Below are 57671 nucleotides of genomic sequence, written 5' to 3' on the forward strand. Positions count from 1 at the left end.
ACTCTTTATACTGACTTTCGTTAATATCATTTATAGCTTTTAATGATTTTTTACGAATATCTCTACTCATTCCGTTTGGATTAGAGACATATAAAATAGGATCGCCAGAATTACGACATTGCACACCTTGATATTCTGAAGGAAGAAAACCGCTTCCCCAAGCATTTTTACCCGCGCTAGGATTTTTTCCACCTGAAACCAAAACCATATAACCAGGTAAATTATCATTTTCAGATCCTAAACCATAAGTTACCCAAGCACCCATACTCGGTCTGCCAGATCGTGCACTTCCCGTTTGCAATAATAATTGCGCTGGTGCATGATTAAACTCATCGGTATGCATCGCCTTTACAATAGCAACATCATCAACAATGCTACTAAAATGGGGTAATGCATCAGAAATATAGGTTCCCGATTGTCCATATTGATTAAAATCAAATTGAGGGCCTAACATTTTTGGTGTACCTTGTATAAATGCAAATCGTTTTCCTTCTAATAAGGATTGCGGACAATCTAAGTCGTGTAATTTCTTTAATTCTGGTTTATAATCGAATAGCTCTAATTGCGAAGGTGCTCCTGCCATGTGCAAATAAATAACACGCTTTGCCTTTGGCAGAAAGTGAGGCAAATTCTTAGGATCAAAACCAGTATTTGTATTACTAGCAAATAGCTGCTGTGGGCTTATTAACGATGATAAAGCAATACCTCCCAAACCTGTAGTACATTGTTTTAGAAAATGTCTTCTCGTTGTAAATTCTAATTTTCGTTTCTGTGCGTCGTTGTACAAATCCATTTGAATCGTTTAATTTTTTACTAGAAATTCATCCATATTCATTAACGTATTTACCATAACGGTAAGTGATGCCAATTCTAAATTTTCAGATTTTATAAGCTCAAATGCTTCATCCTTATGCTCTAAATAATAAGCTTCGGTTTCGTCAAGTAAATTAGATAATATTTCAGACTTTTCTTTACTGATTTTTTTACCCATTACTTTTTCATAAGCCTCATTTATTTTTTCTGTTTTTCCTCCTTCAATATTTTCTACCTGCTGTGCTAAACTTATAGCCGCTTCAAAATAAACAGGATCATTTAAAGTTACTAATGCTTGAAGCGGTGTATTGGTATTAATTCTTCGCGATAAACACGTTTCTCTTTCAGAAGCATCGAAACTTATAAATGAAGGATATGGGCTAGACCGTCTTAAATAAGTGTAAAGTCCCCTACGATAAGCATCTTCTCCACTGCTAGTTTTCCATTGGTCATTATTGTATATAACTGTCCAAACACCATCTGGTTGATGCGGCATTACGCTAGGCCCATACATTTTATCACTCAGCAAACCAGATACCACCAAAGCTTGGTCTCTTATTTGTTCTGCAGATAAACGAACTCTAGGGCTTCTTGCAAGCCATTGATTATATGCATCTTTACTTTTGACTTCTTCTGAAATTACCGAACTTTGCTTATAAGTATCTGATAACACGATCATTTCCAACAACTTTTTAACACTCCAATCCCATTCTTTCGAAAAATTAATAGCTAACCAATCTAATAATTCTGGATGTGTTGGTTTATCTCCTAACGTCCCAAAATCTTCAGAAGTAACAACTAATCCTTTTCCAAATATTTTTGCCCAAAACCTATTTGCAATAACTCTTCCTGTTAAATAATTATCTTCATTAACCAACCACTCTGCAAAATCTAACCTACTTTCAAACAGCTTGTTATTTGGGTTGAACAATTTTGGAATTGATGTAGATACCGTATCTGTTTGCACTAACCAATTTCCTCTATCAAAAACTCTAGTTACACGACTAAAATCTTTAGATTTCTCTACCATTATTGGAGTTGTGTATTTAGGTCGAGTGTTTAATAATTCGTCTATTTTGGCATAAACCTCTAAATATTCTTTATTCTTATTTGATGGTAATTTTTCACCAACTAAGAATCCATCAACCGAACATTCATAATCTTTATCGTTACTTTTAAATTGAAAATATAAATCGGCGCGTTTAGATATTGCCTTAATTTCAATAGGTACGTTCTCAAAGCCTTTAGTTTTATTTAACTTTAACTCTCCAATTACAGCACCGTTAATACTATCAGTTTTAACAAACAAGTTACTCTTAAATTTTCCGCCTTGGCTATAATTCAAATATATTCTATCAATATTATCTAAAGGAACATCTTTAAGTTTAATATAGGCATTTGCTCCAACAATCATGTAATCCTGTCCAGCCCTATTATAATGTGTTGTATTAACTGTTTGATTGAAATCTTCTGGTCTTATTTTTGGTTCTTGTATATGAATAAACTTTTCCCATGTATTGGCTTTTGTTTCAGAAGAAATATTAGATATCCATTTTTTTACATCTGCTAATTCCGATTGATTTATACTATCAAACTCTCTATATATAGGGTACTCTTCCGGCACATCCCAATCTGAAGTGTTATTAAAAAAAGCAAATGAGGTATAATATTCTTCGTGCTTAATTGGATCGTAAGGGTGACTATGACATTGCACACAACTCATTGTGGTAGACTGCCATATTTCCCAAGTGGTATTTACACGATCTATAACTGCAGATATTCTATATTCTTCATTATCTGTTCCTCCCTCATCATTATTCAATGTATTTCTATGAAACGCTGTTGCTATTATCTGTTCTTTCGTAGGGTTAGGAAGTAAGTCTCCTGCTAATTGCTCTATTGTAAATTGATCAAATGGCATATCATCATTTAAAGCTTTTATCACCCAATCTCTATATCTCCATATTTGTCTGCCTCTATCAGCTTCATACCCTTTAGAATCTGCATATCTAGCCAAATCTAGCCACATGCTTGCCCAATGTTCGCCAAATTTGGGTGATTCTAAAAGTGAATCAACTAATTTTTCATATCGATTTTCAGATGTATCTTTTATAAAACCTTCAATCTGATTTGTAGTAGGTGGCAAACCGATTAAATCAAGATATACCCGCCTAACCAAATCATAAGAGTCTGCTTCCTCGTTTGGAGAAAGGTCATTTTCTTTCATTCTTTTAAGCACAAAAGCATCTACCTCATTATAACCCCATTCCATTTCTACATCTGGTATCTCAGCCTTTTTTGGCTCTAAATATGCCCAGTGCTCTTCCCATTCAGCTCCTTGCTCAATCCACTTTGTTAGTGTATTTATTTCATCTTCACTTAAAGGCTCCCTTTCAAGTGGCATTCTCATTTCTGAATTTTTGTGAGTAATTCTAGAAATCATTTCACTTTTTTCTGGATAACCTGGAATAATACCAATATTACCATTTACAGTTTTGCCTATAGCATTTTCTCTAAATACCAAACCAAATCCGCCTGATTGCTTTACACCACCATGGCAGCTAATACAATTTTTATTAAGGATAGGTCTTACTTGAGTATTGAAATCAATTTTATTATCCTTACATGAAAGGAAAAAAATGAAAAACACTAAATAATAAAGGACTATTGATTTAAAAGAGAACGTCTTCAAAAAAAAATGGTTTATAGATTGCACTAAAATGGTTTTACAAGATATTAAACTCATTCCTTATAAAAACATGCTAAATTATCTAATAATGGTATTTTTTTTGCTGCTTTTCAACTTGCTTTAATTAAATTTGAATATTATTGAAAATAAGACAAAAAAAAGCATTGAATATAAGAATTACACATTTTATATAATTATAGAAAATAATGAAACCAGATTTATTTGAAGCTCCAGATTATTACAACCTTGATGAGCTACTTACAGACGAACACAAATTAGTACGCGATGCTGCTAGAGAATGGGTAAAACGTGAAGTATCACCCATTATAGAAGAGTATGCTCAAAAAGCAGAATTCCCCACACAAATAGTAAACGGATTAGCAGAAATTGGTGCTTTCGGCCCTTATATTCCAGAAGAATATGGTGGTGCTGGTTTAGATCAGATTTCTTATGGTTTGATTATGCAAGAAATAGAACGTGGCGATTCTGGAGTGAGAAGCACGGCTTCGGTACAGTCGTCTCTAGTAATGTACCCTATTTGGAAATATGGGAACGAAGAACAGCGTCAAAAATACTTACCTAAACTGGCAAGTGGCGAATGGATTGGATGTTTTGGATTAACCGAACCAGACCATGGAAGCAACCCTAGCGGCATGGTTACCAATTTTAAAGATATGGGCGACCATTATCTTTTAAATGGTGCCAAAATGTGGATTAGTAATGCGCCTTTTGCACAGGTTGCTGTAGTTTGGGCTAAAAATGAAGAAGGACGTATTCACGGACTTATTGTTGAGCGTGATATGGAAGGGTTTTCTACACCAGAAACCCATAATAAATGGTCACTTCGCGCTAGTTCAACTGGCGAGTTAATTTTCGATAATGTTAAAGTACCAAAAGAAAATTTATTACCCAACAAGTCTGGTTTAGGCGCACCACTAGGCTGCTTAGATTCTGCGCGTTACGGTATTGCTTGGGGCGCTATTGGAGCAGCGATGGATTGCTACGACACAGCTTTAAGATATAGTAAAGAACGTATGCAATTTGGGAAACCAATTGGTCAGTTTCAATTACAACAAAAAAAACTAGCTGAAATGATTACCGAAATCACCAAAGCTCAACTTTTAACGTGGAGACTTGGAGTTTTGCGTAACGATGGCAAAGCAACATCGGCACAAATATCGATGGCAAAACGTAACAATGTAGATATGGCAATAAATATTGCCCGTGAAGCCAGACAAATGCTTGGTGGCATGGGCATTACAGGCGAGTATTCTATTATGCGCCATTCTATGAATTTAGAAAGTGTAATTACTTACGAAGGGACTCACGATATTCATTTATTAATAACTGGTTTAGACATCACAGGCCTTAACGCCTTTAAATAGTAGCTAAGCCACATTTAGCAGCTCACTCTTACTGATGAATCTGTTTATTTAAATACTACAAATGCTTCTTTTTATTAAGAAGCATTTTTTATTGAATTTTGCTTACATTTACTTCTATGTTTTCAGCTAAAAAAAGATTAGACAACGCTTATGCAACTGCTAAAATTGTTGATTTTGATGATGATAGCAAGTTTATCTTATTTAGCGATTGCCACCGTGGCGACAATAGTTTTGCAGACGATTTTGCTAATAACAGAAATATCTATTTTCATGCATTAAAACATTATTATGCTGAAGGTTTTCAGTATTGTGAAATTGGTGATGGGGATGAACTTTGGGAAAACCTGTCGTTTGACTCTATATTAAATGCTCACAAAAACGTGTATATGCTTATGAAATTATTTCATAAGGCCAATAGATTACATATGATTTGGGGAAACCACGATATGGTTTACAGAAACCCTGAGTATGTAAAAAAACATTTATCTACTTATTTTGATGCTAAAACAGGGGAAGATGTTGAACTTTTTAAAGATATAGAATACCACGAAGGGATTATTTTAAAGCACTGTTTAACAGAACAAGAGCTATTTTTAACCCATGGACATCAAGCCGATTGGTGGAATTATTTATTTTGGAAATGGAGCAGGTTTATGGTTCGTGTACTTTGGAAACCCTTAAATGTTATGGGAATTGCAGATCCTACAAGTCCTGCAAAAAACTATAAAGAACTTATTAAAGTAGAACGCCGTACTAAAAAATGGATAACCGAAAATAATAATTTAGTCACCATTGTTGGACATACACACAGACCACGTTTTCCTGAGCCTGGAGACATTGCTTTTTTTAACGATGGTAGCTGCGTACACCCAAGAAGTATTACCGGTATTGAGATTGAAAATGGTGAAATATCATTAATTAAATGGCAAATAGCCACTAAAGAAGACGGCACACTTCTAATAGTAAGAGTAGTACTTGAAGGCCCTAAAAAATTAATAGATTATAAAACGTCATAACCAACTAATAAAATTAAAAAAATGAACTATTTAAAAAATAATTTTTTACTGATTATAATTTTAGCATTTACCTTAAATAGTTTTAGCTGCCAACCCACTGATGAAAAAGAAAACACTATTGCAGTTATGGCTTATTATGTCCCCGAAAAAGATTATAAACCAGAAGCACTTCCTTTAAACCAACTCACACATATTATATTTTCTTTCACTAAAGTTATTGATAATGAAATGAAATTTAATAATGTAGAACATGGTAATAAACTAAAACAACTGGTAGAACAAAGAAAGAACTATCCAAATCTTAAATTTATGATTGCTTGTGGAGGCTGGGGTTCTAAAGGATTTTCGGACATGTCTTATTCGCCTAAAAACAGAAAGAGGTTTATTGAAAGTGTAGTTAAATTTATTAAAGAATATGAATTGGATGGGTTGGATATAGATTGGGAATACCCTTGTATTCCAGCAGCTAATACTAAAGCTCAACCAGAAGACAAACAAAATTTCACCTTTTTAATGAAAGAACTTCGAGAAGCTTTAAACACTTTAGAAAGAAACCAAACACTAACCTTTGCCTCTGCTGGTTGGAAACCTTATTATAACAACATAGAACTTGATGAAGTCATGAAACATGTGGATTACATGAATATTATGACTTATGATCAGGTAAGTGGAAATGCAACATTCACAGGTCATCATACACCATTAGGCTGGATTAAAACTGAGCATTTAAAAGATTCACTAGTCTCTGATTTTTACGAAGAAATGAAAATAAAGAGTGATAATCAAGGTGTTGAATATGAAGCAGGTTCAACTGAAATGATTGTTGATTATTGCATTTCTCAAGGTGTAAATCCTAAGCAAATTGTAATTGGTGCAGCTTTTTATGGCAAAGCCTGGAAAGGAGTATCTTCAATTAATAATGGACTGTATCAAGCTAATAAAGGAGCGTTTGCTACCAGTGCTTACAGAGATATTAGAGAAAAATACGAAAGCGACAAAAATTACAAGAGACATTGGGATTCTATAGCTAAAGCGCCATATTTATTTAATGAAAGTGATAGTATTTTCGTTACTTTTGATGATACCGTTTCAGTAAAACTTAAAACTGAATATGCTTTAAAAAATAAATTAGGAGGCATAATGTTTTGGCAACTTGGGCAAGACGTCAAAGAAAAAAACAGTCTCTTAAATGCCATCTATAAAGCAAGTAAAAATTAGCTTTCTGGAGCTAATTCAACTTCTAACCCTTCCATTTCTGGTGTCATCTGTATTTGACAACCTAAGCGGCTGTTATCTTTAACATCAAAAGCTTCAGACAACATCGCCTCTTCGTCATCACTCATCTCTGGCAATTCAGTATCGCTTAACACATAACATTGGCATGAAGCACACATAGCCATTCCGCCACAAACACCAATGGTGCCTTCTGGTGCAATTTCATAAGATCTAACTACTTCCATTAGATTCATAGCCATATCCGTCGGTGCAACAACCTCATGTGTAACACCTTCTCTATCTGTGATTTTTATGTTAATATCTTCCATTATTCAATTTTGTGCTTATGCTAAAAAAAGGTATACTATAATTTTGCAGCAAAAATAAGCTTTCTGAATTATTTAGAAATAAGTTTATTATTATTTTGGTAGGAATTAAAAAAGAAAGATTACGCTTCAATATTAATAACTTGCTCAATTTGAGGCGCATATTTTTTAATAGTCATTTCTACACCAGATCTTAGTGTCATTTGATTAACACTACACCCTACGCAAGCACCTTGTAATTGAACTTTTACCAAGGTATCATCCTCTTCTATAGATAACAATGAAATATCGCCACCATCACTTTGTAAAAACGGACGGATTTCATCCAGTGCTTTTTCTACGTTTAATTTAAGTTCTTCTGATGTCATAAACTATTTTTTAACTGCTGAACACCCAGCCATTGTTGTAATTTTTATAGCTTCGGTTGGTGGTAAATCGTCATTTCTTCTAACTACTTCTTGCACTACATTTTGAGTTAATTTCTCAAAAGCTTGCTCTAAAGGTGTAGCTGTTTGTAAAGCTGCTGGACGACCAGCATCTCCTGCTTCCCTTATACTTTGTACTAAAGGCAATTCACCTAAAAACGGAACTTTTAAATCTTCTGCTAAATTTTTAGCCCCTTCTTTTCCAAAGATAAAATACTTATTATCTGGCAATTCTGCAGGTGTAAAGTAAGCCATATTTTCAATGATTCCTAAAACAGGTACATTTATACTGTCTTGTTGAAACATAGCTACTCCTTTTTTAGCATCAGCTAAAGCCACATTCTGAGGTGTGCTAACAATAACCGCTCCAGTAATAGGAAGCGATTGCATGATACTCAGATGAATATCGCCAGTTCCTGGTGGCAAATCAATTAACATAAAATCGAGTTCTCCCCAATGGGCATCAAAAATCATTTGATTTAATGCTTTAGCTGCCATTGGACCACGCCAAACTACGGCTTGATCTGGTTTAGTAAAAAATCCAATAGATAATACTTTAACACCATAATTCTCTACAGGCTTCATTTTAGATTTTCCATCAATGTTTACTGCTAAAGGTCTTTCATTTTCAACATCAAACATAATAGGAATTGATGGCCCATAAATATCGGCATCTAAAACACCCACTTTAAAGCCCATTTTAGCTAAAGTAACCGCTAAATTTGCCGTAACCGTAGACTTACCAACGCCTCCTTTACCTGAAGCAATAGCTATAATGTTTCTTAAACCAGGAACCGCAGCGCCTTTTATAACATTAGCTTTTGGTTTTACAGGTGCATCAACTTTTACGTTTATTGTAATTTTAGCTTTTTCGTAAACTTGCTCGTGGATGGTTTTAAGTATATCAACCTCTACACGTTTTTTTGCTTGTAAACTTGGATTTGTAATAGTAATATCCACTATTACTTCATCACCAAAAGTGATAACATTTTTTACGGCTTTACTCTCAACCATATTCATCCCTTCACCAGGAACAGTAATAGATTCGAGTGCTTTTAATATATCTTGTTTGCTTAATTTCACTTTATTCAATTTAGATTTATTCTAAAGTACAAATATACAGTGAATTGTTTAGAATTTAAAGTCCTTTTATTGAAATGATTTATATAGTAATTAGGTTTATTTATGTGAAATAAAGACTTGAAATTATTTGTAAACTTATAGAAATTAGGGAATAATTACAATTCCTTTGAAGGATCCCAAAACACCCTTTCAAGGTTTTTAATTTGGTTTTCAACAACCTCAACACCTTCGCTTTCTAAAAGTTGTTGCATTAAATTAGTACCATCAAAATAATGCTTCCCAGTTAACAAGCCTTTTCGGTTTACAACACGATGCGCCGGCACGTCTTTACTCCCAGACCCGTTCATGGCATAACCAACCATTCGCGCACTTTTGGCAGCACCTAAATAGGTTGCAATAGCCCCATAACTTGTTACTTTTCCGTAAGGAATTAATCGAGCCACTTGGTAAACTTTATCAAAGAAATTTAAAGTTTCAGTTTTCATACTATAACTCTTTAATAATATTTATTAGTGTAACTATAGAAATAATGCCTGTAATACCACCAATAATACGGTTCATGTTTTTTTGTGATGTAAACGACTTTTCTTTTATTCTATCAAAAAAGAAAATATACATATATAACATAACAAATGTCCCTGTGGCTGCTCCTGCAACGTACGACACAATACTTGTTTGATCAAATTTCAACCATCCAAACGATGCCAAGGTAATTGTCATATAAGCTTGATATGGTATAGGAAAAACATTTATTGCAGACAAAAATATGCCATGAAAAAAGCGACTATGCTTACTTCTCATTTTTGGTGTTGCTTGTTTTGTTGGTTGATTTTTAGCAACAAATAAAAAATAAACGGTTATTAAAACAAAAATAACAAATGCTACTCGCTGGAGTATGTCTATAACTTCTGGATGATTACTTAAATATCTTGCAAAGATAGCGGCAATATAAGTTTGAGCAATTACAATAACACAAACCCCAATAGAAAACACAATACCTCTTGAATGTCCTTCTTTCAAGCTTATTTTAGCGGCCGTCATGTTTAACAACCCTGGAGGAATAACACCAACTAAAGCTATAAATAATCCTAAAAAAAAGATAAAAGTAATATCCACTAACCGTTAATTTTAAACCTAATATACGTAATTGGTTTGTTTTGCTCTAAATATTGTGATTCGTAAAAGGTTTGAATACTTGTAACTTCTTCTGGACTGCCTTCTTGTTTATACACATTATGGTTAGCGTAAAGCACTTCGTGTCCAGCGCCATGCAGTAACCCAAGTGTATATCCGTGCATAAACTCACTATCAGTTTTAAGGTTCACAACGCCTTCTGGTTTTAAAATTTTATGTATCGTTTTAAAAATTCAGCGTTCGTCATGCGGTGTTTGGTACGTTTGTATTTTATTTGGGGATCGGGAAAGGTTATCCAAATTTCGTCCACTTCATTTTCAGCAAAAGCATGATCTATCAACTCGATTTGAGTTCGAAGAAAGGCAACATTATTTATATTTTCTTCTATAGCGGTTTTAGCACCTCTCCAAAAACGCGCACCTTTTATATCGATGCCTATAAAATTTTTGTTGAGATATTTTTGGGCTAATGCAACGCTATATTCTCCTTTACCACAACCTAACTCTAAAACTAATGGGTTATCATTTTTAAAAACCGCTGTTCTCCAATTGCCCTTTAAATTGAAATTTGAACTAACTAATTCATCTCTTGTTGGCTGAAATACATTAGCAAAAGCTTCGTTTTCTTTAAATCTTCTAAGTTTATTTTTGCTTCCCACAGATTTTTACTTGTTTTTTAAATATTTGGTAAAATTAAGGAAATATACGAGAGTGTTTATATGCTTATCTTTGAATTTACTGAAAATGGTGTTAAAGATTTATGCTGTATCTTTTTTTATTCCTTTCATAATATTTGAATTAAAATAAAAAAGTTGTAGCAAAACCCACTCACTTACTCTAAATGATTTGTGCTGAGTGATACCAAAGCAAAGTAACGAGATATGGAACGACATATTGAAAAATGAAAAAACGAATTTTAATAGCTCCTTTAAACTGGGGATTAGGACATGCTACAAGATGTATCCCTATTATTAACGCATTATTAGCTTACGATTTCGAACCCATAATTGCGAGCGATGGGGTTGCTTTAAAACTATTACAAAAGGAATTCCCAAAACTTTCTTCGATTGAACTGCCTGCCTATAACATAACTTATGCAAAAAAAGGAAAGCATTTTAAATTAAAATTACTAAAAGATTCCCCTAAGCTATTAAAGGCTATCAAAGCGGAGAAGAAAGCCGTAAAGGATATTATTGAAACATATAATATTTCTGGAATTATTTCTGATAATCGATTAGGTATTTATAGTAAAAAAGTGCCTTCAGTTTTTATAACACACCAATTACATGTTTTAAGCGGAAACACGACTTGGTTAAGCACAAAAATCCATCAAAAATTTATTAAGAAATTTAGTGTTTGTTGGGTTCCAGATATGAAAAACGAGCCCAATTTAAGCGGGAAATTAGGGCATCTTGATAATTTTGACTTAGCTACTAAATATTTAGGTCCTTTAAGCAGATTTGAAAAGAAAAATATAAAGATTGTAAATGATATTATGGTTTTACTTTCGGGTCCTGAGCCACAACGTACTTTACTTGAAGAAAAGTTATTATTAGAATTTAAAAACTACCCTAATAAGATTGTTTTTGTAAAAGGAATTATGGAAGAAGAACAAACTATACAGATTATAAAAAACATAACTGTTTATAATTTTATGACTTCTGATTTACTCGAAAAAACGATAAATGAAAGCGCAATGATTATTTCTAGATCTGGCTACACTACTATTTTGGATTTGGCAAAACTTAATAAAAAAGCTTTTTTTATACCTACGCCTGGGCAATTTGAACAAGAATATTTAGCAAAACGATTAACCGAATTAAATCTTGTACCTAGTTGTAATCAAGATGAATTTACATTACATAAACTTAAAAAGTTAAATGCTTTTATTGGGTTGAAATCTTTTGATTTTAAAGCTAATTTTAAAGATTTATTTAGCCTTTTCGAGCGTAAATGAGAACTCACTACCTACACCAAATTCGCTTTCTACATATATTTTTTCGTCGTGAGCTTCAATAATATGTTTTACAATAGACAAGCCTAAGCCAGAGCCTCCAACTTTTCTGTTTCCTGTTTTATCAACTCTAAAAAAGCGTTCAAATAAGCGTGGTAAATGCCTTTTTTCAATGCCTTCTCCATTATCTGTTACTCTAACAATAACCTTATTTTTTATTAAATTTTCGATACTAATCTCTGTTGTTCCTTTTTCCCTCCCATATTTTATTGAGTTTACAAAAAGGTTTGCTAACACTTGCTGTATTCGCTCTTTATCGGCATTAACCAAAATGGGGGTTCTATAATCAGTATCAAAAGTTAGGGTTATGTTTTTTTTATGTGCCCGCATTTCGAACATATCGAACACGTTATTTACCAATTCTACAATATCGAACACTTCAATATTCAGGCTTAAATCACCAATTTCTAGCTTGGTAATCATATCCAAATCTTTTACAATATAACTGAGTCTTTCAACACCTTTATTAGCTCTCTCAAGATATTTTTTCCTTATATTTTTATCATCTATAGCCCCATCTAGAAGAGTTAAAATATAACCCTGAACAGTAAACAACGGTGTTTTCAATTCGTGAGATATGTTGCCTAAAAATTCTTTACGATATTTTTCTCGAACCTTAAGCGTTTCTATTTCTAATTTTTTATCACGGGCAAATCTATCAATCTCTTTAGTTAGTGTTCCCATATCGGTTGTAATAGAACCTCTGGTTAAACTAGCTGATTCTAAAAGTGTTAAATCGTCGTATATTTTTTTAACACGTTTATAAATGAATTTTTCAGCTCTTAACTGAATAACTATAAATGAGAAGAGATAACAAGCTAATGCAAATAAAAAAACTAACAACCAATTAATTGAATAAAATGCATATAAAAAAACACTCATTAAGAGCGTTATAAAAAGTGTTATATACAGCGATGTTTTAATCGCAAAACGATATGTTCTTTTTAATTTCAAATATTTAAAATATTAATCTACAAACTTATAACCAACACCTTTAACAGTTTTAAAGCTATCATCTCCTATTTTTTCACGTAATTTACGAATATGCACATCAATAGTTCTTCCTCCAACTATAACTTCATTTCCCCAAACTTTATCAAGAATTTCGTCGCGTTTAAAAACTTTTCCTGGTTTAGAGGTTAATAAAGATAGTAATTCAAATTCCTTTCGTGGTAAAATAATTTCTTTTCCTTTTAAAATAATTTTATATTCATCCCTATCAATAACCAAATCGCCTATTTTAAGTGTTGTGCTTTTGGCATCTTGTTTAAAGCGACGTAAAAGTGCTTTTACTTTACTTACCAAAACTTTTGGTTTTATGGGTTTTGTAATATAATCGTCGGCTCCAGCATCAAACCCAGCGACTTGAGAATAATCCTCGCCTCTTGCTGTTAAAAAAGTGATGATAGTCTCTTTTAAATCTGGATTTTTACGAATAATTTCGCAAGCTTCAATACCATCCATTTCTGGCATCATCACATCTAAAATAATTAAATGAGGTAACTCTTTTTTAGCTTTTTTAACGGCTTGAGCTCCATTTTCGGCTTTAATAATTTGGTAGCCTTCATTTGATAAATTATAACCAACTATCTCTAAAATATCTGGCTCATCATCAACTAAAAGTATTTTAATGTCTTTTTTATTCATTATAAAACAATAGATTCTATCTTTCTTAGGTCAAAGATAAAACTAATAACATAACTATATTAAAACATAAAAACAAATAACATTAAGGTAACATACAACTTACACAGATTTAACCTTTCGATGAAATGTCTAAATCTTTAACATTTTTTTGGTATAACTTTTGAAGTAATTTATTACTTTTATAACATTGAAAGCTTACTATGGAAAAAAACTACTTTTTTATTATACTTTTTACTTTAATGTTTTTTGTACCTCAACTGGGGTTTACACAAACAAGGGATTCTAATCTGTCTACTCAACAAAACATTGAAGGGCTTTCCATATACCCCAATCCTGTTAATAACGGAAAACAGTTTATATATATTACATCTAAAAACAGCTTAACTAAAAAAGTTGAAATTTTTAATGCCCTAGGAAAACAAATTTTGTCAACTGTATTAATAGGCAAAGAATTAAATATATCGAAGCTAAGTACTGGCGTTTATATTTTAAAAATTACTGAAAGCAATATAAGTGAGACACGAAAATTGGTGATTAAGTAATTTTATCTAAATATTTTTTTTAAAAGCATTGCTAATAGCAATGCTTTTTAATTTTATATACTTTTGTTTATGTTATCGAAGACAAAATTACAGAATAATTTTAACTCGAACTAACTACGATTAAATGATAGATAGTAACGCCATTTTTAATATTAAAAATCAAACGGAATTTGAAGATTTAGCTTTGCAAATCTTTAAACATCAGTTTAATAATAATCGTGTTTATAGGTCATTTTGCGATTTACTTTATAAACACCCAAGCGATGTTAAAACGATTCAAGATATTCCTTTTTTACCTATTCAGTTTTTTAAATCACATAAAATATTAAGTAACAAAGATGATATTGAAACTACGTTTACAAGTTCTGGCACTACTGGAAATTTAACGAGCAAACACCATATAACTGACTTGAAAATTTACGAACAAAGTTTCACTAAGGGTTTTCAACAATTTTATGGTAGTGTTGAAGATTATGTGGTTTTAGCACTCTTACCTTCTTATTTAGAACGTGAAGGTTCATCATTAATTTACATGGCAAATGCTATGATTTTGCACTCGAAACACACAGAAAGTGGTTTCTATCTTAATAATATTTCAGAATTAAAAAACACTTTAATTAAATTAGATGCTGATGGAAAAAAGGTGTTATTAATTGGAGTATCTTTTGCTTTATTGGATTTAGTTGAAACCTATCAATTCAATCTTAAAAACACCTTTATTATGGAAACCGGTGGCATGAAAGGCAGACGAAAAGAATTAATTAGAGTAGATTTACACAAAAAACTAAAAGCTGGTTTTGGCGTTGAAACCATACATAGCGAATATGGTATGACCGAGCTTTTAAGTCAAGCCTACTCTAAAGGCAACGGTATCTTTAATTGCCCTAATTGGATGCAAATATTAACACGTGATACTGAAGATGCATTGACTATTCAAGAATCTGGAAAAACTGGCGGCATAAATGTAATAGACTTAGCTAATATTAATTCTTGCTCATTTGTTGCCACACAAGATTTAGGAAGAACTTATAAAAATGGAGCATTTGAAGTTATTGGTCGTTTTGATAATTCAGATATTCGAGGTTGTAATTTGATGGTGTTATAATTTCAAATTAAAAAAATTATAATCCTCTGTAAGATTATTGTAACCCTTTCGACAAAACAAACAGCTAAGAAAAAGAAAAGTTAATTTTTTAGTTGGTTGGTTAAAAAAAGCCTGAGTTTTAACTCAGGCTTTTTGTTGTTTTATACAATTTTTAAAATAAAATAATTCTTTTTACCACGTTGCAGCAAAACAAACTTACTATTAATTAAGTCTTTGGTAGTAATTTTATAATCATCTTTTACTTTTTCTTTATTTACCAAAATAGAATTTTCTTTTAATGCACGACGCGCTTCTCCGTTAGATTTTAAAAACCCTCCTTTTTCTGCTAAAGCAGCAATAATATCTAGTCCGTTCTCAATATCAGATTGCTTAATTTCTGTTTGCGGCACGCCATCAAATACATCTAAAAAGGTTTGCTCATTAAGTTGTTTTAAATCATCACTTGTAGATTTACCAAACAAAATAGCACTAGCTTTTACAGCATTATCTAAATCGTCTTTAGAATGTACCATTTCTGTAATTTCTTCAGCTAAACGCTTTTGCAACACACGTAAATGTGGTGCTTCAGCATGTTCTTTTATTAAACCATTAATTTCTTCTTCAGTTAAAAACGTAAATATTTTAATGTATTTTTCAGCGTCTTCGTCGCTGGAATTTAACCAATATTGATAAAATTTATATGGCGAAGTTCTGTTAGCATCTAACCAAACATTTCCACCTTCAGATTTCCCGAATTTTGAACCATCAGATTTAGTAATTAACGGACAAGTGATAGCAAATCCTTTTCCGCCACCAACGCGTCTAATCAATTCTGTTCCTGTTGTAATATTTCCCCATTGATCGCTTCCGCCCATTTGAATTGAACAATCATTCGCTTTATACAAATGAAGAAAATCGTAACCTTGTACTAATTGATAAGTAAACTCTGTAAAACTCATCCCTTCTGATGATTCAGACGAGATTCTATTTTTTACAGAATCTTTTGCCATCATATAATTTACGGTAATATGCTTGCCTACATCACGAATAAATTCTAGGAATGAAAAGTCTTTCATCCAATCGTAATTATTCACTAAAATCGCAGCATTTTCAGCATTACTTTCAAAATCTAAAAAATGTGTTAATTGGTTTTTTATAGATTCTTGATTATGTCTCAGCGTTTTTTCATCTAACAAATTACGTTCGTTAGATTTCCCTGAAGGATCACCAATCATACCTGTTGCACCACCAACCAAAGCCACTGGCCTGTGTCCACAACGTTGGTAGTGAGCTAATAACATAATAGGCACTAAGTTACCAATGTGTAAAGAATCTGCAGTAGGATCAAAACCCACATACGCACTTCGCATGCTTTCCATTAAATGTTCTTCTGCACCTGGCATAACAGTATGTATCATGCCTCTCCATGTTAATTCTTCAACAAAATTCTTTATCATTATATCATATTTTTAATAAACTACGGCAAAGATAAAAATCAATGTATAATTACTCTTGTATTATGAATAATTCTTTACTTTAGTTGCATGATTTTAGTTACTGGAGGTACAGGATTAGTTGGTGCACATTTGCTTTACAAACTTATTAGTAATAACGAAACAGTTCGAGCTATCTATAGAACAGAAAGTAAACTTGATAATGTAAAGCAGGTGTTTTCCTGTTATACTGAAAATTACGAATTACTTTTTAAATCTATTGAATGGATTCAAGCCGATATTTTAGATATTCCACTATTATCTGATGTTTTTAACGATGTAACATACGTTTATCATTGTGCTGCTTTTGTGTCTTTTGAACCTAATAAATATCATCTTTTACGTCGTACTAATATTGAAGGCACCGCTAATGTTGTTAATCTTTGCATTTCAAACAACATTAAAAAATTATGTTATGTAAGTTCCATTGCAACTGTAGGCAATTCTATAAACAATGCACCAATTACAGAAAACACCAAATGGAATCCTGAAGACGACAATAGTGTGTATGCTATTACAAAATATGGTGCAGAAATGGAGGTTTGGCGAGCTACACAAGAAGGTGTAAATGTAGTTATTGTAAATCCGGGTGTTATTTTAGGCGCAGGCATTTGGCTTTATGGTAGTGGAAATTTATTTAAAAAAGCGCATAAAGGAATAAAATATTACACCTCTGGAACTATTGGGTTAGTTGATGTAAAAGACGTTGTTTCGATTATGATTGCGCTTTTAAAAAGTGATATAAAAAATGAACGTTTTATTTTAGTTGCTGAAAATTGGACTTACCAACAGTTTTTACAAACTATGGCAAAAGCTGTAAATGCAAAACTGCCTAAAAAAAAAGCTAAACTTTGGTTGTTACAATGGGCATGGAGACTTGATTGGTTAATACATAAATTAACTGGTAAAAGAAGACAGTTAACAAAACAATTAGTAGTATCGTTAAATACCGAAACTAATTATAGTCATGCTAAAATTAAAGGTGTTCTAGATTTTGAATTTACTCCTGTAAAGAAAAGTATCACTACTATTGGAAGTCTATATCTGAAACAGGTGTAATTAACCCTTCTTCTTTTGGTTTTTTTAGATTAAACCTAGTTACAGAATCTTTTTTAATTAGCATATTTAAAGAATCTTTCATCTTTATTAACCTAATAGAATCTTTTTTAATTAAAGGTTTTAAAGAATCTTTTTTTACTAGTAGCCTTATATGGTCTTTTAATTTAAAAATAAGTATTGAGTCTTTTTTTATAATACTTTGAATGGAATCTTTAATCTTTTTTTCTTGTTCCTCTTGAATTGCTAAATCAGTAAACTTATTTTTTAAGACATCTAAACTATCTGCAACCTTATCATAAATAGCCTTATAATCATCAACATAATAGGCGTAGTAATTATTGCTTAAAGCAAATTGCAAACTATCTATATTATACTTTTTATAAATATATGTTTCAGCCTGCAAATTATTTTTTTCTAAAGTTATTTTATTCATTCCATTTGCAGATGATAGCAATCTTACATCCATTATAATATTAACCATTTTATCCTTCGAAATTAAATTTTTAGGCTTTTTAGGCTTATCGTATTTATAACAAGCAGTTGCCGTTAATACAATTGTAAGATAGACTAATAATCGTTTTAAAATCATCTATTAAAAGTTAATCGTTTTGCGGCATTAACATCATAAAACTTAAAATTTTTATAGGCTAAACTACCGTTTATAAAGGTATGCGTAATTCTCGATTTAAAGGTGGTACCTTCAAACGGAGACCAACCACATTTGTAAAGAATATTGTCTTTTTTTACTGTCCACGGATGGTGTAAATCTACCAAAACTAAATCGGCAAAATAGCCTTCTTTTATAAATCCGCGTTTTTCAATTTGAAATAAAATAGCAGGGTTATGACACATTTTCTCTACTATTTTTTCTATTGAAATTTTATTTTTATGATGCATTTCTAGCATCGCAGGTAAAGCATGTTGTACTAACGGCCCACCAGAAGGTGCTTTACTATAAACGTTTTCTTTTTCTTCAATAGTATGCGGTGCATGATCTGTAGCTATAACATCAATCCTGTCATCTAATAAAGCTTCCCATAGTTGATCTTTATCGGCTTGTGTTTTTACTGCAGGATTCCATTTAATAAGTGTGCCTTTTTCATCGTAATCTTTATCTGTAAACCACAGATGATGTATACAAACCTCAGCAGTAATTTTTTTATCTTTTAAAGGTGTTTTATTATCAAACAAAGCAGTTTCTTTTCCTGTTGACAAATGAAACACGTGCAATCGCGCCCCTGTTTTTTTAGCTATCGAATTAGCTTTTGAAGACGACAAATAACATGCTTCTTCGCTTCGTATTTCTGGGTGATATTTAATAGGAATATCGTCGCCATATTTTTCTGTAAATCGTTCAAAGTTAGCTTTAATTGTACCTTCGTCCTCGCAGTGTACGGCTATTAATAAATTGGTTTTAGAGAAAATATTCTCTAAAACCTCAGGGTTATCAACCAACATATTTCCTGTTGAAGACCCTAAAAACAGCTTTAATGCTGCTACATTTTTAGCATCAACTTTTAAAATTTCATCTAAATTATCGTTTGTTCCGCCAAACATAAACGAGTAATTTGCAGATGATGTTTTTGCAGCTATCTCAAACTTTTCTTCTAATTTTTCAATAGTTGTGGTTTGCGGATTGGTATTTGGCATCTCAATAAACGAGGTAATTCCACCTGCAATAGCTGCTTTAGATTCGGTTCCAATATTCGCTTTGTGTGTTAAACCTGGTTCTCTAAAATGCACTTGATCGTCAATAACACCAGGAAGCACATATTTCCCTTCGGCATCAAACACATGTACATCGGCAGATTTTGCACTAATAGACGTGTTTATTTCTTTTATATAATCACCTTCAATTAATATGTCGCCATTAAAAATTTTACCTTCATTTACAATGTTGGCATTTTTAATAAGTGTAGTTTTTAATGTCATTTTATACTTTTTATTTTTTAAATAAACTTTTCAGTTTCATTGAAATTACTCCAAAAACAGCTTCAGAGATAATACCTGAGCTTAGTTTCGATTCGCCTCGTGTTCTATCGGTAAATATCACAGGGACTTCAGTTATTTTAAAGGTCTTTAAATAGGCTTTAAATTTCATTTCTATTTGAAACGCATAACCTATAAACTTAATTTTACTTAAATCTATGGTTTCCAAAACGGTTCTTTTATAACACACAAAACCAGCGGTAGTATCGTGTATACGCATTCCCGTAATTACACGCACATATTTTGAAGCTAAATAAGACATGAGCAATCGTTTCATATCCCAATTAACAACGTTTACCTTATTATTTATATATCTAGATCCAATGGCTAAATCTGCGCCATCATCTTTACAGGCTTTATAAAGCTTTATTAAGTCTTTTGGATTGTGAGAAAAATCTGCATCCATTTCAAAAATGTACTGATACGATTTGTTTAAACTCCAATTAAACCCGTGAATATATGCGGTTCCTAATCCTGCTTTTTCTTTACGTATTTTTAAAAATAATCTATTTAGGAATTCTTCTTGAAGTGCTTTAACCTTTAAAGCTGTTAAGTCTGGAGAATTATCATCAACAATAAGGATATGAATATTATCCGACTGAGAAAAAACGGCTCTTATAATAGCTTCAATATTTTCTATTTCGTTGTAAGTTGGTATTATAACAACCGTATCTTGCATTTGATAATATATTGTAATGTAATATTTTTAGCAAATGTACATTATTTCAAAGTTTATTTTTTTTAAATATTCCTTAATAATTTACGTAAAGTGCGAATATTTATAATAATTTTAGGGCATGTATCGCGACATCATCTCAAACGAGCTATTTACAATTTTAATGGTTATAGGTCTTACCATTATTGCAGCAGCTAAATTAGTTGCGCCACAGCGTTTTGGTGATTTCATTTATATTTTAGGAAATTCTAAATACCTTAAAATATATGCCAAAGAACAAAAATTTTTAGATAAGTTTGATGCCTTATTATTTTCCAACTTAGTTATTTCGGCATCAATTTTTAGCTTTTTAGTTTATCAATATGTAGCAGAGACTAAAACAATTTCTATTAATATACTTTTTAAATTAGTTTTTGGTATTGGCACCTTCATTTTAATAAAAGTCCTTATTGAGCGTTTAATAGCGAGTCTTTTTGAAATTGATAAATTAATAGATCAATACCTGTTTCAAAAAATCAGTTATAAGAATTATTTAGGTCTATTATTAATTCCAATTAACGCTTTATTAATTTTCGCAATTAAGCCAACATTAAGCCTTTTTTATGCAATAATTGCGTTATTATTAATTGTTAATGTTTTTGGTGTAATTACTTCATTTAAAACACATCAAAACGCAATAAAACACAACTTGTTTTATTTTATTTTGTATCTTTGCGCTCTCGAAATCGCACCCTACATTATTTTATATAAGGTGTTTATTTCTTAAAGCAACAAAATAAACTACTTGTATATATGAAAGTAAAAACAATTTTAGTCTCTCAGCCAGAACCTAAAATAGAAAATTCTCCTTATTTTGATTTGCAAGAAAAGCAAAAGGTTAAAATAGATTTTAGGCCTTTTATACATGTTGAAGGTGTTTCTGCAAAAGACATTAGGCAACAAAAAGTAGATTTGAATAACTACACTGCAATTATTTTAACAAGTAGAAATGCTGTTGATCATTTTTTTAGAGTTGCTGAAGAAATGCGTTTTAAAGTTCCAGATGCCATGAAATATTTTTGTCAGTCTGAAGCTGTAGCATACTATCTTCAAAAATATGTAGTTTACAGAAAACGTAAAATTTATGTTGGTAAGCGTACTTTTTCTGAGCTTTCGCCTTTAATTAAAAAATATAAAGATGAAAAATTCTTATTACCAAACACTGATAAAGTAAAACCAGAGGTACCTAGTACCCTAGATGCTTTGGGTGTAAATTGGAAACAAGCTACATTTTATAAAACGGTGGTTAGTGATTTATCTGATTTAGAAAATGTAACATACGATGTACTTGTGTTTTTTAGTCCATCTGGTATTGAATCATTATTTCAAAACTTTCCTGATTTTAAACAAAACGAAACACGTATTGCAGTATTTGGAAATACTACCATTAAAGCTGTTGAAGAAAAAGGTTTACGTGTAGATATTGCTGCACCGACACCAGAAACACCGTCTATGACTATGGCGTTGCAAAAGTATATTGACAAAGCTAATAAAGGTAAGTAATTGTCTTATATTCTACATAAAAAAAAGGGCAATTTTAATAAAATTGCCCTTTTTTATTTTGAGTTAGTCACTCTTTTAATAAACTAGAACGCATACCTTTGTGGTCCACCACGTCTAATTTCTTCACTACAATGTTCTTCAAACTTCTTAAAGTTTTCACGAAAAGCATTTGTTAATTTAAAAGCTGTTGTATAATACGCTTTATCATCATTCCAAGTGGCACGCGGACTTAAAACTTCTGTTGGAACACCTGGACAGGATCTTGGTTGGGCAACTCCAAAAACCGAATGGATATGGTAATTATCATAGGTATACAATCCTAAATCACCATTTAACACAGCATTAATCATGGCGCGTGTATATTTTAATTTCATTCTTGTTCCAACACCGTAAGGGCCACCTGTCCATCCCGTATTTACCAACCAAACATTAACTCCAGATTCTTTCATCTTCTTACTTAACATTTCGGCATATTTTGCTGGATGAAGCGGCATAAAAGGCGCACCAAAACATGCTGAAAAATTTGGAGTTGGCTCTACAACTCCAGCTTCTGTTCCTGCTACTTTTGCCGTATAACCTGAAATGAAATGATACGCTGCTTGACTAGGTGTTAACTTAGAAATTGGAGGTAAAACTCCAAAAGCATCAGCGGTTAAAAAGAAAATGTTTTTTGGATTTTTCCCAATAGATGGTATTCTAATATTTTCAATATGATCTATCGGATAACTTACTCTAGTATTTTGTGTAATAGAAGTATCTTCAAAATTAACATGTCCATTTTCATCTAAAATAACATTTTCAAGAATGGCTCCTTTTTTTATCGCATCGTATATTTCTGGTTCGTTATCTCTGGAGAGGTTAATCACTTTAGCGTAACAACCGCCTTCAAAATTAAAAACAGAGTTTTCGTTAGTCCAACCATGCTCATCATCACCAATTAAACTTCTGTTAGGATCTGTAGATAATGTTGTTTTACCTGTGCCAGATAATCCAAAGAAAATAGCCGTATCTCCATCTGCTCCAACATTAGCACTACAGTGCATTGGTAATGTGTTTTTAAATACTGGCAATATAAAATTTAAGGCAGAAAAAATACCTTTTTTAATTTCTCCAGTATAACCTGTTCCTCCAATTAAAGCAATCTTTTTAGTAAAATTTAAAATAGCAAAATTGTGTTGACGTGTTCCGTCTTCATCTGGAACAGCCATAAAACCTGGAGCGTTTACTACAGTCCATTCTGGAGCAAAATCTTTTAACTCATCTTCAGTAGGACGCAAAAACATATTATATGCAAACTGATTACTCCAAGCATATTCGTTTATAACACGAATATTCAATTTATAATTTTCATCAGCACAAGCAAAACTATCTCTTACATAAAGGTCTTTGTTAGAAAGATAATCCACAACCTTATTATATAATACATCAAACTTATCGGCATCAAATGGAATATTAATATTACCCCACCAAACGCGGTCTTTAGTTATATCATCTTTTACAATAAATCGATCTCTTGGTGACCGCCCTGTAAACTCTCCTGTATTAACTGCTAAAGCTCCAGACGAGGCTTCTTTACCTTGCCCTTTTTCAATAGCAATGTTATGGAGTTCTTTTGATGAAAGTTGATAATGTACTTTGGCATTTTTAATTCCGTAAGATTCTAACGCAATCGTTTTCGTAACTTGGTTGTTATTTACCATTGTTTATTATAAAAATTATTTATTCTGCAAAATTAAACATTATTTTAACCCTACAAATTATTTAATTATCATTTTTAGACTTAATTTTTAAGAAATCAACAAGTAAAAAAACCCAAGCTAAAATTAATAACAAACCACCAATTGGTGTTATAAATGCGATAGTTTTAAAATCGAAAGCTGTTAATATATTAGTTGCTAAACCATAAATAGAGCCTGAAAAGAAAATCACACCTATTAATACGAAGTAAAAAATAAGTCGTTTTGTTTTTTGGGTTACAAGCAAACTATTCCCAACAAACAGCAATAATATAGCATGATACATTTGATAGCGCACACCTGTTTCGAAAGTCTGAATAGATTCAACCGAGATTAATGCTTTTAACCCATGTGCGCCAAAAGCTCCAAGAATAATGCTGATTATTCCTAATATGGATGCAGCAATTAAAATTTTCTTATTCATAATTTATATAGATTATTCGTAAAAAATCCTTTTTATATTTATTAAATTCGCAAAACTAAATCGCTTAAAAGCACACTTAATTTTAAAAACAAAATTACTCAACAAATCTCACTATGCGAAAGATTTTAGTTATTGGTTCTGGAAAATCTACATCATTCCTTATAAAATATTTATTAGATAAATCTGAGTCTGAAAATCTTTATATCACTATTGGCGACATCAATATAGAAAACGCTAAAAAACTAATTGGCAATCATAAAAACGCGACTGCAATTACATTAGATGTCTTTAATGAAATTTCGCGTATTGAGGCAATTAAAAATACAGATATTGTAGTATCTATGCTACCTGCACGCTTTCATATAGAAGTGGCAAAAAACTGTATTCAATATAAAAAGCATATGGTAACGGCATCTTATATAAGCCCAGAAATGCAAGCTTTAAATGATGACGCTAAAGCAAATGGACTCGTTTTAATGAATGAAATTGGTGTCGATCCTGGTATAGATCACATGAGTGCTATGCAGGTTTTAGACAGCATTAGAGATAAAGGCGGTAACGTTATTTTATTTGAATCGTTTACTGGCGGATTAGTTGCACCTGAAAGCGATAATAATTTATGGAATTATAAATTTACTTGGAACCCCAGAAATGTGGTTGTTGCAGGACAAGGTAGTGCTGCTAAGTTTTTACAAGAAGGCACTTATAAATATATTCCGTACAACCGTTTGTTTAGACGCACCGAATTTCTAGAAGTTGATGGTTTTGGGCGTTTTGAAGTTTATGCCAACCGCGATTCTCTAAAATACCAAAGTGTATACGGATTAGATAATATTAAAACATTATATCGCGGCACCATGCGTCGTGTTGGTTTTAGTCGTGCGTGGAATATTTTTGTAACCTTAGGAATGACAGACGATAGCTATACCATTGAAGATAGTGAAAACATGAGCTATCGCGATTTTGTTAATGCCTTTTTAACCTATAGTCCCACAGATTCTGTGGAATTAAAATTAAGGCATGCGCTTAAAATAGATCAAGATGATATTGTTTGGGACAAGCTTGTAGAACTGGATATTTTTAATGCTAATAAAAGAGTAGAACTTAAAAAAGCAACACCAGCTCAAATTCTTCAAAAAATACTCATGGATAGTTGGACACTTGAAGAAAACGATAAAGACATGCTTGTTATGTACCATAAATTTGGATACGAACTTAACGGTAAAAAACACCAAATAGACGCCACAATGGTTACGCTTGGCGACGACCAAACTTATACCGCTATGGCGAAAACCGTTGGCTTACCAGTTGCTATTGCTACACTTGCTATATTAAATAAAAAAATAACAACTCCTGGTGTGCAAATGCCTATTACTAAAGAAGTTTACCAACCCATTTTAAAAGAATTAAAAGATTTTGGTATTCAGTTTAACGAAAAAGAAGTGCCTTATTTGGGGTATAATCCATTAAATAATTAATTCTTGGACGTTACCCACCCTTCGACTACGCTCAGCGTAAGTGGTCGCGCTTTACTCAATGTTTTTTATTTAAAATTAATGAATTCGTGAATATAAGTATTTCACTACTCAATCTTTTTGTTTTTAAGTAAATAAAAAGGATTTCAAATATACCATTCAATCCCCAACGCAGAAAAACTTGGAGATTCGTTTAACGGTTACGTATAAGAATAGTGCGGTTTTGTGTCCGAGGATTTTCCGCAGGAAAATCAGAGTGACCAAATACGCACTAACCTTTGATTAAGCATTAAAATTAGCATTATTTTTATACAATGTTGTAGTTAGTTTTTATAATTTAAACTCTTTCTTTTCATCATATGTTTTATTCTTATCGGAAAACACATCTCTCATCAATTGAAAACTTCCTTGCTCGATAAGAGGCGTGTCCGTATATTTATTTAATTCCTTATTAAACTTTAAATAGTAATTCGTCTTTCTCTTCCGAGTATGATTGGTCATTATCAGGGAATCAATTTCCATTAACCAATTAGCTATTAAATCCAAATAATCAATAAATGTATGTGAACTGATATAAAACTTCTTTTCTTTTACTCTATTTGAATCATGAACTATGCTATGTCTAACTTTAATTATTAAAAAAATAGTTTTTATATCAATATTAGAAATATTAAGGATATCCATTTCGAAAATTATCTTGAATAAAGTATTTACTTTAGGTAAGTTATGATAAATAACGTCCTCCAAAGTGTTTATTGTTAATGATTCAGGACCTTCGATTACATGTTTAGGAGATAAACTTTTTTGGAAATTAAACTCTTCTACAAATTTGATTGATTTGGAAGAATCTTTCTTTATGTGCTCTACGAGTATATTATGCAGGTAACTTTCCATGATAGAAATAACATTAACTAATAAATGGTTATAGATAAGGTTTTTATCATTGAACTTTTTAATTTTTTCGTAAGTGAGGTCTTCTTGAGAATTAGTCTGTATGTTGGAGTTTTTAAATAGAGATGGATTTATAAACTTAAATAATGAAATATTGATAGCCGTTTCTAAAATATCTTCTAGGTCGGTAATAAATAATTTAATAGAATTACTCTTCTTCATTTATTTCTTAATTAACTACAATGTTGATCGGATATAAACTGTTTGTTAATATGGTTTATATCCGCCGTTAAACGAAGTTATGTTTTTTTTCTGACAAAGTAAAGCAAGTATTCAAATCAAATGTTTCAGCTAGTTTTATAAAGCTTACACAAAACCTCCTTTCAATTTAAAATCAAATCCTTACTTTTATGTTTTAAAATTAAACAAAACTACTTGATTTCCTTCTTCAAGGAAATGACATAAATAATTTATTAATGAAAGTTATAAATCAAAACATCCATATTGATGGTATCGATAAAAAGATACTTAGGGCTTTAATGGCAGATGCCCGAACACCAATATTAGAAATTGCACGGGGCGTCGGTATTTCTGGTGCGGCCATTCATCAACGCTTACGGAAGCTTGAAAAATCGGGGTTAATTTCGGGATCAAAATTTATTATCAATCCAAAAGTGTTGGGTTATACCACCATGGCTTTTATAGGTATTTATTTAGATAAAGCCATGAGTAACCCTGAAGCGGTAAGGCAGTTAAAAAAAATACCAGAAGTTTTAGAATGCCATTACACGACTGGTAATTGGAGTGTTTTTATTAAAATTTTGTGTAAAGACAATGAGCATTTAATGCATTTGCTTAATAAAGAAATTCAATCAATTTCTGGTGTTTCGCGAACCGAAACGTTTATATCATTAGACCAACAAATTGATAGACAAATTAGTATATGATATAAATCCCAAACATTGCGTTTGGGATTTATAACTCATTATTTATCATTTATTATTTTGAGATTACTGATTTCGCAGGAATTTCACATCTTCATCAACCAAGAACGTACATCTACTTCTTGCTTAATAATAGCACGTAAATCTTCTATTTTCACACGCTGTTGCTCCATAGTATCTCTATGACGAATAGTAACGGTGTTATCTTCTAAAGTATCATGGTCTACAGTAATACAAAATGGTGTACCGTTAGCATCTTGCCTTCTATAACGTCTTCCAACAGCATCTTTTTCATCATAAATTACATTAAAATCCCATTTTAAATCATCTATAATTTTACGAGCAATATCTGGTAATCCATCTTTTTTAACCAATGGTAAAACAGCTGCTTTTACAGGAGCCAAAACACTTGGTAATTTTAAAACGGTACGCGTTGTTCCGTTTTCGAGTTCTTCTTCTTGTAAAGAATTTGAGAATACTGCTAAAAACATACGATCTAAACCAATAGAAGTTTCTAACACATACGGCGTATAGCTTGCATTATCCTCATGATCAAAATATTGTAATTTCTTTCCTGAATGTTCTTCATGTGCTTTTAAATCGAAATCGGTACGCGAATGAATGCCTTCTAATTCTTTAAAACCAAATGGGAATTTAAACTCAATATCGGCAGCAGCATCAGCATAATGCGCTAGTTTTTCATGATCGTGAAAACGATAATTATCGGCTCCCATACCTAAACTTAAATGCCATTTCATTCTATGTTCTTTCCAGTACTCGTACCATTCTTTTTGAGTTCCTGGTTTTATAAAAAACTGCATTTCCATTTGTTCAAACTCACGCATTCTAAAAATAAACTGTCTTGCAACAATTTCATTTCTAAAGGCTTTTCCGGTTTGTGCAATACCAAATGGAATTTTTAATCGACTCGTTTTCTGTACATTTAAAAAATTCACAAAAATCCCTTGAGCCGTTTCTGGGCGTAAGTATAAATCCATCGCAGATTCAGCCGATGCGCCTAACTTGGTTCCAAACATTAAATTAAATTGCTTAACATCAGTCCAGTTTTTACTTCCTGTTAACGGATCTGCAATTTCTAATTCTTCAATAAGTGCTTTAACATCAACTAAATCTTCATTCTCTAAAGATTTTGCCATCCGCGAAAGCGTACTATTTATTTTTTCTTGATAGCCAACTACGCGTCCGTTAGTAGAAACGAATTCTTCTTTGTTAAAAGCATCGCCAAAACGTTTTGAAGCTTTAGCCACTTCTTTGTCAATTTTAGCTTCAATTTTAGCGCAATAATCTTCAATTAAAACATCGGCACGATAACGTTTTTTAGAATCTTTATTATCAATTAATGGGTCGTTAAACGCATCTACATGCCCTGAAGCTTTCCAAGTGGTTGGATGCATAAATATAGCGGCATCAATACCTACTATATTTTCGTTCATTTGTACCATGGCTTTCCACCAATAGTCACGTATGTTTTTCTTTAACTCTGCTCCGTTTTGTGCATAGTCGTAAACCGCACTTAAACCGTCATAAATTTCGCTACTTTGAAATACATATCCGTACTCCTTTGCATGCGATATTACCTTCTTAAATTGATCGTCTTGATTTGCCATAGGTGCAAAAATAAAAAACCGCTTTAAACTAAAGGCGTTCTTGGTTAAAATTTGCGACGAATTCATTAATAAATATTTATATTCGTGTATTTGAGACTGATTTTTGGTAATAATCCTCGATTTCGCAAAATGCTTAAAGCAGTAGTTAATTTATTCTTTCCAAAAGTATGTTATGCGTGTCTTAATTTATTAAACGACAACGAAGACACGATTTGTATAGATTGCAGACACGATTTACCCGTTACCAATTTTCATTTTGATGACAACGATGCTATAAAGAAGGTGCTTTACGGACGTGCCAAAGTAGAAAACGGCACTGCACTTTTTAGGTTTGAAAAAAAGGGATTGGTACAGCAACTCATTCACGGATTAAAATACAAAGGCTACGACAATATTGGTTTTTTCTTAGGCAATTGGCTTGGTGGTGAGTTGAAAGAAGTTGAAGCTTATAAAGATATTGACATTGTAATCCCTGTTCCGCTTCATAAAAACAAATTAAAAAAAAGAGGTTTTAATCAAGTGGCGAAGTTCGGACAACAAATTGCAAAAGCTTTAAACACAGATTATAAAGATAATGTCTTGGTTAAAATCACCAATACCAAGTCGCAAACTACAAAAGGGCGCATTTCTCGTTGGATGAATTCAGAAGAATTATTTGCTTTACAAAACGCGTCAACTATTGAAAACAAACATATTCTTCTAGTAGATGATATTATTACCACAGGAGCTACACTTGAAGCTTGTATTGCAGTTTTAAATCAAGCGAAACATATAAAAATAAGTATTGCAACCATGGCAATAGCTTAATGTATTGTCCGTTATGTTTCTAAAATTATGTAGATTACTACATAAAACTATTTTTTTTTATTCTGTTTTTTGTGAATTTCAGAACAAAAAAATTCATGTACTTTTGCTAAAAATTAAAAATGAGTCAATGAATAAGACCCTTTCTAACTTTATTTTTATAGCGTTTATAAGCTTGGCTTTTATTAACTGCGCCAATCGTGGCACACCTGGTGGCGGACCAAAAGATGAAACGCCTCCAAGCATCGAAAAGTCAACTCCAGAGAATTTTTCTACTAATTTTAAAGGCAACGAAATCAAGATTGTTTTTGATGAATATATTAAGATAAAAGATATACAAAAGCAGCTTATTATTTCACCTCCCATGAAATGGCAACCAGATATAACACCGCTTGGTAGTGCCAGTAAAGAAATTACCATTAAAATTAACGATACACTGCTACCCAATACAACATACGCTTTCAACTTTGGAAATAGCATTACCGATAATAATGAAGGGAATCCATTTCCTTATTATAGATACGTACTATCAACAGGCGATTATATAGATTCGTTAACCGTAAAAGGACAAATTATTGACGCTTTAAAACGGCAACCTGAAACCTTTGTATCGGTAGCTTTATATGAAATAGATTCAACATTTCATGATTCTATCATCTATAAAGAAACGCCTAAATATATTACCAATACGCTTGATAGTGTTACCACCTTTTCTATCGAAAACATAAAAGCTGGAAAATATATGCTAATGGCTCTAAAAGATGGCAATAATGATAATAAATTTCAACAGAAAACGGATCAAATAGCGTTTCACGAGAGCTTTATAGATATTCCTAACGATTCACTTTATACCTTAAAATTATTCTCTGAAAAACCTGATTTTAAAGCTATTAGACCACGTTTAATTTCTGGCGAAAAAATTGCTTTTGGCTACGAGGGTGATTATAAAGACATGGATATTAAAATAACATCTGAAACCCCAGAAGATTTTACACATAGAATTACTAAAGACGAAAAAACAGACACACTTTACTATTGGTACAAACCTAGATTAAAAGCAGATTCATTGCTTTTTAAAGTGTCGCATCCCACTTTTGAAAAAGATTTTACGGTACGAATAAGCGAGCAAAAAAGAGATTCATTAATAATTAAAACACAACCATCTGGAAACATAAGCTACGAAGAACCTTTCAAGATTTTTGCAAACACACCTTTTACAGCCTTTGATGCTTCAAAGATTAGTATTATGGATAAAGATTCTACAAATATAGATTTTACTACCCAATACGATTCTATTACAAACGCATACAATTTCAACTTTAAAAAAACAGAAGACAACGCTTATAAATTACAAGTTTTACCAGAGGCTTTCGTCGATTTTTTTGATAATACTAATGACACCTTAAATTATGCTGTGAGCACAAAAAAAGAATCTGATTTTGGATATGTAAGATTTACTCTCGTGAATGTTAAATATCCTATTATATTTCAATTAACTGACGCAAAAGGCGAAGTTAAATACGAGCAATATGCTACAAAACCTAAAGCCTTAGATTTTTTAAATTTAGATTCTGGGAAGTACTATATTAGAGTTATTTTTGATACTAATGGCAATGGCAAATACGACTCTGGTAATTACCTCAAAAAGATTCAACCAGAGCGTGTAAGTCATTTTGAAATGGATGACGAAATTAGATCAGATTGGGGACTTGTGCAAACTTTAAATTTTATTGAAGAGTAAATACATCTCTATCATCTAAAAATTTAAGTTTATTTCTATAGCCAGAAATATGTCTTTTTTCTAAAGTAACGATTTCTACTTGCTCTTTATTGGGTTTAAATGTGGTTAGTGTATTCCCTAAAACATCGTAAACCGAAGAATGTCCTGAATATTCACTATTTACACCATCAATCCCCACTCGATTAACACCAATACAGTAACTCATATTTTCAATAGCGCGTGCTTTTAATAAAGTATCCCAAGCAGATACTCTTGGTTCTGGCCAATTAGCAACATAGATTAAAACATCGTAACCCTCGGTATTTCTCGCCCAAACGGGAAAGCGTAAATCGTAACAAATTAAAGGACAAATTTTCCAGCCTTTGTAATTCATAATTACTTTCTCGTTTCCAGCAGTAAACACTTTATCTTCTCCAACTAATGTAAAGGTGTGCCGCTTATTATAAATACTAATTTTTCCAGAAGGTTCAACAAATAATAATCGGTTATAATATTTGTTTTCTTCTGAAATAATTAGACTCCCAACAATAGCTGCATTATGTTTAGAAGCTTCATTTTTCATCCACTCTACTGTTTTGCCTTGCATAGTTTCTGCAACTTTTTTGGCATACATTGTAAAACCTGTTGTAAACATTTCTGGCAAAATAATTACATCGACAGATTCAGAAATACTTTTAAGTTTTTCTGAAAAATTCTTCCTATTTAGTTCTGGATTTTCCCAAACTAAATCAGATTGTACTACTGCTATTTTAAGTTGTTCGTACATAATATTTAAACACGTTTTAACTTCTTTTCTGATTTTTTATGGGCTTCTTTAAATCTTTCGATCTTTTTAAGCCACATTGCTTCATTTTCAGGAGATAGCTTACCTTTCTTTTTTAGTCTCTCATATTTTTCGATAGATTGCCTGTGTTTTTTAGACGATTTATCAAAATTTGACTGTGCTTTTTGTTTTTGTTTCAAAGCTTTTTCAGCCTTTTTCTGTTTATTCTCTGCTGTTTTTTGACTTTTCTCAGCCTTTTTTAGCTTTTTAGCCGATTGTTTAACTTGTGCTATTTTCTTATCAAAAGCAATCATTATTCTTTGCTGTTCTTCAACAGAAAGCGTACTCGTAACATCTGCTCCATCCTTTAAAATACTTTTCCCTTTTACCGTATAAGTATTCCCATTAAAATTTACTTCTTGAGCATTTAGTATAAAACTAAAAGATACAAATACTATTACAAACCAAAATTTCATGATAAACTATTTTTTAAATTTTAATATAATTTTTAGACACCATTTTTATAAAAAAGTTACTTTTTTAAATAGAATTTAAAATATCTGCGGCGCGTTTTAATGTTTCATTCTTTTTTGCAAAACAAAATCTGAGTATTTTACTGTTAACTTCGGTATTATAAAAAACCGATATAGGAATCGATGCTAATTTATTTTCAATAGTTAAGCGTTTTGCAAAATCTACATCATTTTCTTTAGTAATTTCTGAATAATCTAAAAGTTGAAAATAAGTGCCTTTTGATGCTGTAAACTTAAACCGTGAATCTTTTATCAAACCTAAAAAAGAATCTCTCTTTTCTTGATAGAAAGCTGATAATTCTAAATAGTGATTTTCGTTTTCCAAGTATTCAGCTAACGCCTCTTGCATGGGATGATTTACACAAAACACATTAAACTGATGCACTTTTCTAAACTCATCCATAAGTGCTTTCGGCGCACAACAGTAGCCAATTCTCCAACCCGTGTTATGAAATGTTTTACCAAATGATGCCACTACAAAACTTCTAGATTTTAATTCTGAAAACAAACATGCACTTTGGTGTTTTTCACCATCAAACACAATATGCTCATAAACCTCATCACTCAATACTATAATATTTGTTCCTTTTGTTATGTCTTGTAATTGAAGCATATCTGTTTCAGAAAAAACAGTCCCAATTGGGTTTTGAGGCGTATTAATAATAATCATTTTTGTACGATTATTAATTTTTGCTTTTACTGCATTCCAATCCACTTTAAAATTTGGAGATTCTAATGCCATCGAAATTGTTTTTCCACCGTTTAATTCAATAGCAGGTTCGTAACAATCGTAAGCCGGATGAAAAATAACAACCTCATCTTTCAGTTTTATAAACGCCAAAATAATGCTAAAAATAGCTTGAGTTGCACCAGTAGTAATTGTAATTTCTGTTTCTGGGTGATATGTAGAACTATATAGTAAATCGAGTTTTTTAGCTATGGATTCTCGCAACTCTATACTACCTTGCATAGGCGCATATTGATTATAGCCATTATGCATAGCCTTAGTAACCAAATCAATAAGTTTTTCATCCATTTTAAAATCTGGAAAACCTTGCGATAAGTTTATGGCATTGTGCGCTCTAGCCAAAGCACCCATAATTGTAAAAATGGTTGTACCAACATGTGGAAGTTTAGAAATATGTTGCATTTTTTAATTATTATTGGCAGTAAATTTACATAATAAATATATGCTTTATATATTTGATTTTATTCTAAAGTTTATACCATGAAATACCTAAAAATTTTATTGTTTTTTATAACATTAAACACCTTTGCTCAACAAGGAGGTATGTGGATTCCTTCGCTATTAGAAGGTATGAATGAAGACGAAATGACTAGCTTAGGCAGTAAACTAACCGCCAAAGATATTTATGATATTAACAATTCCAGTTTAAAAGATGCTATTGGACATTTTAATGGTGGTTGCACTAGTGAAGTAATTTCCCCTAAAGGGCTCATTTTAACGAATCACCATTGCGGATTTAGTCAAATACAATCGCACTCTTCTCTTGAAAATGATTATTTAAAAAATGGTTTTTGGGCGATGAGCTATGAGGAAGAGCTACCCAACAATGGTTTATTTGTTGAGTTCATAGTTAGTATCCATGATGTTTCTAAAAATGTTTTAGCAGATATAAATGAGAATATGACTGAAAAAGAAAAACAGTCTACTATTGATAAAAATAGTAATGGAATATTAAAAAATTGGACTAAAGAAGCTTGGCAAGATGTAAAAGTTAAATCGTTTTACAAAGGCAATCAGTACTTTTTGTTTGTTACTGAACGTTTTGAAGATATTCGTTTAGTTGGTGCACCGCCAACCAGTATTGGTAAGTTTGGTAGTGATACTGATAATTGGGTATTCCCAAGGCATACAGGCGATTTTTCTTTGTTTAGAATTTATGCAGATGCCAATAATCGTCCTGCAAAATATAATATAAACAACAAGCCATATACACCAAAACATTTTCTGCCAATATCTTTAGATGGTGTTGAAGAAGGCGATTTTACTATGGTATTTGGTTTTCCAGGTAGAACCAACGAATATTTACCTGCCGTAGCTATAGAGCATATTACCAAAAATTACAACCCCACAAATATTGCGATTCGCGAAGCTGCTTTGAAAGTAATTAACGAAAAAATGAAAGCTGATGACGATGTACGCATTAAATACGCCTCTAAACAAGCTAGAATTGCTAATGCGTGGAAAAAATGGATAGGTGAAAATTTGGGTATTGAAAAAAGTAATGCTGTAGAAAAACGACGCGCTTTTGAAACTACTTATACCAAAGCTTTAAAAGAAAAAGGTTTAGAAGAAAAATATGGTGATATTCTTCCAGAGTTCAATCGTTTATACAAAGATTTTGCACCTGTAGATATCAAGCGCCGTAATTTTATTGAAGTTTTTTTAACTACTAATGAGTTAATGCAAATGACTTTTAGAACCTATCAAGTGGTACAAGCCATTAAAGATAATCCTAGTGTTTTTGAACGCGCAAAAGAAAGTCTTATTGGGAGATTTAAGGGTATTCATAAAAATTATAATGTTGATGTAGACAGAGGTATTTTTAATAGCGTAATGCCTCTATACGCTAATCATGTGGATGCTTCAATTTATGATAAAACGGCATTTACAAATTTAGATTCGGCTTTAAAATTATTAGAAGGTTCTCCAAAAGAAGTTTTGAAAAACATTAATAACGATGCCGCTTACAAATACGCAAAACCCCTTATTGATGAGTTTTATAATGTGATAGACAAAGAATTTCAGCAAAAAAACGAGACCATAACCGCTTTACAAACTAAATACATGACGGCGCTAATGGAGGCTTTACCAAATGCACGTTATTTTCCAGACGCCAATAGCACACTTCGCGTAACTTATGGTCAGGTTCGCGGCTACGCCCCAAGAGACGCTGTGTATTATAATCATGTGAGTTATTTAGATGGTGTTATTGAAAAGTATATTCCAGGAGATTATGAATTTGATGTTCCTCAAAAATTACGTGATTTATATGCTGCTAAAGATTACGGGCAATATGCTGACACCAATGGAAAAGTACCTGTTTGCTTTTTAGGAACTAACCATACTACTGGCGGAAATTCAGGTAGTCCAGCTATTGATGCACACGGGAATTTAGTAGGTTTAAATTTTGATCGTGTTTGGGAAGGCACGATGAGTGATATGAATTACGACCCGGAAATTTGCCGAAATATTATGGTAGATTTACGTTACGTGCTTTTTATAATTGATAAATATGCAGGCGTCAAACATTTAATTGATGAAATGGAATTAGTGCATCCTAAAAAATAATCTACAACGAAATAAAACATTCAGACCTGTCAGTTTTAAAAATTCGACAGGTCTTTTTTTATATCAAATAATCTTTAATTGTTTTAACAACTCTTGCTTGTACGTTCTGCCAATAGGGATTTTATTATCTTTTATAAAAAGCGTATTTCCTGAAATTTTGTCAACAAACTTGCTATTAATAATAAAAGATTTATGGACTTGATTAAATTGATTTTCTGGCAATTTAGCAGTCCAATTTTTTAAAGAATCAATGTATGATAATTTTTGTGTTTCGGTAACTACAGTAATATAATTTCTGTCTGATTCAATGTATAAAATTGAGTTTAAAACAATCTTATGAAGTGTTTTATCAACATTTAAAAAAATACTTTTTTCATCTTTTCCTTCAGTACTATTATTTGGTGTTTCAATCCTGTCTTTAGCTTTGTTAATAGCTTTTAAAAAGCGGTCGAACGAAAAAGGTTTTACTAAATAATCAACAATAGTATCAAGCTCAAAACTGCTTACTGCATAATCGGGATATGCTGTAGTCATTATAATTGCTGGCGGATTTTTAATAGTTTTTATAAAATCTAATCCAGACATATCGGGCAAATTAATATCTAAAAAAACGACATCAACCGTATTGGAGTTTAAAAATGAATTGGCTTCAATTGCTGCTTTAAACGTATCGATTAAATTTAGATTAGGCACTTTATCAATAAAATGCTTTAAAATGCTTTGGGCAGGAATTTCGTCTTCAATGATGATGCAATTCATATATTCATTTTTGATGTATCTTAGAGTAATTTAGATTTTTATCGGAATTGTATAGAGAACCTATTTACTTCTCGATACAAAATTATTTTTCAATAATTTCACTCAAACTGACAGTTTTTTTAATTCAAATTCAATTTTAAATATACTTTAAAACTTTCTGCTTTTTCAATTGTAAAATTATAGGTGTCTTTATAAATAAGCTCCAATCGTTTTTCTAGGTTTTGCAAGCCTATTTTAAAATCGTTTTCGCTTACTTTTTCTTTGTTAAAATCGTTTTCGCAAATACATTCTAAAATACCATTTTCAACAATAATACGTATTGAAATAGCACTATTTAAAGTACTGTGTTTAAAAGCATTTTCTATAATGGTTATTAAAAGTAATGGTGCGATTTTATGATGAAACGAATCTATATTTTTTGAATACTGAATGGTTTTTGTGCCCTCAGTTCTTAACTTCTGAAATTTTATATAATTATCAATAAACTGAATCTCTTTTTCTAAAGAAATGGTTTCTGCATTGCTTTCGTAAAGCACATGTTTTAAATTATCTGAAAGCATTAAAATTAGGTCTGCTGCTTCGTTTGGTTTTTCTAAAGTATAAGAATAAATGGTGTTCAAATTATTAAAAAGCACATGCGGATTGATTTGCGATTTTAAAAACTTCAATTCCATTTCGGTATGTTCTTTTTTAATCTCCTCCACTTCGGCCTGTTCATCTAAAAAACGATAAAGCATCCAAACAAAAGAGAAGAAAATAAGTGGTACCAAGGTTTGCCATAAGTAATCGCTCAAGCATTTCATAATTGAGCAACCACACTGCGCAAATACATTACAATATAGTTGAGTTGCAAAAAAAGAAATGGCTACAAACACAAAAGCATATAGAATATAAAAACGCTTTTTAATAAAAAACGGAAGTAACACAAAATGATTGGCGTACACTATAATAACGAGTATAGAAAGGTATTGCAAAAACGGATTTTCGCTCCAATAATAATCTGAAAATAAAAAAAGTGAGACAAAAATAAACAGCATCCAAAACAAGATGTGCACCAAAATTTGCGAGGTATGTTTGTGTAAAGTCACCATTAATTGCTGTTGAAAGTAAACAGAAATGCTATAACCATCAAAAAATTATGTACAAAAAGCCCTTATAGTATTGCAAACTGCATAAATATTGCCGTTTGTAAATTTAAGTATGCTGTTTGTAAATTTAATTCGCGTCGTTTACAAAACTGTTTTAGGTTTGGTTTGTCAATTAAAATCATCAGAATGAAACGAACAGTTACCTTATCCATCTTTTTACTTAATCTACTTTTTTCATTTTCTCAAACGGCTAACAAACTTACGGCCGACAAAAAAGGGAATGAGCTTTTATTGGGAGAAATCTCGAAATCTGATTTAACCAATAACACATTCAACACTTGGTTTTCTGAAAATTACGACGATTATTTAGTTAATAAAGGTATTACTAAACAATTAAAAGATTCGTTAAATCAATATGAAATTAAAGCCTTTTTAGGAACTTGGTGTGGCGACAGCAAACTTGAAATCCCTCGTTTTTACAAAGTTTTAGAAGCTGCTAAATTTCCTGAAAGTCAATTACAAGTTATTGCTGTTAATAGAACTAAAGAGGCTTACAAGCAAAGTCCGAATCATGAAGAGAAAGGATTAAACATTCATCGAGTTCCTACTTTTATTTTCTATAAAAATGGTAAAGAAGTGAATAGAATTGTTGAACATCCTAAAGAAACTTTAGAGCGCGATATTTTAAATATTATTACAAAAAATAAGTACACGCCTAATTATATGGCTGCTAATTATATGTACTATTTACTCAACTCTAAAACCTTAGATAGCTTAAAATTAGAGGAGTCTGTTTTAGTTTCAAGATTAGCAGAATTTGTAAAAGGTAGCAGAGAATTAAACACTTTTGGCTACTCGCTTTTACGTTCTAATCAAACTGAAAAAGCATTATATGTTTTCGATTTAAACACCAAAATATTCCCTTATAAATACAATGTTTATGATAGTTTGGGTGAAGCTTTTTTTGAAGTAAAAAATTATACTGAAGCTTTAAAAAATTATTATAAGGTATTGAGTTTAAAACCAGATTATAAAAATGCTATAAGTATGATTGAGGAGATAAAATCAAAAATATAATAACTTCTCGATAAAATTTTATTCCGTTATTCTCCATAAAACCACTTAAGGCGACAATCGAGTTTAAACGTTACTTAATAACGATATTGTTAGGTCGAGTGATTCTGTTTTTCACAGAATAGTATCGAGACCTATTTGGAGTCAAAATTTTTCTTTGAAAGATTAGGCAACCTTTCAAATTCATTATTAATTAAGGCTTCTTTTTTTGCTTTAGACCATTTTTTGATTTGCTTTTCCTTCTCAATTGCCATATTGGAGTTAGTAAATTCAGCATAAAACTCTAATGTAAGTGGTCTTCTTGAAAATGTATAACTTTCTTTATGCTTCCCTGTTTTATGTTCGAGGTAACGCTTTTCAAGATTGGAAGTAAAGCCTGTATAATAAGTTCCGTCAGAGCATTTCAAAATGTAAACAAAGTAAGTTTTCATAAATAAAGGGTAAGCTTCTCGATACAATTCCTCATTTCTTCGGAATCACTCGAAGTGACAAACTAATCAACTAAACAATTTGCATTTTCTTCAATAAAAATGACGCGTTCATATTTTGGCAAACACCTTCTTTTAAAGTATAATCAAAGTGAAGTTCATCATTGATAATTTCAGCATCAAAATAATAATTCTTTACATCGTCGAGTTCTTTTTCAATTTCGCACAAACTTAAATCGTGCGTAGCAATAATTCCCGTTGCATTCGAAGCGACTAGTTTTTCAACAAACTTTCTAGAACCAATAGCCTTGTCTGTACTATTGGTTCCTTTTAAAATTTCATCTAAAATAATAAAATAAGGTTCTTTTTGGATGGCATCAACAATGTACTTAAGTCTCGTTAATTCTGAAAAGAAATATGAACTATCATCCGTTAAAGAATCTGTAGTTCGCATACTAGTAATTAATTTTACTGGTGAATACTGACTAGATTTTGTACAAATAGGCAACCCAACATTTGCCATAACTATATGTAAAGACACCGTTCTTAAAAAGGTGCTTTTCCCTGCCATATTAGCGCCTGTAACAATAAAAAACTGTTCATTATCAATAGTTAAATCGCTATCAACACGTTTTTCTTTTTTCAATAACGGATGCCCTAAACTTTCAGCTTTAATAACACTTCCATCCTTCAAAATTTTTGGAAACACAAAATCTGGATGGTTATAAGCATAGTTTCCTAAAGAGTTATAAGCATCGAAAAACGACACGACTTCAAACCAATCAGATACCTTATTACCATATTTAACAATCCATTGTTCAATGTGATAACTATGCTTTATATCTGTTAAAAAAAAACCATTTCCAAAAATAGCACCTATCAAGTTATTTCGATTGTCTAAAGCATCCAACGACTTTGAAAAAGTCTTAAAAATTTCAGAAGCCTTTTTTTCACCAGATTGAATTTGCTTCTGCTTTTGTTGTAGTAATTCTGAAGAAAACGTTTCATTTTCAATCAAATCTAATAATGACGCATATTGACGAAAGGTATCTCTAACTTTATCTGTGTTTAAGGCTAGCACATTTATTTTTTTTAAATATCGCCCAGTAACACCTAATCCTAAAAGCAACCAATACCCTATTAAGGCTTGATTCGTTACAACCTCAAAAACTGTAAGTACTAACAACACAATAGTTGTTATACTAAACACCAAAGGTATCCAAAACATAACTTTTGGTAAAAATGTTTTATGATTTTGCAACCAAGTTATAATATGTTTTGCTGGTGTATCAACATCAACTAAACTAGAAGTCGCTGAGTAATATTGACGCCATTGAGGTTTAGAACTCAACTCTTTAATAGCCTCTTGTCTAGATTCAATATGTTCTACATCATTTGCTTTTAAAGCATTTGTCAATTCTTGTGTGCCTTCATTTATAGTCGTTCTATTCATAAATTGAAAAAACGAACCACGCCCAAATAAATCAATATCCAAACTATAAAAATGACTAGGATCTTGAAACTCCGAGCCTTCATCTCTATCATAAAAATCGCCTAATGCTATTTTAATTTCATCTTCATTTATAGTCACCAAAGCCTTATGAAACTCACGTTGTCGCTTTATATCCGTATATTTTGAAAGCAAATAAATAAATAAGACTATACCCAAAAACCCAATAGAAACAGCAATTTGCCATTGACTAAAAAAGAAATAAATTCCAAAGCCAGCAGCTAAAAAAACAAAGAGACGCAACATGCTAAGCGCCGTCATTTGTTTATACAAACTTTTAGCTTCAGTTTGATATTTTTCTAAGTGTTCTTGATAATATTTTAAAGGATTTACCATGCTATTTTAATAAAACGTAAAGAAACAAAAAAGCCCTGAAACTATTGTTCAGAGCTTTCAAACTTTGTTATGTTTTAATTTGATTAATCTCTAGAACCTCCAAATACTTGAAGTCCCCAATACACTAAAGACGCTAAAGCACCAATGGCTGCAACTAAATACGTTCTAGCTGCCCATTTAAGCGCATCTTCAGAACCTACATATTCTTCTTGCGATACCATATTTTTATTTTTCAACCATGCCAATGCACGGTTACTGGCATCATATTCTACCGGTAAAGTTATAAAACTGAATAACGTTGCAAACCCCATCATAACCAAACCTGCAACAGCAACATAATAACCAAATCCAAGACCTGCCGCAGCACCAAGCATAAGACCACCAATAACAACCCATTGAGACATTCCTGAAGTTACACTAACAACTGGCACCAATGCAGAGCGCATTTTCAACCACTCATAGGCTTGCGCATGTTGCACCGCATGACCACATTCGTGAGCCGCAACAGCTGCCGCTGCCGCATTCCGCTGATTATAAACAGATTCACTTAAATTAACCGTTTTATTCTTCGGGTTATAATGGTCTGTTAATTGTCCAGGAGTTGAAATCACCTCAACATCTCTAATACCATGATCTGCCAACATTTTTTCAGCAATTTCAGCACCACTCATTCCGTTGCGAAGCTGTACTTTCGAGTATTTTTTAAACTTCTTTTTTAAAGTACTACTTACTAACCAACTTACTAAAGCAATCGCTCCTAATAATATATAATATCCTAACATTGTGTGTTTCTTTTAAAATTTTAATTCTGATTTAAATATAGCAAAAATAAGACCAATTTTATAGTCTGAATTTTTGTCAGTGTGTTAAAGTATTGCTAATTATATTTAACCTTGAAATAAATTAGCACCAACGAAGATCCAATAGTTATAGTATTCGCAACAATCATAGACGGACTGTGTATATAAAACCCATAAACTAGCCATAATGTTATGCCAGTAATAAACATTAAAAGCATGGGTAAAGACAAAGCAGAAACATCCTTTGTTTTCCAAGTTTTATACACTTGAGGCAAAAAAGCTGCTGTGGTTAAAAACGCCGCAGAAAAACCTATTATTTCTATATAATTCATGTACTAATTCTTGAATAATGATAATTATTTGGGCGTTACCTCTTCTATCCTTAACTCGGAAACGTACGTCTTTATGAACTTGTTTCAAAATCACATCATCATTATAAATCTCTATTATGAGACCCTAAAACAAGTTCAGGGCGACGTGATACTACCCAACAATATTAACAATTTTACCAGGGACTACAATTACTTTTTTAGGCGTTCTGCCTGCTAATTGTTCTTGCGTTTTTTCGTTTGCTAAAACTGCCTTTTCAATATCGTCCTTACTCATATCCAATGGTAATTCCATAGTAAAACGCATTTTACCATTAAACGAGATGGGGTAATTCTTGCTACTTTCCACTAAATGACTCGCATCAAACTCAGGGAATGGCGCTGTTGAAATAGATTCGTTATGCCCTAATTGACTCCATAGTTCTTCAGCAATATGTGGTGCATAAGGTGAAATTAAAACCAAAAGGGGTTCTAAAATTTCTTTACTTGTACATTTTTGAGAAGTTAACTCATTAGCAGCAATCATAAATGTTGAAACCGAAGTGTTAAACGAAAAACTTTCAATATCTTCTTGAACCTTTTTAATGGTTTTATGTAGTGTTTTTAAACTGTCTTTTGTTGGTGCAGCATCAGTAACTTTAAGTCCGTTATCATCGGCATACAACTTCCATAGTTTTTTAAGGAATGAATGTACACCAGTAATGCCAGCTGTATTCCAAGGTTTGTATTGTTCTAAAGGACCTAGGAACATTTCATAAAGGCGTAAACTGTCTGCACCGTAATCTGAAACAATGTTATCGGGATTAACAACGTTGTATTTAGATTTAGACATTTTTTCGACTTCGCGACCTACTTTATAAACATCGTTATTTTCTTCAATGATCTCTCCTTTCTCTCCGATAAAAATGGCCTCTTTGTATTCACTTCTCCAATTTTTGAATGCTTCTATATCTAATTCATCTGAAGCGTTTACATAAGAAACATCGGTATGAATTTTAAGTTCAAGTAAACTTATATCACTTACCTCTATTTTATCAATTTCTTTGCTAAGGTTTTTATCATTTATATTTGCCTTAATTTCTTCTTTTATAAAATCTAAATTATTTTCAAAAATAGGATTAACAATTTCTCTGATTTTTTTATCAATAAGGAGTCTTGATTTAGGATTAATATACTCAAAGGACAAGAAAATATGAGGTAGTTCTTCTTTTAAACTACTACTAGTTATTTTTAACTTTTTAACTTCATAAAAGGGTGTCAAGAAATAAACAAAAGCACTAGTCCCCAAAATCATCCCTTGGTTTATCAGCTTTTTAGCAAACTCATCATGGTTAACATAGCCTTTATCGAACATAAACTTTTGCCAAAAACGCGAGTATAACAAATGTCCTGTAGCATGTTCGCTTCCACCAATGTATAAATCTACTTGTTGCCAATAATCCATCGCTTCTTTTGAGAAGATTTCGTTATCATTATTGGGGTCCATATAACGATTAAAATACTGCGAACTTCCTGCCCACCCAGGCATTGTGTTTAACTCAAGAGCCCCACCTAACCTCCCCGAAGGGGAGGAATTTTCAAACGCTTCTTTCGAAACTATTTCTGCTTTATCACCGTACTGTAACCAATGCCATTTTTTTGCGTTACCCAAAGGCGGTTCACCGGTTTCTGTTGGTAAATATTTATCTACTTCTGGTAACTCTAATGGTAAAAATTGCTCATCTATCATTTGAGGCATTCCATTTTCATCATAATAAACTGGAAATGGTTCTCCCCAATAACGCTGACGAGAAAACACCGCATCGCGCAAACGGTAATTGGTTTTTCCTTCACCTTGACCAATCTGCTCCAATTCGTAAATAGCTCGTTTGGTTGCTTTTTTATAATTCATGCCGTTTAGGAAATCACTATTTCCAATTACGGTTTTTTCTTTATCTGAAAAGGCTTCTTCTGAAATATCAACCCCTTCAAAAATATTAGGAATTGGTATATTAAAATGTTTTGCAAAGGCATAATCGCGTTCATCGCCACAGGGCACAGACATGACTGCTCCTGTTCCATAGCCCGCTAAAACGTAATCGCCAATCCAAACCGGAATCGGTTCTTTTGTAAACGGATGCTCTGCATAAGCGCCTGTAAATACGCCTGAAATGGTTTTTACATCTGCCATTCTATCACGTTCACTTCGCTTTGCGGTTGCTAAAACATAAGCTTCAACTTCAGCTTTTTGTTCTGGAGTTGTTATTTGAGATACGAGTTCGTGTTCTGGGGCGAGTGTCATAAAACTAACCCCGAAAATGGTATCGGGTCTTGTTGTAAAGACATCTATTTTGTGAGACCCTTCGACTGCGCTCAGGGTGACATTCTCGTTTTCTGAATTGGCAGATTGCTTCGCTTCGCTCGCAATGACATTGAACGATACACTTGCACCAACAGATTTTCCAATCCAGTTACGCTGACTTTCTTTTAAAGAATCCGTCCAATCAATTTTTTCTAAACCTTGAAGCAAACGTTCTGCATAAGCAGAAATTCGCATACTCCATTGCGTCATTTTCTTTCTAATTACTGGATGGCCACCACGTTCTGAAACCCCATTTACAATTTCATCATTTGCTAAAACGGTTCCTAATGCTGGACACCAGTTTACTTCGGTTTCAGCTAAATAAGTTAATCTATATTGTAATAATATTTGTTGTTGTTTTGTAGAATCAAAGGCGTTCCAATCTTCAGCAGAAAATGGTTCAATGTTATCATCGCAAACGGCATTGACGTTTCCATTTCCATCTGAAGCAAACAGTTTTTCTAATTCTGAAATGTCTTCAGCTTTATCCGCATCATTATTATACCAAGAATTGAACAATTGGATAAAAATCCATTGCGTCCATTTGTAATAATTGGGATCGGATGTTCTAACCTCACGCGACCAATCAAAAGAAAACCCAATTTGATCTAATTGACGACGATAGGTTTTTATATTTTCGGCAGTCGTAATTGCTGGATGCTGCCCTGTTTGAATGGCATATTGTTCTGCAGGTAACCCAAAGCTATCATAACCTTGAGGATGCAATACATTAAACCCTTGATGACGCTTGTAACGCGCATAAATATCTGAAGCAATATAACCCAACGGATGCCCAACGTGTAAGCCCGCACCACTTGGATAAGGGAACATATCCAAAACATAATATTTTGGTTTATCACTACCATTTACGGCTTTGAACGTTTGATTATCTGCCCAATACTTTTGCCATTTGGCTTCAATTTCATTGAAATTGTATTTCATTATCGTCTCTTTTAAGAAGTTGCAAATTTACGCTTTATAAACAAACTGAAAAATCTTTGGTTTTAATAAATATTCCTGTTTATTTCTATTTAAATGAAATTATAGAATAATAGATTTACTTTTGAATTTATTTTGAAAATTTAACCCTTGAATAAAAACATACTTAAAGCACATTTAGCACTACTTGGAGCCAATTTAATCTATGGTGTTAACTACATTATAGCCAAAGGCATTATGCCACAAAAAATTGGTCCTTCGGCATTTGTTTTTATTAGATTAGTTTGTGCTACTGCACTATTTTGGATTTTAAAAGCTCTTGTATTCAAAGAGAAAATATCTAAAAAAGATTTTCCTCGATTAATACTATGCGGACTATTAGGAGCTGCAGCAAACCAACTCTTGTTTTTTCATGGTATTAATTTAACTTCACCTGTTGATGCGTCAATAATAATGACAACCACACCTGTTATTGTTCTCGTTTTTAGCTTCTTTCTTCTTAAAGAAAAAATTACTCCAAGAAAGCTATTAGGTATAAGTATTGGAAGTATTGGCGCAATAATATTGATTTTATATGGAAATAATTCAGGTGGTACCAGTTCTTTTCTTGGTAACCTATTAGTTATTTTAAATGCTAGTTGTTATGGTCTTTATTTAGTTGTTGCAAAACCATTAATGAAAAAATATCATCCTATAACCGTAATAAGTTGGGTGTTTTTATTTGGTTTTATATTTATGCTTCCTTTTGGATTGAGTGATATCATTTCAACAGATTTTTCATCATTTAATTTAAACACCTATTTAGTTATTGGTTTTGTTGTTATATTCACCACGTTTTTCGCTTACTTATTTAACATTTATGCACTTAGCCATGTCTCGCCATCTGTAAATAGTAGTTATATATATTTACAACCTGCCATTAGTTTTATTATGGTTAGCATTTATGCCTATGTTTTAATGCAAAACCAATATGCTGATGATATTAATATAATAAAAATAGGGTGCTGCTTAATGGTTATTGTTGGTGTATATTTATTAAGCAAATCGCCAAAAAAATTAGCTTAATTACAACAAATTGGATCTATTTTAGTTTATATAACTATATTTTGAATGATGTTCCGAATGTCTCGGGAATGACAATTTTTAAATGAAACCAAAAGACTTTTAGCCTTTTGAAGTTTTATTGGAATACTTTATTATTTTTACACAATTAATCCAATTTCCTTATGAGTTCATCTTTTGAAAAACACCAAAAACGCAGACTTATCTCTTCATATTTCTCGGTGGTGTTAAGTATTGCTCTAGTTTTGTTTTTATTGGGTTTATTAGGTATGCTTATTCTTAATGCTAAAAAAGTTTCCGATCATTTTAAAGAACAAGTTGTTGTTACCATTTATTTAAAAGATAATGCTAAAAATGTAGAAGTAAAACAACTTGAGAAAAGTTTAGCCATGGCAGATTATGTAAAATCTACCGAATATGTTTCGAAAGAACAAGCTGCCGAATTTATGAAAGCGGAAAATGGCGAGGATTTTATGGATTTTGTAGGTTACAATCCGTTACAAAACTCTATCGATATTCATTTAAAAGCCGATTTTGTAACCTCAGAGCATCTTGAAAAAATTTCTGCAGAAGCAATAAATAAAAACTTTGTTGATGAAGTAACTTATGATAACGATTTGGTTAATTTAATGAACGATAACGTTAAAAAAATAAGCTTTTGGGTGTTAGTAATTAGTGCCATTTTCACATTAATAGCTGTATTATTAATTAACAGCTCTATAAGGTTAGCCGTTTATTCTAAACGTTTTACAATAAAAACCATGCAAATGGTTGGTGCTACAAAACAATTTATAAGGCGCCCATTTGTTTGGAAGAGTGTACGTTTAGGCATGATTGGCGCCTTTCTAGCACTAATAGGAATGGCGATTGTTTTGTTCTATCTTAACAAAACATTTACGGAGTTAGAATTATTAAGTAATCCTGTTTTAGTAAGCGTCTTGTTTATTTTTATATTTGCTTTAGGCATCATTATAACATGGGTAAGCACACATTTTGCAACACAACGCTTTTTAAACTTAAAAACCGACCAGTTGTATTATTAGATAATTTACAAAGGTGTTAACATTACTTTTTAAATAAATCCGTTAATTTGCATATCTACTTTACAAAGAATTATGGGAGAGAAAAAACGAAAAGAAAACACAAAACCAGTATTTGTTTTTGGTAAGAAAAACTATAAATTTATGTTTATTGGTTTAGCTTGTATTGCTTTAGGTTTTATACTAATGTCTGGTGGTGGTAGCGACGACCCTAATGTTTTTAATCCTGAAATTTTTAGCTGGAGACGTATTAGGTTAGCCCCCACTTTAATTTTGATTGGTTTTGGCATTCAGGTTTATGCTATTCTATTGAATCCAGATAAAAAGTAATGAATATAATCGACTCTATTATCCTTGGTATTATTCAAGGGCTTACTGAATTTTTACCCGTCTCATCTAGCGGTCATTTAGAACTAGGGAAAGCCATTCTTGGCGATGATTCTGTGCCTGAAGAAAGCTTACTTTTTACCGTGGTATTGCATTTTGCAACCGCTTTAAGCACCATGGTTGTTTTTAGAAAAGATATTTTAGACATTTTAAAAGGTATTTTAAAATTTAAGTGGGACGAAGATTTGCAATTTGTTAGTAAAATTGCCATTTCTATGATTCCTGCTGCAATAATTGGTTATAGCTACGAATCTCAATTTGCTGAGTTATTTGGCAGTAACATAAAACTTGTTGGCTTTATGCTTATAATTACGGCACTTCTGCTTTATTTGGCTGACAAAGCTAAAGACACCAACAAAAAAGTAACTTTTCAAAATGCTTTTATTATAGGTGTTGCCCAAGCTATTGCAATGCTTCCTGGGATTTCACGTTCTGGAGCCACCATATCAACATCAGTTTTATTAGGGAATGACAAAACCAAAGCAGCTCGTTTTTCGTTTTTAATGGTTGTACCATTAATTTTCGGTAAAATTGCTAAAGATGTTTTTAGTGGGGATATTTCAATGGAAAGTCATAATATTACATCGCTTACTGTAGGGTTTCTTGCTGCTTTTGTGGCGGGTTTATTTGCCTGCACATGGATGATTGCTTTAGTTAAAAAAAGCAAACTTACTTACTTTGCTATTTATTGTGCCATTGTTGGTATTATAACTATTGTGTTTTCTTTACTAAATTCATAACATGATTTTGAAAGAAGAATATCTTTCCGGGCAAGTTTTACTGATGGACAAACCGCTAAATTGGACATCTTTTCAAGTCGTTAATAAATTACGTTGGGAAATCCGTCAAGCTTTTAATATTAAGAAAATAAAAGTAGGTCACGCTGGTACTTTAGATCCTTTAGCTACTGGTTTATTAGTGATTTGTACTGGGAAAATGACTAAGCAAATTGACACCTTTCAGGGTCAAATAAAAGAATACACAGGCACTTTTACTTTAGGAAGCACAACGCCTTCTTTTGATTTAGAAACCGAAGTAAATGAGACTTTTCCAACTGAACATATTACACCAGATTTAATACACGAAGCTACTAAACAGTTTATTGGTGAGATTCAACAACATCCTCCTATATTTTCAGCATTAAAAAAAGACGGAAAACGTTTATACGAATTTGCAAGAGCAGGAGAATCTGTAGAAATTAAACCGAGAACAGTAAACATTCAAGAATTTGAAATTACTAAAATTGATACTTCGACTGCGCTCAGTACAGGCTCAATAAATATTAACTTTAGAGTGGTTTGTAGCAAAGGCACTTACATTCGTTCTTTAGCTAACGATTTTGGAAACGCCCTCAAGTCTGGCGCACATTTATCTGCTTTAAGACGCACCAAGATTGGAGATTTTAATGTAGCCAATGCTATTTCAATTGAAACCTTCATTGCATCGCTAAAAGGCTAATTTGTTTATTTTTACGTATATTTCATATACAATTGCTATAAATTGACTCAGATTTGAACCTAACAAATCAACATAAAGCCCTACTTATAACGTTTCTCTTAACGGGAACTGTGGTACTTTCTATTTTTAATTTAGGATTAAAAAAGCAAAGTGAATTCATTTCTGAAAGTTACTATGAAATGGAACCTGAAGAAGAACTTACCGAAGAAGAGATCAAAATACTTGAAGCCTTAGAACAATTAAATGCTAGTAAAGCTGAAACCAACAACGCTTTTAACGAAACTAGTAATAATAGACATTTTGCTGAGGCTTACAAGCCTATAGCTCCACCAGAAGATTATGTGCCGAAGAGTAACGATGCATCAGAACAAAATGAAGCCTTTAAAAAAGAATATGAAGAACCTAATGATTCTAAACTAAACACCGAGGAACTTTCGTCGTTTAGTAAGGTAAATGATTTATTAAAAAAGCAACAAGACGAAGGTGCAAACACAAAAAGTACGATTAGCTTTTCGTTAGTCGATAGGAAAAAAGTTTACATTCCAATTCCTGTTTATTTATGCGAAATTGGCGGGAAAATAGTTGTAAATATTACAGTAAATGCTAAAGGACATGTTACTGATGCCTATATTAACTCGTCATCATCTACATCAAACGAATGTTTGACCGAGCATGCTTTAGAATATGCAAAAAAATCTCAGTTTAGCACAGATACTACTAAAAAAAGCCAAATTGGGTCTATTACGTTTTACTTTATAGGCAAACGGTAGGTTGTAATTCGCATAATATTTCTGTAAGGTTTTTTATTACATTTTGCCCTTTATCGTTATTATACCAATGCTGTAAATCTTCTTTAAATTCTGGAGTTAGTGTTCCATATTTTGCTTTAAATTGATTCACGTAATTTGTAGCCTCAGTTGGTCTTGGCCCATAAGTATTTAATACATTTCTAGAGGCGTTATCAATCATTATTAATTTAGGAATAGCTCTACCACCATTTGTTAAAAAAGCATCCATTAACCCTAAGTTTTCATCACGAAGTACAATTCTTAAGTTAATCTTATCGTTTAACTCTGCTACTTTATTTATTGCTGGTACAATATGTGCAGCGTCTCCACACCAACTCTCGGTAATTAGCAACCAAGTAATATCTTCTTCAAAAGCTTCAATTTTATATTTAGCGTCGTCAGAAACTTTTATAGTTTTATCCCAACGCTTCATACGTCTATCGTTAAGCTTTGTATAGTTTATCAATGCTTCTGTTTTTTCTAATCCTGTAGTCGAGTTTTCTTCAACCAACCGTTTTACTAAACTTCTATACGCATTGTAAGATATACTATGCTCTAAACTATTTTTTATAATAGAATCCATGATTTATTTTTTATTGGAACAAAACTTGACGATACAAATTTAGTATCTTGGTATTTTATTTAAGATGATATTTGTCATGTTTTAAATTTAAACCTTACAGCCTATAATGGGTACTTAATTATTAATCTTCATTTTTTAATAGCTTATGGTGGAAAAACATAGATGTGGTTGGTGTGTTGGTGATGATTTATATGAAGCTTATCACGATAAAGAATGGGGCGTTCCTGTTTATGATGATGCGACTCTTTTTGAGTTTTTAATTTTAGAAACTTTTCAAGCTGGTTTAAGTTGGATTACTATTTTGCGTAAACGCAAAAATTTCAGGAAAGCCTTTGATAATTTTGATTATAAAAGAATAGCAAAATACAACCAAGATAAAATTGATGCTTTATTACAAGATGCTGGTATAATTAGAAATAAATTAAAAGTAAAAGCTACCATTACCAACGCTCAAGCTTTTCTGAAAATTCAAAAGGAATTTGGTTCGTTCTCGAAATACATTTGGAATTTTGTTGATGGAAAACCGATTAAAAACAAACTTAAAAACTATAAAAATGCCCCTGCTAACACTGCCTTAAGTGATACTTTAAGTAAAGATTTAAAAAAACGCGGGTTTAAATTTGTGGGCTCTACCGTGGTTTATGCACACATGCAAGCTACTGGTATGGTTAACGACCATGAGGTTGGGTGTTTTAGGTATGAGGAGGTTTGATTGAAAAATGATTTGTATATCGGTAGCGGGGGAAGTTTAATTTAGGCAGACTCTTTTAATGCAAAGATAAAATTCCGTTTCAATGAATTTTATCGGCTACTAAACGCAGTTATCATTTTTTCTCACAAAGTCAAACTGTGGCTAGAACTATTCCTTCAAATATTCCAAAAACAAATCCCTAGAAATCTCCTCAGCACCTAAACTTTCTAAATGCTTGGTGTACACTTGGCAGTCTATAAGTTTGTAATTTGTGTTTTGCATAAACGTTATAAAACCTGCTTTACTGGCATTACTTTCATTGGTGAACATGCTTTCTCCACAAAATACATTATTGCCTAAATCTACGCCATATAATCCTGCAACTAATGCATTGTCTCGCCAAACCTCAACAGATTTTGCATAACCTAAATTATGTAAATTCGTATATGCTTCAACCATACTATTGGTTATCCACGTACTCGCTTGTCCCTTGCGTTTTATTTTAGAACATTCAGTAATTACTTCTTTAAAAGCTTTATTTATGGTAACGATATAATTACAATTACGTAATATTTGTTTCATGCTTTTTGATACCCTAAGCTTTTCTGGAAACAATACAAATCGTGGGTTGGGAGACCACCATAAAATAGGCTCTTCTGCTTCAAACCAAGGGAAAATTCCGTTTTTATAAGCATGCAATAAACGCTCAACTGATAAGTCGCCACCAATAGCTAGTAAACCATCTTGGGTAGCTTTATTTATATTGGGGAATTTTATGTCTTCAGTTAGGAGTTGCATTTAAACTATTTGTATAAAAATAAAAAACCTCAACGTTTTAATGAACATTGAGGTTGGTAAATTATAAACCTTTCCGTCTTTTGATTCTTTATGGAATCAAAATCCACCTTTCCTTAATAAAAACGGACTAGAAAGGCAAATCGTCATGATCTTCTTCTTTTAAATCTCCTGCAGGCTCAAAAGCATCCATTGGTGGTACTGGTGGTACGTTTTCTCCAGAAGCATCAGCTTGTAAAGCTTCAATTCTCCAACCTTGAATTGAGTTAAAATATTTAGTTTCTCCTTGTGGATTAACCCATTCTCTACCTCGTAAATTAATACTTATTTTAACTTGTTGCCCTACTTGGTAACTGTTTAATAAATCTGTTTTATCTTGAACAAACTCCACCATAATATGTTGCGGATATTGCTCTTCAGTAGTAACAACTATTTCTCTTTTTCTAAACCCATTGCTTCCAAAAGTTTGAGTTTCTCCTACCATTTTAATTCTTCCTTGAACTTCCATTTAATCTATTATTTATTCTTAATTATTATTCTTGTATTTCAATTACATTTCATTCTAAGACAACAATATTTTCCATGCACTTTCAACATCTCCAAAGCTTAAATAATTTCGTGCTAATTTATGTTTTTGTCTATGTGTTGCCGTTTTTATGTTTGGGTAACGCGCTCCTAAATCTTTTACAAATGCTTTAACGCTGTCTTCGGTTGGCAACCTTTCAATATTTGCTAACATGCCTAAATCATTTCCTGTTAGAACCATACTGTTTTTTACAAAATCAGGAAAATTATCTACACCAATACCTAGTGTTGATAATGGTTTTGGTATTTCAAAAAACCCTTTTTTAGCACGTGTATAATAACTCCCACCTGCTCTGGCTACTAAATCTAACTTTTGTTGATTTATTACGCCTTCTTCATTTAAAACATCATCATCAATATGCAATTTTACGACTTCGCATATAATTAAATTTCCTGCACCCCCTTCTGTTCCTAACTTAACAATTTCGTTGACTTTACATTCAAATTGCACTGGTGATTCAGCAACACGAAACGGTTTTACAATGTCAGATTTTAACATCGTTAAACCTGCTTTTTCAAACTCATTTACGCCATCGGCATACTCTGTACTGCTTAATGACATTTGATGAACCATATCGAAATTCACCACATTTATAACTACCTCTTTAATAGCCTCGGCATTTTGTAAAGTATGTTTTGTAGTGTTATCTCGAACACGACGCGCCGGCGAAAAAATCATAATTGGCGGATTTGCACTAAACACATTAAAAAAACTAAATGGCGATAAGTTTGGGTTACCGTCTGCATCTAAAGTACTCGCAAAAGCAATAGGTCTTGGTGCCACAGCACTTAACAAATAGCCATGCAATTTACCTGTTGAAATGTCTTTAGGTTCAAACGACGTCATTAAGCTTTTTTAATTTCAACAAAACTAATCAAAAAAAACATGATAATTTAAACTAGTTTTCAACATAAGTTTACCTCTATCAACAATTTATCAATATTTGCTATCAGAGGAAGTGTAACTATTTTAGCATTCAACTAAAAACCAATTTACTAACAACTTGCGCAATAATATTAACAGATTTGCATTATATTACTGATTAATTAAAATTTGAATGATTTTTACCGAGTACAGAAATACGTTTCGTTGGATTATGATAGCCGCATCATTTATAATGGTGTCTGTTATTTTATGGAAAACCTATGAATTTTTTCAGCATTTTAAAGATGAAGAACGCGTAAAAATGGAAAATTGGTCGTTTGCTCAAAAGGAATTAAGTAAAACAGGAGATTTAGATGTAAATATTGGCGAATTACCTATTGAAATTTTACAGAGCAATAGAACAACACCAATGATTAAAGTAAATCAAGATGGGAGTTTTGATTCTAATAATATTGATGAGGAAAAAGCTAAAGATTCACTATATATTCAAAAATTAATAGCGAAATTCAAGAATGAAAATGCACCCATTGAAATACGCTATAAAAATGAGGTTTTATCTACTATCTATTATGGCAATTCACCTTTAATAAACAAACTAAAATATTATCCGCTTGCGTTAATTTTAATTATAGTTTTGTTTATTGCAGTTATATTTTTCTTTTATAGTAGTAATAAAAATGCTACTCAAAATAAGTTATGGTCAGGTATGGCAAAAGAAACGGCACATCAAATTGGCACACCATTATCCTCTTTAATTGGCTGGACAGAAATTTTAAAAAGTGAACATGTTAATCCTGAATATATTTTTGAAATTGAAAAAGATGTAGATCGATTACAAACCATTACCGAACGTTTTAGCAAAATAGGATCTATTCCTACCTTAGAAGTTGCTGATATTATTGAAGAAACCATTAACTCTTACGATTATTTAAAATCGAGATCATCAAAACTTATTGATTTTGAAATTACAACTCCAACTGGCGATATCCCTGTAAAACTTAACAAACAACTGTATAGTTGGGTTATTGAAAACTTGGTTAAAAATGCCATTGATGCTATGAAAGGCAGAGGCAAACTTACTGTTGAAATCTCTCAGCTTGAAAATAATATAAAAGTAAGTGTAACAGATACCGGAAAAGGCATTCCTAAAAATCAATTTAAAAAAATATTTGAGCCAGGTTTCACCACAAAAAAACGGGGTTGGGGATTAGGCTTATCGCTTACTAAACGTATTGTTGAAGATTTTCATGACGGCAAAATTAAAGTGTTACAATCTGAAATAAATAAAGGTACAACCATACAAATTGCTTTAACACGAGCGGTTTAATAATTTCTTAAATCATGTCTGAAAAATTCATTACTATAAAAGAAGTGGCACTAAATAACAACTGTCCTGAATGTTATAGTAAAGATGGTTTGCGTTTAACATTTAAGCAAAAGCTTTTAGAAACTAAATTTTACAAATCAATTACTAAGGAAATTAGCCACAGTATTACTTGTGAAACTTGTAATACTACTATTTATCCTGTGCGATGGACAGATGATATTGAGCGTGTCTTTGAGTATCAGAAAAAAGCTTTTGTACCTAAAAAAGCATCGACCTATTTAAAAAAGTTGTCTTGGATTGTTATTATATTCATAGCAATAGTAATTACAGCAACAGTGTTTACAGTGCTATATACTAAATTATAATTGTGCCTTTATAGCTTCGGCTGTATTTTGAAATTCTTCAGCAAGTAGCTTTACTTTTTGAATAAAACGAGTATCTTCCATAGTATGCAACGGAATTAAATGCACATGTACATGTGGTACTTCTAACCCAATTACCGTCATTCCTACTCGTTTACACGGAATCGCTTTTTCAATAGCCACAGCCACTCGTCTTGAAAAGATCATTAAACCGGAATAAGTAGCTTCATCTAAGTCAAAAATTTTATCAACTTCTTTTTTAGGAATACATAGCGTGTGACCTTTGCTATTAGGATTTACATCTAGAAATGCTAAAAAGTCATCCGTTTCAGCTACCTTATAACAAGGTATTTCGCCATTTACTATTTTAGTGAAAATTGAAGCCATAAATCTTGAGAGTTTTGAGAGTATATGTAAATATAAAAGATTCCTACTTAACTTAAACAGGAATCTTTTTAAAAATTATTTTGCTTTTAATTATCTGGAAATCTCGATAATATCAAATTTCATTACACCGTTTGGCACTTGTATTTCGGCTACATCTCCAACTGATTTACCTAAAAGCCCTTTCCCTATTGGTGAATTCACAGATATTTTACCTGAGGCTAAATCTGCTTCACCATCGGCAACCAAGGTATAATTCATTTCCATACCATTGGTTTGATTTTTTATTTTAACTTTTGATAATACTAACACTTTAGAATTATCTAACTGAGATTCATCAATTATGCGTGCTCCAGCCAAAGCATCTTCTAATTTAGAAATTCGCATTTCTAACATCCCTTGTGCTTCTTTTGCAGCATCATATTCGGCATTTTCACTTAAATCGCCTTTATCTCTAGCTTCAGCAATAGCTCTTGACGCTTTTACACGCTCCACATCTTTTAATTGCTTTAACTCTGCTCTTAATTTTTTTAACCCTTCTGGTGTATAGTATGATACTTTACTCATAACTTCATCGTTTATTTAATAAAAAGATGCTGAAATTAGAGATTCATAAAATATCCATTTTAAATTAGCTATTTTATGAATAAACAAGTTCAGCAAATAAAAAAATCTCGCATACACGAGATTGTATAACAAATATACAAAATATTTATCTCAATCTGCTTTTTGTTAGTAAATTGCAATTTAATTTTTAAGCATAATGAAGCCTTATTTATATCTTTTAATCGTTCTTATTTTTACTGCATGTAGTAAAAATTCTGTCGATAAAAATTGTAATTTTTTACTCGATGTTGGTGTTAATATAAGCATAAATATGAGTTTACCTCAGTATAGTCAATTAGCCTTTGTAAGTAACCCCGTTTACATACCAAATGCAGGTAACGGTGGCATTTATGTTACTAACACAGGCACAGGTTTTGTTGCTTTTGATGCCGCTGACCCAAACCATATACCAAGTTCTTGTTCTAAATTAACATTATCTGGGATTAATGGTATTTGTGGTTGTGATGATGAAAATGAATATAGCTTATTTAACGGTTTACCAGTAAACAACTCCAGTTTAAGATGCCCGCTAAAAGCGTATCGTGTTGAAGAAAACGGAACTACCCTTTTAATTTTTAACTAAAAAAGCCTCAATATAAATATCGAGGCTTAAAAAATACTGCTTGTTTTATTTTAAAACTTTAAAGTTGCACCAATTAAAAAATTAGTAGTTGCTTGCGGATAAAATCCAGCACCTTCAATAGTTGTTGTTATTCCTGGAGATGAC

At 32.0% G+C, this 57671-nt stretch carries 59 protein-coding genes and 1 pseudogene (2 of these 60 running past the window's edge); 25 read left to right on the top strand and 35 right to left on the bottom strand.

The genetic code is table 11. The features are described from left to right. Nucleotides 1-793: the 5' portion of a DUF1501 domain-containing protein gene (locus RG22_RS06415; RefSeq protein ID WP_034041850.1), read on the bottom strand. 674 nt of this gene lie to the left of the window's left edge; the window shows 793 of its 1467 coding nt (coding positions 1-793); the start codon lies at nt 791-793; its stop codon lies beyond the left edge, outside the window. A 9-nt stretch (nt 794-802) separates the two neighbouring features. Next, nucleotides 803-3505, bottom strand: a complete 2703-nt coding sequence (locus RG22_RS06420) for a DUF1553 domain-containing protein (RefSeq protein ID WP_052143830.1) — start codon at nt 3503-3505, stop codon at nt 803-805. A gap of 203 nt (nt 3506-3708) precedes the next feature. On the opposite strand from RG22_RS06420, the gene RG22_RS06425 reads away from it, so the two are divergent. The 3 genes from RG22_RS06425 (at nt 3709) to RG22_RS06435 (ending at nt 7121) form a co-directional block, all read left to right on the top strand. Further along, on the top strand, nt 3709-4887 hold the full coding sequence (locus tag RG22_RS06425) for an acyl-CoA dehydrogenase family protein (protein ID WP_034041851.1): 1179 nt from the start codon (nt 3709-3711) through the stop codon (nt 4885-4887). A gap of 116 nt (nt 4888-5003) precedes the next feature. Beyond that, nucleotides 5004-5903 carry a metallophosphoesterase family protein gene (locus RG22_RS06430; RefSeq protein ID WP_034041852.1) on the top strand — a complete coding sequence of 300 codons (900 nt, stop codon included), beginning with the start codon at nt 5004-5006 and terminating at the stop codon, nt 5901-5903. A 21-nt stretch (nt 5904-5924) separates the two neighbouring features. Then, nucleotides 5925-7121, top strand: coding sequence for a glycoside hydrolase family 18 protein (locus RG22_RS06435; RefSeq protein WP_034041853.1), 1197 nt, complete (start codon nt 5925-5927; stop codon nt 7119-7121). Here the strand turns inward: RG22_RS06435 and RG22_RS06440 are convergent. From RG22_RS06440 to trmB, 6 genes and pseudogenes are all read right to left on the bottom strand, one after another. Next, complete coding sequence (locus tag RG22_RS06440; protein WP_034041854.1) at nt 7118-7447, bottom strand: 2Fe-2S iron-sulfur cluster-binding family protein; 330 nt, start codon at nt 7445-7447, stop codon at nt 7118-7120. The two genes, RG22_RS06435 and RG22_RS06440, sit on opposite strands and share 4 nt — an antisense overlap. A gap of 119 nt (nt 7448-7566) precedes the next feature. Then, nucleotides 7567-7812, bottom strand: a complete 246-nt coding sequence (locus RG22_RS06445; RefSeq protein WP_034041855.1) for a NifU family protein — start codon at nt 7810-7812, stop codon at nt 7567-7569. Between the two features lie 3 nt (nt 7813-7815). Then, nucleotides 7816-8952, bottom strand: a complete 1137-nt coding sequence (locus tag RG22_RS06450) for an Mrp/NBP35 family ATP-binding protein (RefSeq protein ID WP_034041856.1) — start codon at nt 8950-8952, stop codon at nt 7816-7818. Nucleotides 8953-9107: 155 nt separating this feature from the next. Then, on the bottom strand, nt 9108-9437 hold the full coding sequence (locus RG22_RS06455; RefSeq protein WP_034041857.1) for an MGMT family protein: 330 nt from the start codon (nt 9435-9437) through the stop codon (nt 9108-9110). 1 nt (nt 9438) lies between these two features. Then, nucleotides 9439-10068, bottom strand: coding sequence for a LysE family transporter (locus RG22_RS06460; RefSeq protein WP_034041859.1), 630 nt, complete (start codon nt 10066-10068; stop codon nt 9439-9441). Next, nucleotides 10068-10744, bottom strand: a pseudogene (trmB, locus tag RG22_RS06465) (tRNA (guanosine(46)-N7)-methyltransferase TrmB). Before trmB ends, RG22_RS06460 begins: the two are co-directional and overlap by 1 nt. Nucleotides 10745-10986: 242 nt before the next feature. On the opposite strand from trmB, the gene RG22_RS06470 reads away from it, so the two are divergent. Further along, nucleotides 10987-12042: a glycosyltransferase gene (locus tag RG22_RS06470; protein WP_034041861.1), complete on the top strand. Its 1056-nt coding sequence runs from the start codon at nt 10987-10989 to the stop codon at nt 12040-12042. Here the strand turns inward: RG22_RS06470 and RG22_RS06475 are convergent. Both RG22_RS06475 and RG22_RS06480 read right to left on the bottom strand, forming a co-directional pair. Further along, entirely contained in the window at nt 12016-12981 is a 966-nt protein-coding gene (locus RG22_RS06475; RefSeq protein WP_081997687.1) for a sensor histidine kinase, read from the bottom strand. The two genes, RG22_RS06470 and RG22_RS06475, sit on opposite strands and share 27 nt — an antisense overlap. Nucleotides 12982-13065: 84 nt before the next feature. Continuing rightward, nucleotides 13066-13746, bottom strand: a complete 681-nt coding sequence (locus tag RG22_RS06480) for a response regulator transcription factor (protein ID WP_034041865.1) — start codon at nt 13744-13746, stop codon at nt 13066-13068. Between the two features lie 200 nt (nt 13747-13946). Between RG22_RS06480 and RG22_RS06485 the strand changes: the two genes are divergently transcribed. Beyond that, a complete protein-coding gene (locus tag RG22_RS06485; protein ID WP_034041866.1) occupies nt 13947-14288 on the top strand; it encodes a T9SS type A sorting domain-containing protein in 342 nt (113 codons plus the stop codon). A gap of 124 nt (nt 14289-14412) precedes the next feature. After that, nucleotides 14413-15393 carry a LuxE/PaaK family acyltransferase gene (locus RG22_RS06490; RefSeq protein WP_034041868.1) on the top strand — a complete coding sequence of 327 codons (981 nt, stop codon included), beginning with the start codon at nt 14413-14415 and terminating at the stop codon, nt 15391-15393. 140 nt (nt 15394-15533) lie between these two features. On the opposite strand, the gene tyrS is transcribed toward RG22_RS06490, so the two are convergent. Beyond that, on the bottom strand, nt 15534-16829 hold the full coding sequence (gene tyrS, locus RG22_RS06495; RefSeq protein WP_034041870.1) for a tyrosine--tRNA ligase: 1296 nt from the start codon (nt 16827-16829) through the stop codon (nt 15534-15536). Nucleotides 16830-16916: 87 nt separating this feature from the next. Between tyrS and RG22_RS06500 the strand changes: the two genes are divergently transcribed. Further along, on the top strand, nt 16917-17924 hold the full coding sequence (locus RG22_RS06500; protein WP_034041872.1) for an NAD-dependent epimerase/dehydratase family protein: 1008 nt from the start codon (nt 16917-16919) through the stop codon (nt 17922-17924). On the opposite strand, the gene RG22_RS17250 is transcribed toward RG22_RS06500, so the two are convergent. Genes RG22_RS17250 through RG22_RS06515 form a run of 3 tightly spaced genes read right to left on the bottom strand, consistent with a single transcriptional unit; the run spans nt 17893 to nt 20592 of the window. Next, nucleotides 17893-18513, bottom strand: a complete 621-nt coding sequence (locus RG22_RS17250; protein ID WP_052143665.1) for a DUF4296 domain-containing protein — start codon at nt 18511-18513, stop codon at nt 17893-17895. The genes RG22_RS06500 and RG22_RS17250 overlap by 32 nt on opposite strands. After that, on the bottom strand, nt 18510-19856 hold the full coding sequence (locus tag RG22_RS06510; RefSeq protein ID WP_034041874.1) for a dihydroorotase: 1347 nt from the start codon (nt 19854-19856) through the stop codon (nt 18510-18512). The genes RG22_RS17250 and RG22_RS06510 overlap by 4 nt, the downstream gene beginning before the upstream one ends. A gap of 10 nt (nt 19857-19866) precedes the next feature. Further along, the gene (locus tag RG22_RS06515) at nt 19867-20592 is read right to left on the bottom strand and encodes a polyprenol monophosphomannose synthase (protein ID WP_034041876.1); all 726 of its coding nucleotides are present in this window, start codon (nt 20590-20592) and stop codon (nt 19867-19869) included. 118 nt (nt 20593-20710) lie between these two features. On the opposite strand from RG22_RS06515, the gene RG22_RS06520 reads away from it, so the two are divergent. Continuing rightward, entirely contained in the window at nt 20711-21355 is a 645-nt protein-coding gene (locus RG22_RS06520) for a DUF4271 domain-containing protein (RefSeq protein ID WP_034041878.1), read from the top strand. Between the two features lie 26 nt (nt 21356-21381). After that, nucleotides 21382-22131 (top strand): uroporphyrinogen-III synthase, encoded by a 750-nt coding sequence (locus RG22_RS06525; RefSeq protein ID WP_034041880.1) that lies wholly within the window; start codon nt 21382-21384, stop codon nt 22129-22131. An 83-nt stretch (nt 22132-22214) separates the two neighbouring features. Here the strand turns inward: RG22_RS06525 and pckA are convergent, their stop codons facing one another. Both pckA and RG22_RS06535 read right to left on the bottom strand, forming a co-directional pair. Continuing rightward, complete coding sequence (gene pckA / locus RG22_RS06530) at nt 22215-23831, bottom strand: phosphoenolpyruvate carboxykinase (ATP) (RefSeq protein ID WP_034041882.1); 1617 nt, start codon at nt 23829-23831, stop codon at nt 22215-22217. A gap of 61 nt (nt 23832-23892) precedes the next feature. After that, nucleotides 23893-24291, bottom strand: coding sequence for a DUF423 domain-containing protein (locus tag RG22_RS06535; protein WP_034041884.1), 399 nt, complete (start codon nt 24289-24291; stop codon nt 23893-23895). Between the two features lie 113 nt (nt 24292-24404). Here RG22_RS06535 and RG22_RS06540 point away from each other — a divergent pair, with 113 nt between their 5' ends. After that, entirely contained in the window at nt 24405-25769 is a 1365-nt protein-coding gene (locus RG22_RS06540) for a saccharopine dehydrogenase family protein (protein ID WP_034041886.1), read from the top strand. Nucleotides 25770-26096: 327 nt separating this feature from the next. Here RG22_RS06540 and RG22_RS06545 read toward each other — a convergent pair whose 3' ends face one another. After that, on the bottom strand, nt 26097-26879 hold the full coding sequence (locus RG22_RS06545; protein WP_034041887.1) for a hypothetical protein: 783 nt from the start codon (nt 26877-26879) through the stop codon (nt 26097-26099). A gap of 254 nt (nt 26880-27133) precedes the next feature. On the opposite strand from RG22_RS06545, the gene RG22_RS06550 reads away from it, so the two are divergent. Then, nucleotides 27134-27604: an Lrp/AsnC ligand binding domain-containing protein gene (locus RG22_RS06550; protein WP_034041888.1), complete on the top strand. Its 471-nt coding sequence runs from the start codon at nt 27134-27136 to the stop codon at nt 27602-27604. A gap of 83 nt (nt 27605-27687) precedes the next feature. On the opposite strand, the gene RG22_RS06555 is transcribed toward RG22_RS06550, so the two are convergent. Then, on the bottom strand, nt 27688-29229 hold the full coding sequence (locus RG22_RS06555) for a glycine--tRNA ligase (protein ID WP_034045821.1): 1542 nt from the start codon (nt 29227-29229) through the stop codon (nt 27688-27690). Between the two features lie 129 nt (nt 29230-29358). Here RG22_RS06555 and RG22_RS06560 point away from each other — a divergent pair, with 129 nt between their 5' ends. Both RG22_RS06560 and RG22_RS06565 read left to right on the top strand, forming a co-directional pair. Beyond that, complete coding sequence (locus RG22_RS06560) at nt 29359-30036, top strand: ComF family protein (RefSeq protein WP_034041889.1); 678 nt, start codon at nt 29359-29361, stop codon at nt 30034-30036. Between the two features lie 127 nt (nt 30037-30163). After that, entirely contained in the window at nt 30164-31774 is a 1611-nt protein-coding gene (locus RG22_RS06565; protein ID WP_034041890.1) for an Ig-like domain-containing domain, read from the top strand. On the opposite strand, the gene RG22_RS06570 is transcribed toward RG22_RS06565, so the two are convergent. From RG22_RS06570 to RG22_RS06580, 3 genes are all read right to left on the bottom strand, one after another. After that, the gene (locus tag RG22_RS06570) at nt 31761-32540 is read right to left on the bottom strand and encodes an amidohydrolase (RefSeq protein ID WP_034041891.1); all 780 of its coding nucleotides are present in this window, start codon (nt 32538-32540) and stop codon (nt 31761-31763) included. The two genes, RG22_RS06565 and RG22_RS06570, sit on opposite strands and share 14 nt — an antisense overlap. Before the next feature lie 5 nt (nt 32541-32545). Further along, nucleotides 32546-33013: a hypothetical protein gene (locus RG22_RS06575; protein ID WP_034041892.1), complete on the bottom strand. Its 468-nt coding sequence runs from the start codon at nt 33011-33013 to the stop codon at nt 32546-32548. 64 nt (nt 33014-33077) lie between these two features. Continuing rightward, nucleotides 33078-34220: a methionine aminotransferase gene (locus tag RG22_RS06580; RefSeq protein ID WP_034041894.1), complete on the bottom strand. Its 1143-nt coding sequence runs from the start codon at nt 34218-34220 to the stop codon at nt 33078-33080. 78 nt (nt 34221-34298) lie between these two features. Between RG22_RS06580 and RG22_RS06585 the strand changes: the two genes are divergently transcribed. Then, complete coding sequence (locus tag RG22_RS06585) at nt 34299-36386, top strand: S46 family peptidase (RefSeq protein ID WP_034041895.1); 2088 nt, start codon at nt 34299-34301, stop codon at nt 36384-36386. A gap of 63 nt (nt 36387-36449) precedes the next feature. On the opposite strand, the gene RG22_RS06590 is transcribed toward RG22_RS06585, so the two are convergent. Continuing rightward, nucleotides 36450-37145 carry a LytR/AlgR family response regulator transcription factor gene (locus RG22_RS06590; protein ID WP_034041896.1) on the bottom strand — a complete coding sequence of 232 codons (696 nt, stop codon included), beginning with the start codon at nt 37143-37145 and terminating at the stop codon, nt 36450-36452. A gap of 119 nt (nt 37146-37264) precedes the next feature. Continuing rightward, nucleotides 37265-38236, bottom strand: a complete 972-nt coding sequence (locus tag RG22_RS06595; protein ID WP_034041897.1) for a sensor histidine kinase — start codon at nt 38234-38236, stop codon at nt 37265-37267. A gap of 183 nt (nt 38237-38419) precedes the next feature. On the opposite strand from RG22_RS06595, the gene RG22_RS06600 reads away from it, so the two are divergent. Beyond that, nucleotides 38420-39310, top strand: coding sequence for a thioredoxin domain-containing protein (locus RG22_RS06600; RefSeq protein ID WP_034041899.1), 891 nt, complete (start codon nt 38420-38422; stop codon nt 39308-39310). A gap of 131 nt (nt 39311-39441) precedes the next feature. Here the strand turns inward: RG22_RS06600 and RG22_RS06605 are convergent, their stop codons facing one another. From RG22_RS06605 to RG22_RS06625, 5 genes are all read right to left on the bottom strand, one after another. Continuing rightward, the gene (locus RG22_RS06605; RefSeq protein ID WP_034045823.1) at nt 39442-39738 is read right to left on the bottom strand and encodes a GIY-YIG nuclease family protein; all 297 of its coding nucleotides are present in this window, start codon (nt 39736-39738) and stop codon (nt 39442-39444) included. Nucleotides 39739-39808: 70 nt separating this feature from the next. Further along, nucleotides 39809-41581 carry a MutS-related protein gene (locus RG22_RS06610; RefSeq protein ID WP_034041900.1) on the bottom strand — a complete coding sequence of 591 codons (1773 nt, stop codon included), beginning with the start codon at nt 41579-41581 and terminating at the stop codon, nt 39809-39811. Between the two features lie 83 nt (nt 41582-41664). Next, the gene (locus RG22_RS06615; RefSeq protein ID WP_034041902.1) at nt 41665-42363 is read right to left on the bottom strand and encodes a zinc metallopeptidase; all 699 of its coding nucleotides are present in this window, start codon (nt 42361-42363) and stop codon (nt 41665-41667) included. Between the two features lie 95 nt (nt 42364-42458). Continuing rightward, nucleotides 42459-42713, bottom strand: coding sequence for a SemiSWEET family sugar transporter (locus RG22_RS06620; protein WP_034041903.1), 255 nt, complete (start codon nt 42711-42713; stop codon nt 42459-42461). Nucleotides 42714-42864: 151 nt separating this feature from the next. Then, nucleotides 42865-45993 (bottom strand): leucine--tRNA ligase, encoded by a 3129-nt coding sequence (locus tag RG22_RS06625; protein WP_034041905.1) that lies wholly within the window; start codon nt 45991-45993, stop codon nt 42865-42867. 147 nt (nt 45994-46140) lie between these two features. Here RG22_RS06625 and RG22_RS06630 point away from each other — a divergent pair, with 147 nt between their 5' ends. From RG22_RS06630 to RG22_RS06655, 6 genes are all read left to right on the top strand, one after another. Then, on the top strand, nt 46141-47055 hold the full coding sequence (locus tag RG22_RS06630) for a DMT family transporter (RefSeq protein ID WP_034041907.1): 915 nt from the start codon (nt 46141-46143) through the stop codon (nt 47053-47055). Between the two features lie 161 nt (nt 47056-47216). Next, nucleotides 47217-48095 (top strand): cell division protein FtsX, encoded by an 879-nt coding sequence (locus RG22_RS06635; RefSeq protein ID WP_034041909.1) that lies wholly within the window; start codon nt 47217-47219, stop codon nt 48093-48095. A 72-nt stretch (nt 48096-48167) separates the two neighbouring features. Beyond that, nucleotides 48168-48422, top strand: a complete 255-nt coding sequence (locus RG22_RS06640) for a DUF3098 domain-containing protein (RefSeq protein ID WP_034041911.1) — start codon at nt 48168-48170, stop codon at nt 48420-48422. Further along, on the top strand, nt 48422-49219 hold the full coding sequence (locus tag RG22_RS06645; RefSeq protein ID WP_034041913.1) for an undecaprenyl-diphosphate phosphatase: 798 nt from the start codon (nt 48422-48424) through the stop codon (nt 49217-49219). Before RG22_RS06640 ends, RG22_RS06645 begins: the two co-directional genes overlap by 1 nt. Before the next feature lies 1 nt (nt 49220). Continuing rightward, nucleotides 49221-49937, top strand: a complete 717-nt coding sequence (gene truB / locus RG22_RS06650; protein WP_204244178.1) for a tRNA pseudouridine(55) synthase TruB — start codon at nt 49221-49223, stop codon at nt 49935-49937. A gap of 53 nt (nt 49938-49990) precedes the next feature. Then, entirely contained in the window at nt 49991-50707 is a 717-nt protein-coding gene (locus tag RG22_RS06655; RefSeq protein ID WP_244462120.1) for a TonB family protein, read from the top strand. Here RG22_RS06655 and RG22_RS06660 read toward each other — a convergent pair. After that, nucleotides 50691-51308, bottom strand: a complete 618-nt coding sequence (locus tag RG22_RS06660; protein ID WP_034041915.1) for a thioredoxin family protein — start codon at nt 51306-51308, stop codon at nt 50691-50693. The genes RG22_RS06655 and RG22_RS06660 overlap by 17 nt on opposite strands. A 148-nt stretch (nt 51309-51456) precedes the next feature. Here RG22_RS06660 and RG22_RS06665 point away from each other — a divergent pair, with 148 nt between their 5' ends. Beyond that, on the top strand, nt 51457-52020 hold the full coding sequence (locus RG22_RS06665) for a DNA-3-methyladenine glycosylase I (protein ID WP_034045829.1): 564 nt from the start codon (nt 51457-51459) through the stop codon (nt 52018-52020). Nucleotides 52021-52167: 147 nt separating this feature from the next. On the opposite strand, the gene aat is transcribed toward RG22_RS06665, so the two are convergent. From aat to RG22_RS06680, 3 genes are all read right to left on the bottom strand, one after another. Beyond that, complete coding sequence (gene aat, locus RG22_RS06670) at nt 52168-52797, bottom strand: leucyl/phenylalanyl-tRNA--protein transferase (RefSeq protein WP_034041917.1); 630 nt, start codon at nt 52795-52797, stop codon at nt 52168-52170. A 127-nt stretch (nt 52798-52924) separates the two neighbouring features. Beyond that, on the bottom strand, nt 52925-53302 hold the full coding sequence (locus tag RG22_RS06675) for a DUF3127 domain-containing protein (protein WP_034041919.1): 378 nt from the start codon (nt 53300-53302) through the stop codon (nt 52925-52927). A gap of 54 nt (nt 53303-53356) precedes the next feature. Continuing rightward, complete coding sequence (locus RG22_RS06680) at nt 53357-54226, bottom strand: flavin reductase family protein (RefSeq protein ID WP_034041921.1); 870 nt, start codon at nt 54224-54226, stop codon at nt 53357-53359. 211 nt (nt 54227-54437) lie between these two features. On the opposite strand from RG22_RS06680, the gene RG22_RS06685 reads away from it, so the two are divergent. After that, entirely contained in the window at nt 54438-55592 is a 1155-nt protein-coding gene (locus RG22_RS06685; protein ID WP_034041923.1) for a sensor histidine kinase, read from the top strand. Between the two features lie 14 nt (nt 55593-55606). Beyond that, nucleotides 55607-55957 (top strand): hypothetical protein, encoded by a 351-nt coding sequence (locus RG22_RS06690; RefSeq protein WP_034041925.1) that lies wholly within the window; start codon nt 55607-55609, stop codon nt 55955-55957. Here RG22_RS06690 and RG22_RS06695 read toward each other — a convergent pair. Together RG22_RS06695 and greA are read right to left on the bottom strand one after the other, a co-directional pair. After that, a complete protein-coding gene (locus RG22_RS06695; protein WP_034041926.1) occupies nt 55952-56341 on the bottom strand; it encodes an HIT family protein in 390 nt (129 codons plus the stop codon). The two genes, RG22_RS06690 and RG22_RS06695, sit on opposite strands and share 6 nt — an antisense overlap. A gap of 90 nt (nt 56342-56431) precedes the next feature. Then, complete coding sequence (gene greA / locus RG22_RS06700) at nt 56432-56905, bottom strand: transcription elongation factor GreA (protein ID WP_034041927.1); 474 nt, start codon at nt 56903-56905, stop codon at nt 56432-56434. A 196-nt stretch (nt 56906-57101) separates the two neighbouring features. Between greA and RG22_RS06705 the strand changes: the two genes are divergently transcribed. Further along, nucleotides 57102-57527, top strand: coding sequence for a hypothetical protein (locus RG22_RS06705; protein ID WP_034041929.1), 426 nt, complete (start codon nt 57102-57104; stop codon nt 57525-57527). A gap of 50 nt (nt 57528-57577) precedes the next feature. On the opposite strand, the gene RG22_RS06710 is transcribed toward RG22_RS06705, so the two are convergent. Continuing rightward, on the bottom strand, nt 57578-57671 hold the 3' portion of the coding sequence (locus RG22_RS06710) for a TonB-dependent receptor (protein WP_034041931.1). 2096 nt of this gene lie beyond the right edge of the window; only the last 94 of its 2190 coding nucleotides appear in the window; its start codon lies off the right edge, out of view; the stop codon is at nt 57578-57580.

It is taken from the genome of Wocania ichthyoenteri Th78, assembly GCF_000789235.1.
Taxonomy (GTDB): Bacteria; Bacteroidota; Bacteroidia; order Flavobacteriales; family Flavobacteriaceae; genus Wocania_A; species Wocania_A ichthyoenteri.

Bases quoted from the DNA above. Each gene is read 5' to 3' on its own strand.
- RG22_RS06425 (WP_034041851.1), top strand. From the start codon at position 3,709: ATGAAACCAGATTTATTTGAAGCTCCAGATTATTACAACCTTGATGAG.
- RG22_RS06430 (WP_034041852.1), top strand. From the start codon at position 5,004: ATGTTTTCAGCTAAAAAAAGATTAGACAACGCTTATGCAACTGCTAAA.
- RG22_RS06435 (WP_034041853.1), top strand. From the start codon at position 5,925: ATGAACTATTTAAAAAATAATTTTTTACTGATTATAATTTTAGCATTT.
- RG22_RS06440 (WP_034041854.1), bottom strand. From the start codon at position 7,447: ATGGAAGATATTAACATAAAAATCACAGATAGAGAAGGTGTTACACAT.
- RG22_RS06445 (WP_034041855.1), bottom strand. From the start codon at position 7,812: ATGACATCAGAAGAACTTAAATTAAACGTAGAAAAAGCACTGGATGAA.
- RG22_RS06455 (WP_034041857.1), bottom strand. From the start codon at position 9,437: ATGAAAACTGAAACTTTAAATTTCTTTGATAAAGTTTACCAAGTGGCT.
- RG22_RS06470 (WP_034041861.1), top strand. From the start codon at position 10,987: ATGAAAAAACGAATTTTAATAGCTCCTTTAAACTGGGGATTAGGACAT.
- RG22_RS06475 (WP_081997687.1), bottom strand. From the start codon at position 12,981: ATGAGTGTTTTTTTATATGCATTTTATTCAATTAATTGGTTGTTAGTT.
- RG22_RS06480 (WP_034041865.1), bottom strand. From the start codon at position 13,746: ATGAATAAAAAAGACATTAAAATACTTTTAGTTGATGATGAGCCAGAT.
- RG22_RS06485 (WP_034041866.1), top strand. From the start codon at position 13,947: ATGGAAAAAAACTACTTTTTTATTATACTTTTTACTTTAATGTTTTTT.
- RG22_RS06490 (WP_034041868.1), top strand. From the start codon at position 14,413: ATGATAGATAGTAACGCCATTTTTAATATTAAAAATCAAACGGAATTT.
- tyrS (WP_034041870.1), bottom strand. From the start codon at position 16,829: ATGATAAAGAATTTTGTTGAAGAATTAACATGGAGAGGCATGATACAT.
- RG22_RS06500 (WP_034041872.1), top strand. From the start codon at position 16,917: ATGATTTTAGTTACTGGAGGTACAGGATTAGTTGGTGCACATTTGCTT.
- RG22_RS17250 (WP_052143665.1), bottom strand. From the start codon at position 18,513: ATGATTTTAAAACGATTATTAGTCTATCTTACAATTGTATTAACGGCA.
- RG22_RS06510 (WP_034041874.1), bottom strand. From the start codon at position 19,856: ATGACATTAAAAACTACACTTATTAAAAATGCCAACATTGTAAATGAA.
- RG22_RS06515 (WP_034041876.1), bottom strand. From the start codon at position 20,592: ATGCAAGATACGGTTGTTATAATACCAACTTACAACGAAATAGAAAAT.
- RG22_RS06520 (WP_034041878.1), top strand. From the start codon at position 20,711: ATGTATCGCGACATCATCTCAAACGAGCTATTTACAATTTTAATGGTT.
- RG22_RS06525 (WP_034041880.1), top strand. From the start codon at position 21,382: ATGAAAGTAAAAACAATTTTAGTCTCTCAGCCAGAACCTAAAATAGAA.
- pckA (WP_034041882.1), bottom strand. From the start codon at position 23,831: ATGGTAAATAACAACCAAGTTACGAAAACGATTGCGTTAGAATCTTAC.
- RG22_RS06535 (WP_034041884.1), bottom strand. From the start codon at position 24,291: ATGAATAAGAAAATTTTAATTGCTGCATCCATATTAGGAATAATCAGC.
- RG22_RS06540 (WP_034041886.1), top strand. From the start codon at position 24,405: ATGCGAAAGATTTTAGTTATTGGTTCTGGAAAATCTACATCATTCCTT.
- RG22_RS06545 (WP_034041887.1), bottom strand. From the start codon at position 26,879: ATGAAGAAGAGTAATTCTATTAAATTATTTATTACCGACCTAGAAGAT.
- RG22_RS06550 (WP_034041888.1), top strand. From the start codon at position 27,134: ATGAAAGTTATAAATCAAAACATCCATATTGATGGTATCGATAAAAAG.
- RG22_RS06555 (WP_034045821.1), bottom strand. From the start codon at position 29,229: ATGGCAAATCAAGACGATCAATTTAAGAAGGTAATATCGCATGCAAAG.
- RG22_RS06560 (WP_034041889.1), top strand. From the start codon at position 29,359: ATGCTTAAAGCAGTAGTTAATTTATTCTTTCCAAAAGTATGTTATGCG.
- RG22_RS06565 (WP_034041890.1), top strand. From the start codon at position 30,164: ATGAATAAGACCCTTTCTAACTTTATTTTTATAGCGTTTATAAGCTTG.
- RG22_RS06570 (WP_034041891.1), bottom strand. From the start codon at position 32,540: ATGTACGAACAACTTAAAATAGCAGTAGTACAATCTGATTTAGTTTGG.
- RG22_RS06575 (WP_034041892.1), bottom strand. From the start codon at position 33,013: ATGAAATTTTGGTTTGTAATAGTATTTGTATCTTTTAGTTTTATACTA.
- RG22_RS06580 (WP_034041894.1), bottom strand. From the start codon at position 34,220: ATGCAACATATTTCTAAACTTCCACATGTTGGTACAACCATTTTTACA.
- RG22_RS06585 (WP_034041895.1), top strand. From the start codon at position 34,299: ATGAAATACCTAAAAATTTTATTGTTTTTTATAACATTAAACACCTTT.
- RG22_RS06590 (WP_034041896.1), bottom strand. From the start codon at position 37,145: ATGAATTGCATCATCATTGAAGACGAAATTCCTGCCCAAAGCATTTTA.
- RG22_RS06595 (WP_034041897.1), bottom strand. From the start codon at position 38,236: ATGGTGACTTTACACAAACATACCTCGCAAATTTTGGTGCACATCTTG.
- RG22_RS06600 (WP_034041899.1), top strand. From the start codon at position 38,420: ATGAAACGAACAGTTACCTTATCCATCTTTTTACTTAATCTACTTTTT.
- RG22_RS06605 (WP_034045823.1), bottom strand. From the start codon at position 39,738: ATGAAAACTTACTTTGTTTACATTTTGAAATGCTCTGACGGAACTTAT.
- RG22_RS06610 (WP_034041900.1), bottom strand. From the start codon at position 41,581: ATGGTAAATCCTTTAAAATATTATCAAGAACACTTAGAAAAATATCAA.
- RG22_RS06615 (WP_034041902.1), bottom strand. From the start codon at position 42,363: ATGTTAGGATATTATATATTATTAGGAGCGATTGCTTTAGTAAGTTGG.
- RG22_RS06620 (WP_034041903.1), bottom strand. From the start codon at position 42,713: ATGAATTATATAGAAATAATAGGTTTTTCTGCGGCGTTTTTAACCACA.
- RG22_RS06625 (WP_034041905.1), bottom strand. From the start codon at position 45,993: ATGAAATACAATTTCAATGAAATTGAAGCCAAATGGCAAAAGTATTGG.
- RG22_RS06635 (WP_034041909.1), top strand. From the start codon at position 47,217: ATGAGTTCATCTTTTGAAAAACACCAAAAACGCAGACTTATCTCTTCA.
- RG22_RS06640 (WP_034041911.1), top strand. From the start codon at position 48,168: ATGGGAGAGAAAAAACGAAAAGAAAACACAAAACCAGTATTTGTTTTT.
- RG22_RS06645 (WP_034041913.1), top strand. From the start codon at position 48,422: ATGAATATAATCGACTCTATTATCCTTGGTATTATTCAAGGGCTTACT.
- truB (WP_204244178.1), top strand. From the start codon at position 49,221: ATGATTTTGAAAGAAGAATATCTTTCCGGGCAAGTTTTACTGATGGAC.
- RG22_RS06660 (WP_034041915.1), bottom strand. From the start codon at position 51,308: ATGGATTCTATTATAAAAAATAGTTTAGAGCATAGTATATCTTACAAT.
- aat (WP_034041917.1), bottom strand. From the start codon at position 52,797: ATGCAACTCCTAACTGAAGACATAAAATTCCCCAATATAAATAAAGCT.
- RG22_RS06675 (WP_034041919.1), bottom strand. From the start codon at position 53,302: ATGGAAGTTCAAGGAAGAATTAAAATGGTAGGAGAAACTCAAACTTTT.
- RG22_RS06680 (WP_034041921.1), bottom strand. From the start codon at position 54,226: ATGACGTCGTTTGAACCTAAAGACATTTCAACAGGTAAATTGCATGGC.
- RG22_RS06685 (WP_034041923.1), top strand. From the start codon at position 54,438: ATGATTTTTACCGAGTACAGAAATACGTTTCGTTGGATTATGATAGCC.
- RG22_RS06690 (WP_034041925.1), top strand. From the start codon at position 55,607: ATGTCTGAAAAATTCATTACTATAAAAGAAGTGGCACTAAATAACAAC.
- RG22_RS06695 (WP_034041926.1), bottom strand. From the start codon at position 56,341: ATGGCTTCAATTTTCACTAAAATAGTAAATGGCGAAATACCTTGTTAT.
- greA (WP_034041927.1), bottom strand. From the start codon at position 56,905: ATGAGTAAAGTATCATACTATACACCAGAAGGGTTAAAAAAATTAAGA.
- RG22_RS06705 (WP_034041929.1), top strand. From the start codon at position 57,102: ATGAAGCCTTATTTATATCTTTTAATCGTTCTTATTTTTACTGCATGT.